The following is a 57671-nucleotide window of genomic DNA, read 5'->3' as shown; positions in this document are numbered from 1 at the left end:
TCTATCCTTTACGAACAAACAGATGTACGTGAAGCGGACTGTATTGAAATTACTTATTTGCGTAAGCGTTATCCCCGGGTTTATATCACCCTCATAACCGAAGCTCTAAAGTCTGAAAACAGGAAAGCTTATTTGCAAGCCGGAGTTAATAATACGCTTCCACCACATGCAGAAGAAGATAGTATTCAACGCATGAACGCATATCTCAAGGCACGCAAGGAAAGCAAGCTAAAAGAATTTAGCGAGACGCACCGCAAGATATTGAATACATACCACCTCCCCATGTGGAAGCGCACATTCGATATACTCTTTGCGAGTACTGCTGTTATTATTCTTTCTCCTATTTTAATTGGTACAGCCATTGCTATTCGTTTGGAAAGCAAAGGAAAAGTTATCTATAAATCACAGCGTGTTGGCTCTAACTATCAGATTTTCGATTTTCTGAAATTCCGTTCCATGTATACCAATGCAGACAAACGGCTGAAAGAGCTGAATGCCCTCAATCAATATCAGATTGAAGAAGTTGAAAGTTCCGATGAAGGTCCTGAAATCCGTTTCGATGACCTTGCCGGAACACCAGATGAAGAAGAAAGCTTGTTGATTTCAGATGACTTTGTTATTTCTGAGGAAGATTTCATCAAAAAGAAAGAGAAAACAAAGGAGAATACATTCGTTAAACTTGAAAATGATCCACGTGTTACTCGTGTGGGACGTATCATCCGTAAATATAGTATTGATGAATTGCCACAGCTATTCAATATACTAAAAGGTGATATGAGTATTGTAGGTAATCGCCCTCTCCCACTTTACGAAGCTGAGTTACTGACCAGTGATGCCTATATTGACCGATTCATGGCTCCGGCAGGTTTAACTGGATTGTGGCAAGTGGAAAAACGTGGTGGTGCAGGTAAAATGTCTGCTGAGGAAAGAAAACAATTAGATATAAAATATGCAAGAGATTTCTCATTTTGGTTGGATATGAAAATCATTTTTAAGACGTTGACTGCATTTATACAAAAAGAAAATGTTTGATTACAGAGAGAAGTCAGTAAAAATGAACTTAAAATAAAAAGATGATAAAGAAACATATTGTATTCATTGTTTGTAGTGTAATTTTCGTAAGTTTATTTGCTCTTCCAGCTACAGTTATCGCCCAAGAACAGACGATGACTCGTGAGGAACGTATTAAAACCTTGGAACTTCTAAAGATGGAAGATAGTAAATGGGAAAATGCAGCTACAGGACAAACAATGAAAGAACTCCAACTTGAAATTGAAAAAATGGAATTGCCTCCGTTATCTGTTTTTTTGGATGCTGTATCAGAAAATGCAACAGTGAAGAAAGCGCAGTCACAAATTGCCCAAGTTAAAAATGAATATCGTCTTGAGAAACGGGAATGGTGGAATTATTTCCGCCTAAATGCGAACTATGCATTTGGACGTTTTAACACCATTAACGAAAATAGTGAAACATTTGTAGACTGGTACCAGTCAACATCTGTCGGAACGAGACATACATTCAACTTAGGTGCCAGCTTTAGTATAGGGTTAGGCGATTTATTCAATCGACCGATAAAATTGAAAGACTACCGATATAAAATAGAGCAATTGCAATATGCGCAAGATGAAGTTATGGAAGATCGTAAGTTAAAAATTTTAGAAGCTTACAATGCTGTAACGGAACAACTTGCTACAATCAAAGCTAAGGCAGAAACAGCAGCATTATATAATGCACAAATAAAAATTTCAGAATACAATTTTGTTCAAGGAAAAATTACAATAACAGAGTTGGCAGTAGAACGTGCACGACGTTCAGGAGCGGTCACCATCTATGAGCAGGCTCGTGTAGCTTTACATAATTCAATCATTTTACTTGAGATGCTTACAAATGTAAAAATCATCAGAGACAAATAATAAAAGAGCTTATGGATATCCTACTATTTATATCACAATTCCTTTACCGTATTCGCTATTGGCTATTATGGGGAACCCTTTTTGTCACAGGTCTAGTTATTTATTTTACCCAATTCCTTCCTTATAGCTATACTGTTAAAAGCAGCTTATACGCTGGTATTACAAGCTCGACTTCATTGGATGGAGCTGCTGTAAATTTTTCTGTAGTTGCTGCCACTTTCGATAACCTTGTCAATATTGCCAAATCCCGAGGTACATTAGAAAAAGTTTCTTTACGTCTTTTAGCTAGTTCTTATACTCATGGTGAAGAGTGGAAAGACAATCAATACATTCAAGCGAAACACTACCGTCAGTTATTGCAAATAACTCCCAAAGAGGTTATGGAATTGATTGACCGTAAAGACGAAAGCAAAACTTTAGCTAACTTAACAGCCTATAAAAAAAATGATCATAATAATTTTATTTATTCTGTTTTCAATCGTACCATAGCTTTTTACAGCATGGCTGCTTTAGACCGGGTAGAACTTAAGCGCATAGGTAATAGCGATATTTTAGATATCTCCTATACATCTGCAGATCCTGGGTTGACTCAACTAACAGTAGCTTTTCTCATTGAAGAACTTATTAATGCCTACGAAATCCTCCGGTTCAAATCAACAAACGATGTGATTGCCTATTTTGAAGAACAAGTACGATTAGCCAAAGTCAGACTCAGTGAAGAGGAAGATAACCTGATGCACTACAATGTTCAAGAGCGTATTATTAACTACGGTGAAGAAACAAAGGCCTTAGCCGCTACTCGCTATCAAGTAGATGACCGTCTGGAAGCAGCCAAACGAACCTATGAAGGAGCGGTGGCTTTGCGGAAGATGTTAGATGAGAAGATGGATGTACGTGCTCAAATTATCCGTAACAATACCAACTTGTTGCAAGAATTAGATAAAGTCAGCAACTTGAACCAAAGTATTATGGAAAAAGAAATCTTCATTTCGGACAAAAGTAAGTCCAAAAGTGAAGAACTACAAAAAGAGAAGACAGAATTAAGACAAGCTGAAGATCGAATTAGCAGTATTTCAGATAACTTAAATGAATTTGCTTTCACAAAAGAGGGTGTAGGCATTGAAAATATGATTAATGAATGGCTTATAGCATTGGTTAACGAAGCCAGAGCACAAGCCGAGATGAAAGTATTGGAATCACGTCAGCAAGATATATTTGACCAATATAGTCACATGTCTCCTGTTGGTACACAAGTCAATCGCAAAGAACGCGCGATCGACATTGCCGAAGATAATTATCGGACTCAACTAAGTGGACTTGCCAGTGCCAACCTACGTCTGAAGAATATCGAAATGAGTACCAGTAATCTTCAAACTGTAGCACCTCCATCCTATCCTCTTACCGACAATGGGCGTAATCGATTGATGTACATTCTTGCTGCTTTCTTTGGTAGCATGATATTCATCATTCTCTACTTCCTATTAATTGAAGTGTTAGATCATACCCTACGCGATCCTTATCGCAGCAAACGTCTCAGTGGTCTGCCCGTTATTGCTGCTTTCAATGGTATTAGCAACTTAAAATATCGTGGTTTCTTGAAAGCATGTAACCGCCTGGCTGCAGCTTATTGTTGCAACCGCTTGAATAAATATATGAAGGTAGGTGAACCTACAGTTATCAACCTGCTAAGCATCAATTCTCGTGAAGGAAAATCATTCCTTGCTAAATATTTTATCCGTCATTGGGAGTCAGAAGGCCTTCGCGTGCGTCTCGTTACTCACGATTATGATTTTGAGAGTAATGGAAAGCAATATGTACAAGCACAACAATTAAGTGATTTTTGGACGCTCAACGAAGCCGAGAAAACCCCGGATATTATATTAGTAGAGTATCCATCTATCAAAGATTCCAGTATTCCATTGCCTGTACTCCAAAAGGCTGATGTAAACTTATTAATAGCTAATGCCTGTCGTTTATGGCGCGATAGTGATAATACAACATTAGTTCCTTTCAAAGAAGCATTGAGAGACACACCTTTTATGCTTTACCTGAACAATGCTGATCGTGATGTAGTAGAATCATTTACTGGTGAATTACCACCTAAAATGCCGATTCACTCTTTCATCAGCCGGTTGGCGCAATTAGGTCTAACGTCTCAGAAAAATGAGGTTAAATAATATCTTTTGAATATTATGGCATCGAATACTCCATATTTAGTACGTGAACAACCTCCCAAAGCATTAATCTATCTTTTGCTTGTGGCTGGATTGGTAGCTATTACGTATGCCATTATTGCTCAGAAATTATTAATAGCAGTAGCCATTGTCTGCTTACCTATAGTGATTTTAGCTGTAGCCTATGGTTTCCAGAATCCATATTTTGTTTATTTACTATATGCTACCTATGCCTTTTTTTTCACAACTATCTCTCGTTATACTCTTAAAGTTAAGTTAAGCGTTGGGTTGGATATAATATTAGTATATTTATCAGTTTCTCTTTTGGTAGTCTTCTATCTAAAGAAAACTAATTTCAGATTAAAAGATGCTGTTAATATTTTCACTCTAAGTTATATTGCGTGGATTATATTCATTCTGTTACAATTAGCCAACCCGCACATTAATGAAGAAGGTATTACACATGGTATCCGTATCATGATATTAGAAACATTTGTACTGTACATCATTGCATCTATCGTTTCTAATAGTCCAAAAGTATTAAGAAACGGTTTGATACTTATTGGTCTTTTTACTATCATTGCTTTCTTGAAATTAATGTATCAACGATATGTAGGTTTTGACTCATCTGAAAGGTATTGGCTATATGTACAAGAAGCTGCAAAAACTCATATTCTATCAACTGGAATACGCTACTTTTCATATTTTACTGATGCTGGTAACTTTGGTACAGTCATGGGGGCAATAGCAACCGTGTACACTATTATAGGATTCAACACACGCAATCGGAAATTCGCAATCTTTTATCTCAGTATAGCAGCAATGGGAATTATTGGGATGCTTTTTTCCGGTACTCGAGGCGCTCTTGTTGTCCCCTTTGCAGGTCTTGCCTTATACTGCCTGATATGCAAAAGCATTAGAACATTTGCCATCACAATAATTACAGGTTTATGTATTTTTGCATTTCTTGCATTTACTGATATAGGTAATGGCAACTCATTCATTCGACGTGCCCGTACTGCTTTTCGCCCAACAGCAGATGCATCATTCAATGTACGCATCCAAAACAGAAAGGAGATGGCACTATATTTAAAAGATTACCCATTTGGAATAGGTATAGCTAATTCAATACCTAAATTATGGCTAAAACAAGATTTAACATATGAAGAAGGTACCTTACCGCCTGATTCCTATTTTGTTTCCATTTGGATACAAACTGGAATAGTTGGCCTTGTACTGAATATCACCATCTATCTTGTTACATTGTTAGGTTGTTGTTACATTGTAATGTTCAAAGTCAAAGACAGATATTTAAGGCATGAGTTAGCAGCCTTCACATGCACTGTATTTGGTATATTACTAAGTGGTTATACTGGATATGCTCCTGGAATGCCACCTACAAATTTCATAATTGTAGCTATGATAGCCTTTGTAATGAATGGTGCCTATATAGATAAGCAAATCACTCAACAGAAATTAACCATAAACAAGCAATAAATTCATATTATGAACGAAATTTTTTCCATATTCAATCCCGACTGGTGGATGGACGAAAACAATAACGCTTTGCAAATAACAGATGCTATTTTGTTTTTATTCTTGTGTTTACCGGTTTTATATCTTTTCATTTGTGCTCTTTTCTCGTTAGGAAAATACAAAAATCCGTATCCTCCTGCCAAAGAGATACACCGCTTCCTTGTTTTGTTTACGGTATTACGCAACGGTAAAGAAGTTATTCAATCCATTAATCATTTTCTGGATACTCAACTCTATCCACGAGATAAGTATGACATAGCTGTCGCTGCTACCCAACTAGCAGAAGAAGATCTTGTTACCCTACTTCAGATGCCGGTAAATATCGTTGTTCCTGACAAAGAACAATGTACCAAAGTCTACGCCATTCAGCAAGTAATGGAACGTTATTCTCCGGCAGAATACGATATGGTCATCATCTTCAATTCAGACAACCGAATTGTTCCTAATGCTTTAAGCCTATTTAATAACGCATACTATTCGGGATGTGACGCCATTCAGGCACATCGCATGACGGAAAATTTAACTACTAGTATCGCCGTATTGAATGCAACCAGTGAAGAAATAAATAATAATATTTTTCGAAAAGCGCATACCCGTATGGGATTTTCTTCCGCATTAATAGGTTCGGCAATGGCATTCGATTTTGCCATGTTTCATGAAATAGCCCCCAAGCTTAAAGGTTCTGATTTAAGTAAAGCTATGGAAACGGCATTATTGCAACAGAACATCTTTACCGAATATATGGAAGAGGTGGTGTGTTATAGTAAAAAAGAAGAAAGTGCCGACGGATATGAAGCACAACGAATTGGCTGGCTTCGTTCGCAATACAGTAGTACAATATTAGCTCTAAAAAGATTACCTATCACTTTATTGAGAGGTGAATGGGACTATGCCCTTAAACTATTCCAATGGCTGATGCCTTCACGATTCTTACTTATTGCCCTTATTACTCTATGTGCTGTTGGAGTTACTTTCCTCGACTGGACACTCAGTTTTAAATGGTATACTCTTTTAGCAGTTATTGTTATTACATTTTTAATGGCATTGCCTGACGGAGAAGTAAACAAACGTTTCAAGCATTCAATATGGGCATTGCCTATTCTTGTTTTTGCATCTATATTTAGCCATTTCTCTCGTTTTTTCCAGTTCAAAAAGAAAAAGAAAACAAAAAAGTCAGAAGAAAAAAAAAAGGAATGACGATAGCGATTGAAGCTCAACGCATTTTCCGCCCTAACAAGCATGGAATGGACTTTGTTGCTTTAGAAACTATTCGTGAATTACAAAAAAGAAACGACGATAACAAATACTTTGTTATCGTCGCTCCAGGTGAAGATCGTTGTTTGGTAGAGTCAGCTAATCTTTCTATCATAGAATTAAAGTGCCCTACCTATCTATTTTGGGAGCAAGTGGCTCTTCCACGTATTGTAAAAAAATTAAAGGTGGACTTATTACATTGCACTTCGAATACAGCTCCCATACGATGTTCGGTTCCCCTTATATTGACACTTCACGACATTATATATCTGGAACCCAGACAACATCGTAGTCCATCCCTCTATCAAGAAATGGGTTGGCACTATCGCCGCTTGGTCGTTCCCCGTATCCTAAAGAAATGTAAAAAGATTATTACTGTATCACAATTTGAATGTAACCGTATCCGCCACGCCCTCAATATTCCGTCAGAGCGTATCACGGCGATTTATAATGGTTATAATACTTATTTCCGCCAACAATCGGATCTAAATATGGATATCGTCCAAAAATATATTCCTCAAAATGGTTTTCTATTCTTTTTAGGAAATACTGATCCCAAGAAAAATGCAGCGCGAACCTTGAAGGCATATCATCTTTATTTAGAACAGTCTTCCATAAAACGCCCGTTACTCATAGCTGATCTAAAAGAAGAATATATAGACAGTTTATTACAGCAAGAAGGAATTTCAGCCATCAAACCACATTTGTATTTCCCGGGATACATTGCCAACCGGGATTTAGCAACACTTTATAATGCGGCTTTCGCTTTTCTCTATCCTTCGCTTCGTGAAAGCTTCGGTATCCCAATATTGGAAGCAATGGCATGTGGTATCCCGATAATCACCGGAAATACATCCGCCATGCCTGAAATTGCAGGGACTGGAGCACTAACTGTGGATCCTTACAAACCGGAAGAAATTTCCGATGTCTTGTTAAAATTGGAAACAGATTCCACGCTTTATCAAAAGCAGAAAGAATATGGTTTGCTACGTGCACAACAATTCTCATGGGAAAAGACTGCAAGTGAATTGGTTCAATTATACCACACCTTATAACCTTCCAATTTATGCAAGCATTATTTCTTATATTTTATGGTTTCCAAGAGTACAACGGTATCAGTAAGAAAATTAGGTATCAAGTAGATGCGTTTAAGCAATGTGGCTTAGATGTACATACCTGCTACTATGAAGTTTGTGAAAACGGGGAAAGGCAGTGGATGGTTGATAATAATATCTTGGTAAATCTGGGAAAAGGTATTATTGCAAAAATAAAAAAAAGAATATCATTCGCTCCTATCATCCGCTATATCCGAGAAAAACAGATTTCATTAGTATATATCCGTTATTACCATAATGCCAATCCATTCACGATACACCTTGTAAAGGCTATTAAAAAATTAGGAGCCAAAGTTGTATTGGAAATACCAACCTATCCTTATGATCAAGAGTTTATTGACCAAAAGTTAAACTTGTGTATAGACAAGATATTCCGTCATGACTTATGTAAACAATTAAATGCCATAGTGACCTTTTCCAATGATACCGTGATTTTCGGACAGCGTACCATCCGCATTTCCAATGGGATTGATTTCAGCTCCATCCCCTTACGTCAGCAGATACATACAATGGAGAATGAGCTACATTTAATAGGCGTTGCCGAAATCCACTTTTGGCATGGCTTCGACCGTATAATAAACGGATTAAAAGAGTATTATACACAAAATCCTACTTATAAAGTATATTTTCACATTGTAGGCAATCTTTCAGGTGAGAGAGAACGACAAGAAATAGAAATGCCAATTCACACATACGGGCTATCTCCCTACGTGATTCTTCATGGTGCAAAACATGGAAAAGAATTAGATGTACTTTTTGAAAAAGCTGATTTTGCAGTCGGTAGTCTGGCCCGTCACCGCAGTGGTATACAAAATATTAAGACATTGAAAAACCGGGAATATGCAGCACGAGGTTTCGGATTCATTTATTCAGAAACAGACGATGATTTTGAAAAAATGCCTTATATACTGAAAGCACCAGCCGATGAAACTCCAATCGAAATTTCAAAGGTAATAGCATTTTGCAAAAAGCAAACGACTCCTCCACAAGAAATCAGAGATTCGATTCGAAATCTCTCATGGAAGGAACAAATGAAAAAAGTGTATGATAGCATATAAGTTCATTCCTAAAAACAGGACTAATCATGGCAAATATTAAACAGCAGATGCTCTCTGGAGTATTCTATACGGCAATAGCTAAATATTCAGGCTTGGTCATATCATTGGTTGTAATGGCTATCCTGGCACGCCTATTGTGTCCCGACGATTTTGGTACTGTTGCTATTGCTACTGTCTTTATCAACTTCTTCAGTATCTTCACCAATATAGGAATTTCTTCCGCTATTGTTCAAAATAAGGAATTGACATCGTTAGACATAAACAGAATCTATATGTTTACAGTATGGATAGGAATCATACTGAGCGCATTATTCTTTTCATCGACAGGCTTTATCGCCAACTACTATCAAGATAACCGTCTTCTTCCTATCTGTCAGCTTCTATCGGTGAATTTGTTCTTTGCATCAGCCGGAACCGTACCTAATACTTTATTTTTCAAAGATAAAGACTTCAAGTTTATCGCATGGCGGACTTTTATTATTCAAATATTAGTAGGTGCTCTTGCTATTGTAGCTGCTTTAATGGGAGCCGGGCTCTATACACTACTTATCCAACCCATTTTGTCTAGTGCATTGATTTATTTCATTTCCCTAAGAAAATATCCCCAAAAACTCCTATGGACATGGGGCATAGACAGTCTCAAAAAAATATGGGCATATTCCATGTATCAATTTCTCTTTAGCGTAATGAGTTACTTCATTCGTAATTTAGACAAGATGCTGATTGGAAAATACATAGGTATGGCACCACTTGGCTATTATGAAAAATCCTATCGTCTGATGTCCCTGCCCATACAAAATATTACCTATGTCATCACTCCTGTACTACACCCTATTCTAAGTGATTACCAAAAAGAAGAAAAAAGACTGGCTACTATTAACGAACGAATGGTGCGACTTCTGGCTTTTATCGGTTTCCCCTTAGGCATCCTCCTCTTCTTCTGTGGACGCGAACTGATGCTGTTCGTATTCGGCCCCCAATGGGAACCTTCCATACCTGCTTTTCAAATACTTTCACTGAGCGTTGGACTGCAAATTGTAATGTCATCGTCCGGTTCATTCTTCCAAAGCAGTAACGATACACGCGGACTTTTCATCTGCGGCATCTTTACAGCCTTTGTCACCTGTACCGGATTCCTAATATGTATTCTATTTTTCCGTACTTTGGAAGCTTTTGCCTATAGCATGTTGATATCTTACATATTGAGTTTCATACAGTGCTATTGGCAACTCTATCATTATCAGTTCCATCGCAGTATATTACATTTGTACAGCCAACTCATCTCCCCCTTATTTATTACACTGTTCATAGGAGGGCTACTGTATATCATCTCCTTCTATTCGATCAATTGGAATATATTAATAAGTCTTTGCATAAAAAGCTTTCTGACATTACTCTTATGGGGAAGTTATATACAATGGCGTAAAGAATATGACATCATAAATAAAGTCAAAAAGTGTTTTCGCAAACGTTAATCACCTCTTACTTTTTTCTAATCGATGCCTTACTTTCATTGCCAGTCGTATCCATATCGATTTTAACTGATAACGAAGCGGAGTTCGGTTAGGTAAAGGAATCCAGGAATTCGGACATAAATCGGATGTATCATAATGAGAATAGTGCGGTCCGAACCACGGGCTCGGATAAAACACTTTTTTATCTGGATTCATATTCAACCAAGCTCCCCACCAGCTAAAAGAACTGTTGCTAATTATATTATTTGCAGCCAAGCTTTGCAAATAGAAATCCTCCAACATAGAATTCCCTTTATCTGCAAACACATAATTCTGTCCTTTGAAGTGCTTCTTGCACCATTTCAAATCATCACTGATTATTACAAAAAGTGAATTTTCTCCAATTTGTTCAATAGCTTTCCTAAAATAGGCCAATGAACAGATACTAAAACGATGAGGTAACTTGAGATAATCTCCCCGACGTACATGAATGCAAGTAAAAGATCGCTTCAAAACATCTCTATACTTTTGCTTCAAATTATTTCCTATTTCTTCAGGCATAGCATACAATTGTCGCAACAAATCTGTATCAACATATTTATAAGACTGAAAATATCCGTCAATCAACAAATCTTTGCCTTTATAAGGAATTGGCTTGTATGGGAAATCACGCCAACTATATAAAGGAATATCAGCTGGCGCCTCACGCACAAATTCTATTTCACGAAAAATATTCTCTTTAAAAGAAGAAACATACTTCCACATTGATTCATCACTGATAGTAGTTATTGCTTCTGTATCAGGAGCCACTACCACCTTAAAATCCGTACCATACCTCTTTGCAAGGGAAGCACCAACAGCTATTTGAAACAAATAGTTACCAAAACGACCACTTAATCGAATATAAATCATAATTCAAAAAAACTATTCACTAATAAAATAAAGATTGATTGTTATCTTTCAGGTAAAGATAAGACTTTTAGAGCAGAATGACGACCGGAATACAAGATATTTATCCGGTGAAATAGAAAAAAATCTAATTAGATTTATTACATTTGTCCGGCATCAAAACCATATAATGATGAATAATTGTTCTGATATCAACCCGTCTATCAAGGTTTCTGTTATTATACCTGTTTATAATACAGCCACCTATTTACATAGTGCTTTAGACAGTATCTGCAACCAGACGCTGAAAGATTTGGAAATAATCCTCATCAATGATGGTTCCACAGACAATAGTCAATATATTATTGAAAAATATGCCAGAAAAGATAATAGAATAAAATATCTTATCCAACCCAACCAGAGACAAGGGGTAGCGCGCAACAATGGTTTACAACTGGCTACCGGTCAATATATCTATTTCATGGATAGTGATGATATTCTGGATATAGATGCCCTAAGACAATGTTACGAAATGTGCGAAAGAAAAGAACTTGACTTTGTTACTTTCGACGCAAAAACCATACATGAGACTTCCACTTCATCAGGAACTTTCAATTATTGCAGGAAAGGAAAAATAGATGAACAAAAAATTTGGGATGGAATAGAACTAATGCACTATGAATTAGAACATGAGATATTCTACGTTGTTCCCTGGCTATGCTTTACGAAGCATTCTTTCCTCAAGCAATATTTCGGAGGATTCCCTTCCGGAATAATTCATGAAGATACTATTTTTGTGGTACAAATCATGCTGAATGCTCATCGAGTCGGCTACATACCGCAACCATTTTTTAAACGCAGAGTACGAAATAGTTCGACTATGGCGGCAAGTTTTAGTATGCACAATATCGAGGGATATACTTTAGTTTGTACACAAATACGTAGTTGGACGCAGCAACATGTTGAATGGAGTGCTATTATTGACTTGTATTTAAGAAAGACATTAAATTCAGTCATTTGGTTGGGTCATAAAATGAAAACACTTGAGAAAATAGAAACTTACTGTCGCTTCCAACGTTTACATCTATCCCAATACGTCAAGTTAAAAAATTGGCTTGTTTTCTGGCTTAAAAACTAAAACTCATGAAAAAGAGACTAACACTTCTTTGGAGAAAACTTAACTCGTTAGAGTTCGGGAAAGATGTAGTATTGGTACCCTACTATTTAGGACAGGCCTTGGGCTATCAAACAGAAATCTGTTGTGGCTACTCCGAGAAGGTAGCCGAGCTCATCCCTACTCTATCAAAGAAAGGACTGACATTTACCAAGAAGCCATTAGGACATAATCCATACCTAAGAATCCCTATTTACATAAAATACTTGTTTCAGAATGCTTCACACATTGATTTATTGATGTGTTTTCATTGGAAACTGGAAACATTAATCAATATTCTACTCTATAAACTATTAAACAAACATGGACAAGTTTACGTTAAACTGGATACAAGTTCCGGTCAGGAATGGGATTTGACAAGACATACTTTTTTAGGAAAAACTTTACGAAAGATATTGTACACAAATTGCCTAAAAAACGTAGATGTATTGTCATGTGAGACCTCCCAAGCTTATAATTTCCTATGTAACAATAGCGTATTCAGTAAACCAATGAGGCAAAAACTAGTCCTGATGCCTAATGCTTTTGATGAAGAAGAATTTGCCACATCCGGGATTTCAGAGCGGGAATTTCAACAAAAAGAAAATTTGATAATTACTGTAGGGCGTTTGGGTAGTCATCAAAAGAACACCGAAATGATTCTGGATGCATTGGAATGCATAGAACTGAAGGCATGGAAATTTATTTTAATAGGTCCTATAGAAGAAAAATTTCATCAAGCCATAGAACATTTCTACCAAAAACATCCCGAAAAGAAGGAACAAATCATCTTTATAGGAAAAGTAAACAGCAAAAAAGATTTATGGGAATGGTACAATCGGGCTAAAGTTTTTGTATGCACTTCACGCTGGGAGAGCTACGGAATTGTCCTGAATGAAGCCAAACGTTTCAAGAACTACATTATCAGCACAAATGTAGGAGGTGCAGCTGATTTAATCGAACAAGAAAAATATGGTTCCTTCATAAAACAAGAAGATAGTACAGATTTGAATCGCCTTCTTTCTCTAATTGTAAATGGTGCTATCAATATAGATATATATCAGGATTATGATGTAAAACAGTTATCCTATCAAAGAGAAATCAATGTATTACTAAAATATCTTCAATAAGTAAAAACAACTACATTTCATCGTCCTCCCGTCGACCATTTTAAGAAACCGGGCGCACATTTTCGTAAACACCAAAAGACGAAATAAGCAACAGCAACATCAATTGCTACTGCTGCAAAATATATAGCTATCGCCTGAAATTCACTGGTGTGATCTATCCAGCGAAGAGTAAACTTACGAACAAAACGAATCATAGGATCGTGAATGATGTAAAGAAAAAAACTGCCAGAAGTCAGAAATACAATATCATGTATTTTCTTTTTCTCTATCAGTACTGTTACTAAAGCAATAATAAAAAATACTCCTACAAAAATCAGTGTACGATGCACATAAAAACCAGTGGTAGTTCCACTCAATAAAAAGTCTGCCAGCAATAATAATGGGGTGAGAATAAAAAGAAATGGCGCTATCTTTCGCACCTCTTCTGTTATACTTTTGCCATATATACTAAAACAAGCACCTATGAAGAAAAAAAGAAGACCACTCTCCCAATTCGGAACTTCCCATTTTACGAACCATATTAATCCAAAACAGAATATAGCTACAAATTTGGCATAACGCGCCAAAAGATATATGATAGGCGCACATATAACGAGAAGAAGGAGGTCACGGACAAACCACATCTGAGTAAGAATAGGATTTCCCCCTTTATGTGACCAAAAAGCAAACAGGAAATCATGTAAATCAAAATCATGTACTAACTTTCCACCCTCATTAAACAAAGTTTGTATAGTCGGAATGGATTCAGCCACATAATAAGCGGCAATAATAAAAGCATTCCAAAATATATATGGTACGAATAATGAGTAAAAACGTTTCTGCATTTTACTCTTATAACACATCCACGTCTGCTGATATTTGCCAAAGAAAAGATAGCCTGATATTAGAAAAAACACGGGTACTCCCATCTCACCAATTTGCAATGAGAAAAAACGTGCAACACCTCTATACACAGGAAGGTCTTTCCAATAATCATATATTTGCACCGATGTATAAGCGTGAAAAAACACGATAAAGATACTCATCACAAACCGGGTGATGTTAAGTGCTTCAGACTCCTGCTTATTTATTATCATTTTTTTATCTAAATCAATAAATATTCTTCATACAAAGATATACCATTATTGAAAAGATAAAAAATAAAGAGAGAAAAAATCACTTCTTTATCAAATTCGACTCTTCATCCTTATATTCCTTAGCTGTTGTAAACACATGCTTTATCTTCGTAAATGCTTGCAACACCCGCTTCCAAAAGCTCCTTGACAAGGAGCCCCCACCTACTGTCCCATATCCTGTTACAGCACGCACTTTAGAATTTCTAAGAAAAGCAAGACGCCCATATTCACGAAGGCCGAATGCCAAAGCTCCATCTTCACCGCGGATGATATGAGTGCGAATACCAACCTTTCTAGCCTCTTCTGTCCGATAAGCAAATACCAAACCGCGTACGCTAAGTTCCGGACGCTTGAAAGACAGCAACCACAAATAGCAATCACGAGAAAGTGTATATAGGTAAAGTCCGATACGCGAATGCTGCTTATCAGGATAATAGCCCCATGTTGCACTAACCCCCATCACATCAGGGTTCTTCTCCATAACCTCAATCATGGCGTCTACATAAGTGGGAGGATAAAGTGTATCTGCATCAATATTTATATGATACTTTCCACGCGCATTCATCAGCCCGCAAAGGCGGGCATGGCCGCAACTATGATGCAACTCTGTATAAAATGGTAAGCCAACAGCACTGTAAATGTCGGCAGTGCGGTCCTGGGAATCATTATTTACCCCGATGATTTCAATGGGATAACGGGTTTTCATCTCACTCAACGCCCACAAACAAGCCAGCAAATGCTTCTCTTCATTATATGCAATAATAGAGACTGTAACCAAAGGCGTAGTGCTTTGAAGCCGTTTCAAATTGGAACATACTTCCGAAATGATTCCGGCAAAAGCCACCTCATCGAAACTTTTCTCATAAACCTGCAAATAGCGACTGTACCAACTCATAATCAAATTATATTAATTATCTCTATCCTGCATAGGATGAGAAAGTAATGACTCAAACAATTCAATCCACTGTGCGCCAACAACATCCATCTTATATTCGGCAGCTTTCCGCCGTGCTTCCTGCCCCATCCCACGGCGTAATTCTTCATCTTCAATCAAATGGTTGATGCCATCGGCAAGCCCTACAATATCCCCTTCAGGAATCAAAAGCCCATCTTTCCCATCAGCAATAATATCACGCGGCCCGCAATGGCAAGTGAAAGCCACAACCGGAAGCCCGCAGGACATCGCTTCTACAATGACCAATCCGAAACCCTCGAAGCGTGAACTCAACACAGACAAAGAACTTTCGCAAAACTTGGAGACAACGTCCGAAACAGAATGCTCAAGGAAACAACTATTCGTCAATCTCAATTTCTCTACTTGCTGCTGCAACTGGTCACGCAGGTGTCCGTCACCATAAATTTTCAAAATCCAGTCAGGATGTTTTTCTGCCACTATACGCCAAGCATCTATTAAACGGTCAAAGCCTTTTTGCGCAACATAGCGTCCCACAGCAATGACTTGCTTATGAGTACAATCAGAAACGATGTCAGGAAAAAAGGATACAGGATTAGGAATAACGCAGACATTCTGCAATTCGGGCCAGAAAGCAGCATCTTCGTGCGTCAGGACTACAAACTTCGACAACTGACGTAACTCACGTATTAATGATCTCATCCAGCGACGTTCAATATAGGTATTAAGCCAGGAAGGCAACCAGGAAATATTGAAGTTACGATAATGGATACGGTCAAAATGAATTTCTCCCATCTTCACACTGCCATCGGTCATTTGGTTAATAACATTTATATCACGTCGCAACAGTGACACCGTAATATCAGGCTTCACTGCACAAAGGCATTCGTTCAGTTTTGTTTTCAGTATGCGCATACGTTTCTGATAAAGCCATACCCGACGAGGAAACACGTAACGATAAGGTTCTTCAAAATCGATATCCAGCTGGTGTAACTCAATGGAAGGATCCAGAGGAAAATAAGGAGATTTGTCCCCTCCATCTGTCAGAATGATATGAATCTCATATCCGTGTTGAACCAAATAATTGACTTTCAACGTAAGAACACGCTCCATACCACTGGGATAATAAAGGGCGGGAATGCAATAAGCTATCCTGGTTTTCTTCATATAATGGACCTCTTGTTTGTTGCTTTTACAAAGAAACCATTTTTTTTGCATATATATCTATTTGTGAGAGAAAAAATCAAGAGAGAAAATGTATATTTGTAGACATAAGATAAAAAAGAAAGATAAAAGGACCATGAATACACTCGTCTCCATCATCACCGTCAATTACAACGGCCTTGCCGATACCTGCGAAATGATAGATTCATTCCGCAAGTATGAAACCTATCCCTATGAAATCATAGTGGTAGACAATGGTTCGCGCACTCCCGAAGGTGAAGAAATAAAAAAACGATACCCGGAAATAAAGGTTGTACAAAATACCAACACCGGATTTGCCGGAGGCAACAACGCAGGCCTGAAAGTAGCCCAAGGAGAATACCTCTTCTTTCTCAATAACGACACACTGATACAGGAACCTGTGCTGGAAGTACTGGTGGGGCGACTTGAAGCCGATAAGATGAACGGCGGTGTCTCCCCCATGCTGAAATACAGCCATGCACCCGATACGTTGCAATATGCAGGCTTCACCCCCCTCAGTCCCATCACACTGCGCAATGCAGCCATAGGATTCAATGAAAAAGACCAGCCCTGCTACCGGATGGCACGCGAAACAGCTTCACTGCATGGTGCTGCCATGATGGTATCGCGTCAAGTCCTGCAGCAAGTAGGTCCCATGACGGAAGTCTACTTCCTGTTTTACGAAGAATTCGACTGGTCGGCCCACATACACCGCGCCGGATACCAATTATGGTACGAACCAGCTGCCGTGATATATCACAAAGAAAGTATGACAGCCCGGAAAGGGACCCCATTAAGAGAGTTTTACTTGTCGCGCGCGCGTATCCTCTATGCACGCCGAAATATATCGGGAGGAAAGAAAATCCTGTCATGCCTCTATCTCTCCCTCATCGCCGCTCCCAAGAAAGCTGTAATGTATCTGTTTCATGGCAAATGCCGGTTAGCAATATCTGTTCTCCACGGTACACTCCGAGGACTTATTACTTCAAAATTGTAGTCTGCTCAAAAAAAACATCTGAAAGTCAAGATATTCTAACCGGCAAACACTACCTTTGCGTTTTTTATATAGTTTTATCATGAACAAAAATGTACTTTAACTCTCTGCATAGACGGCAGAGAAGAACTTCACATTGAATGCGAAGCAAAACACAAGAAGAATCCGTTACTGGACCAGTTGGAAATTATCTCAGAAGTTATTCCTTATCTGTTGGCAGACAAAGACAAGAAGCACCTCTCCGACAGTGAAAAACGAATGTTAGGACACATTCGCAGAAGCACAAGAGAAATTGGTGGACACCAAACGAGTAATAACCAGTAAAGTTGTGTAACACAAAAGATTATGCTACACAACCACATAAACCTACCGGTAAGAAGAGCTCCTCCATTTATTTTATTTGAAAAAAAATGCGCAAAAACAGTTCTGTAGGGATTACACTCCATAATGAATTTAAAAAAGCCCCGACAATTGCAACAGAGCCTGTTAGTACTTCATTAACCCTACATTTGTACGCTTTTATACATCAATAATAATATGTAATTTCGCACCATATTTAAGAACGATACAACTGCCGAACAGCTTTCCCCCACACTATGAAGCCCTTCTATCCTTCCTGAATGAAAACTAAAAAATTAACCAACTCATTAAACATGAAAAAATTTACATGGTTTAAACACCCAAACGACCTGTCGAACGACAAAAGGTTATCCGCACTCATTGACCATGAAGGAGGAAGAGGATACGGGACGTATTTGTATATCATCGAAACCCTTCACATCCAACCGGACGGAAAACTCTCTTTCCAGCAACTGAACACCATGAATAGAAAAGGATTCGGAAAAGCGTACATGAGGAAAATCATCCAAAATTACAAGCTCTTCATCATAAAAGGAGAAGAGTTCGAGTCAACCATCAGCTATAACTCACCTGCAAAAGACAGTATGGAAACTGCACCGAATCTGCCGGACAACTCACAAGAAACTGATAAAGAACTACCAGAGAACAAGGAAACTCTTGATAAAAACAAAGAGATAGAAAACGATGATAACTCGCAGAATTCCAACGACAAAGAAGGAAAACCCGGCCTCGCGCGCGTAAGAGGAGATAAGAGTAGAGAAGAGCAGAGAAGAGAAGATGAGATGAGAAACAACGACTTCGTCGTTGAAAAGAACGGCGACGACGACGGAGAATTACAAGCTGCGCAAAATGCCATGCCGCCTTTCCGTCCCTGGCGGGAACTGATAGACAGCCTTGCACAAGACAGCGAATGGAAGGACAGAGTCTGCATGACAAGCGGCTTCAGTTCCCTGTTGAGTAGACGATTCAAAGAGGCACTGGAAATATTCAAGGACCATGTGCTGCTTCACGGAAAGGAGAAAAGCATAGACAGTCCGGAGGAAGCCCGCAATTATTTCAACAACTATACCAAAGAGCAACGCACCTCGCAAGCCCTGCATGCAGCATTGCTTGCCCTCGATGTCGGGCAGCCGTCCGCTACCCCACCCGCCCCCCACCGCTACGAACAGCTCGTCAACGGCCGGCGCACCTATCTGGGCTGCCCCATCCCCGATGATGCCCCACCCCGACCGGACGCGACCGCTTTCTGGAACGAGGCAACGCATTCGTGGAGCTCACAAAACACCGCACCCAAGCCCCAAAAACGCCACACCTGAGCGGAGTAAACGCCACACCCGAACGCCTCCAATGCCACACTTCAGCAAGACCGATGCCACACTTCGTGGTCGTCCAAGTGTGGCACCGGCACCCGCGAAATGTGGCATCGTGGGCGTTGAAGTGCGGCATCAGCAAACGATTTTTAAAAGTATAAACTTAAAACAATCCAACGAACAATGAGAAATTTTCACCAGTACGGAATCGACACTAAAGGCCGCAACAGCGGCAAAATCAAAACCATCTGCCCCCAGTGCAACGACACCCGCGGACACAAAGGAGACAAATCGTTTTCCGTCAACCTGAGCGAAGGAACATGCTACTGCCATCACTGTGGCTACAAACTCTACGTGCCCGACGATGCCGAAGAACGCCAACGCCAACAACGCCGGGAACAACGCCGGAAAGCCAGCCAACTGCCCTCACACTTCCGCCGCCCCACCTTCGACCCTGCAAAAGCAAAGTTGAGTGAGAAACTGGAAAAATACTGGACGCAAAAACGCTGTCTCGCCCAAAACCTGCTCGCCGAACTGCACATCACTGAAGAATGCATCAAACTACCGGGTAGCAATGAGATAGAGAATTGCCTCTGCTTCAATTACTTCGAGAATGGTGTACTCATCAACACCAAGTACCGCAGCGCACTGAAACACTTCAGAATGGTGACCGGCGCCGAACTCATCCCATACAATATCGACGCCATTGCCGACACTCCGGAGTGCATCATCACCGAAGGCGAATTCGATGCCTGCGCCTTCATGACTGCCGGGCGGAAAGACGTCATCTCCGTGCCCGCCGGTGCGCAGAGCAACCTCACATGGATGGACAGGTTCGTGGAGTCGCACTTCGAACCCAAGAAAGTGATTTACATCGCTGCCGACGAGGACGGAGCCGGACAAGCGCTGCGCCATGAACTCGTCCGCCGCCTGGGAGCGGAGCGTTGCCGCCTGGTACACTTCGGCCCCGGATGCAAGGACGCCAATGAACATTTGATTCTTTACGGCGCTCAAAGTCTTCTCATCACTCTGGCGCAAGCCGAAGAGATCCCGCTGGAAGGCGTATTCACCGCCGAGGACTACCGGGAAGACCTGCGTGCGCTCTTCGAAAACGGGCTGTGCCGTGGTGCCGATACGGGTTGGGAAAACTTTGATGCGAACTGCACTTTTGAGACCGGGCGGAACGTTGTGGTGTCGGGAATGGCTGGACACGGGAAATCCGAATTCGTCGACGAACTTGTCCTGCGCCTCTGCCTGCGCCATGAGTGGAAGATAGCCTACTTCAGCCCCGAAAACTTGCCGGTCAATTACCATCATGCCAAGCTGATTGAAAAGTTGACCGGACTGCAATTCGGCCCCGGCCCGGGCATGACGGAAGAGCTGTACAACCACGCTGTGAACTGGCTGACAGCCAACGTGACGCACATCTTGCCGGGCACCGAGACCTGTACCATCGACCATATCCTGGAGAAAGCCCGCCAACTGGTATACCGTCGCGGAGTCCGCATCCTCGTCATCGACCCGCTGAACCGCCTGGACCAGCAATTGGAACCGGGGCAGACGGAACTGATGTACATCACCTCGCTGCTGGGCAAGCTGGGACGCTTCGCCGCGCAACATAAATGCCTGGTCATCCTCGTGGCACACCCGCGCAAGATGAACCGCAACACCGCCACCGGAGAACTGCGCCGGGTGGAGATGAACGACATCAACGGTTCGGCCAACTTCGGCAATATGTCCGACTACTGTCTCTGCGTGAACCGCGACGATGCCAAACAACTTGTCACCGTCTACATAGACAAAGTCCGTTTCAAGCACTTGGGTAGCGGCTATACCCATGCCAAGTTTGTCTACAACCGCATCAACGGGCGTTACTGGCCTTGCGAGGAAGACATCGTGCACGGACCGGACGGTGACAAACCGGGACCGGTAAACACTAAATTCGATAATGAAAATTGGTTAAAAAACAATTCCGATCAAGGTTGTTTATTCGATTAATAATCAGTATATTTGTATATATTTTAAAGCAGTAAACAACCTAAACTTTAACGCATGAAAAAAGAAGATGATTCAAACCTTGACGCCCACTTCCCGATACGTACTTACGGGAAAGGCGAACTGGCAATGTGCTACATTCGCGGGGTGTGCCAGCATACCGCCGTCAAGCAATTCAACGAGTGGATACGCACGGCTCCGGGACTGGAAGAACGTTTGCTGGCCACGGGTATGAAGCGCGGTAGCAGACACTATACGCCTGCACAGGTACAACTCATCGTCAATGTTTTCGGGGAACCTTAAGGTTCCCCGTTTTTTTGCACTTCAAAATCGACTCTATCGTCCCTTATTCTCCCATAACGTCCTGTAACGTCCTGTAGCCTCCCTTAACGTCCCTCCTCCCTTGCCTCATGCTGTACCTTTGTTGCATCAACGTTGAAAAATTGATTATTAACTATTAAACATTACTCAACATGTCAAACGCTTTAGTAGTGCGCACACAGCGCCACAAGAAAATCGGAGACGCAGCATCTCCGATGGTTTTCACCCTGAAACGTAAATCGAAAGATGCAAAGATCTTCGACCTCGAACGCATCGCGCAGGACATCGAAGCCTTGGGCGGAATGTCGGCCGAGGACGTGGTACACGTCGGTAAAGCCATTGTGCGCCAGATGCGCCAGGTGATGACCGACGGCAACAGTGTCCGCCTGGACGGTTTCGGAATTTTCCACACCACCTTTAAATGTCGCGCCACCGAAGTGGCCAAGGACTGTACGGTGAAAAATATCGAACGTGTCAACATCCGTTTCAAGGTGGCCAACACCTTGCGTCTGGTGAACGACAGCAATGCCAGTACCAGAGGGGGGGCCAATAACATCACCTTCGAATTAGTGTCCGAAGACGGCAGCTCGTCCGGTAGCAATTCCGGTGGCGGAAATACTGGTGGCGATGGCGGAGACGGCGGTATTGAGGATGATCCGCTGGGATAGGGTCTAAAGCCGGAGGCTTTGGAAATTAAAAATTAAAGAATTAAAAATTAAAGGCTGCGCAGCCTGCTTATCATTTATCACTAATCACTAAAAAACTCTCTTATGAAAAAAACGACTTGGGACAAGATTTTGAAGGTAATCATCGCGATGGCTTCGGCTATAATAGGCGCTTTTAGTGCGAACGCGATGAATTTGTAAACACGTATGAGGAAGATCGATTTAATCGTCATCCATTGCAGTGCCACCCGCGAGGACCGCCCCTTTACCGAGCACGACTTGGACACCGCCCACCGCCTCCGTGGTTTTGATGGTATCGGCTATCATTTCTACGTTCGCCGTAACGGTGATATCAAGTCCACACGCACGGTCGAGAGGGTCGGTGCCCACGCGCGTGAGTACAATGCTCACTCAATCGGTATCTGTTATGAGGGTGGACTGGACAGTCACGGACTGGCAAAGGATACCCGGACGGAATGGCAACGACACTCGTTGCGGGTACTGGTACGGGCGCTGAAGATGGATTATCCGGAGGCACGGGTAGTGGGACATCGAGATCTGAGTCCGGATGTGAATGGAAATGGGGAGGTGGAACCGATGGAGTGGACGAAGGAATGTCCGTGCTTTGAAGTGGAGAAAGAGGGGTGGTGACACCTCTCTTTCTCTATTTCTTAGCCTTAAAAATCTTCCAATAAAAATTAAGCCTGGTGAAGATTGATTTACCATTTTCTTGTTACATTTTTTTATTCTTCTATCCCGTGTTCCGTATGAATAAACCTCTTATTCGCCTCCTTCAACCGGAACAAATTGGCAACCATCAATAAGAATGAATAAGGAACAAAGCATATCGCCTTCACCAGACGCCATTTCCAGAAACGACGAGGTATTGCAACGACCAATGCAAGCAGCAATAAGCCAAATATCACCCACCATTTATACGCCAAAGCCGGAGCCCAGATGGAAAGACACACTGAAAAGATAAAGGTGAACCCTAACAATAATACCCGCGAAAACGAGGCTTGCTGAAAAAGTTTGTCACAGAAATCCCATTTCCGGTCGCGAATAGCCGGAAGCAGGTGATTCACGAACTCACCGAAACTATAATATTGGGCGGACAACCAGCGTCGCCTTTGCTGATAGAAATTCTTGGTTTTCTGTATCTTCTCATCCAATACATAGGTATCCGGCAAATAATGAAAAAAGATGCGATGATAAAGCAGCTTCATTTCCAAAACCCGATCAAACCCTCCAACCGAAGTGTTGCTCATCATAGCCTTATAAAACAATGAATACTCGAAAGCCATGCCGGAACCTATCAATGCAGCCGACATGCCTAAATTGACATGTCCCAAACGGAATATAGAGTTATTGATTTCCTCACTGATGGCATCCAGATAGGCCATATTGGTATTCAGATTCTTTGCAACACGATGCGTTTGAACCACCTTCACTTGCGGATCCGCAAATGCATTGTTCACTTCTGAAAGATAAGAAGAATTAATGATATTATCCGCATCAATAATCAGAGCAACGTCATACGAATCCTGCTCCAAATATTCAAGGGCAGCCTTCAGGGACTTCGTATTCGTACTTTTCTCGAAATCCACCTGAAGCAGCTTGACGGGCAACGCACGCAGCCTATCGTTTGTAGAAGGCTGCATGTGATCTGAAATCACCACGACATCATATTTATCGGCAGGATAATCCTGTGCCAGGCAAGCCAGTACCGTATCCGTAATGACAGCATCTTCCCTATATGCGGCTATCAATAAGGCAAAACGTTTATGTTCTTTTGCATGAACCAGTTTATCCGGTTTGCGCCGAAGCGACGCCAAACTATAAAGCAATAAATACAATACGTTGATCGCAAACAATACGTATAAGATCCAATCGAGTATAAGCAGTACCTGTTCCAAGATTAAAGTTTTTAATATAGTTTATCCTTATTTACGTTGCCCGTCACAGAGGCATCGAACCAATCATAATTCGTCTTATTCTGGGTCCACTTCTCATAATTCAGATAGACGCCCGTAATATCTTCCGTCTCTGCCGGATAGCGCCAGGAAGGTGAGGAAGAGGAAGTCCGGGGAATATCGAGTGCCCAGGGATAAGTGTTGTCCATACGGTAATATACACCTTTCGAAGCGTCGGAACGGTCAAGTTCCATGCCCAGCAGCGAGATGTCCATCTTCGAAGTGGGCGCATAATCTACCAGGTGTATCTCATGACCGCGCTCGCCATCGACGAAAATGAAGGGATTGAACCCGATGAAGTTCACTTCGGCATCAGCAAGAGGGGCGTTCAGGCCGACCGTGACTTCTGTTGCCGGTACGCTCCTGTAACTTTGGGACTTATTGGTATTGACTATTCCTGAACCGCCAAACACGCTGTTCGTATTATTCCATACGATCAGGACGGCATTCTCACCGGAACCGGGGTTTTCCAACGTTGCTCCCGATACACCATCTACCAGCCGGGCCGGGAAGGGCAATTCAATGCCGAAACCACTCTCTTTGGTTCCGCCGCGTGCCACAGGTTTCAGCGACAACTGTACCTTGTCGATGCCTGAAACACTCTTAATGCGTTTATAGGTATAATCTATCACCAGATCATTGAAGTCATAGTCTCCCCTCACAGGCCAACGGTCTTCGAAAGTCAAAGTACCGTGCTGGGCATCGAACGGAGAGACCGGTTCGACGGGATCTATGTTATTTTCGGGAGTGATGCCCTTCGGCGGATTGGCCACAATCTTAAAAAGCACATCATTATAATCGCGGTCATTTTTTACCGAAGTGTCATCCCAATAGCGTGCGTCCATACCTGCTATGAGGCAACCATAATCGGGGCAGGAACGTATAATGGCATTCGACTTGTTGATACCCTTACCATTCAGGCAGGGGGTGGAGTAAAACAATTCGTACTTCGGATAATTATGGTTGGTTATAGGTGCATTCACCGGTTGCGCAAACCAGTAGGAACCGGCATCATCAATGGCGCTACCCAATTTTTTATATGCCGCACGGGCGAATACAAAACCGACGCGAGTGTCTTTCGGGAAGACCGTACTGTATTTTCCTTCATGCTTATCCCAATAGAGCAACTGCACTTTTATACCGGATGCGCATTGAACCGAATTGACATTCGGGAAAATCATTGTCAGACGCATCCCCGCATCATCCGGATTCCCATCCTCTCCTTTATAAAAATCAGCGCTGGAAGTCAGTTCTCCGGCTTCATAATTATAGTAAAGCAGCGAACCATATCCATTCTCGGCACCAAAATTACCATCGCCGATATAGGTTACCCAGATTTCGGCACCGGCATTATCCGTAACGACCAGATCACTGGAAAGATTCAGCGCTTCCTCATTCTGAAATGACTTTTCAGGATACCAGGAGTTCACCAGGTCGAGGAAAGCGACAGGCAGTTCTTCTTTTGTGACCAAAGGAGATTTGCCGGGAATCAGAATGCCGTTGCTATCGGCATCATCCGCCGCAAAGGCGGAAAAAACAGCATAGCGCTTGTCGTAAATACGTTTATGGGTGATTTGCGATAAATCGACCGCCCGCGTTTCTGCACGGGTCCCTGCAAATACGGGAAAAGCCACTGCATGGAAAGCAAGCGACATACTTTCCGCCACATCTACCGCCTGCACTTGTCCGAAGCCAAAGGTTACAGGACACACATATAGTTTCCTTACATTTTCGGGCAAGGTGATCTGTGCTTGCAGAATGCCTTGATTATTCGTGTAACCGGTATATGCCGGTTCTGCAACGTGAGAGATACCTTCATCTGTACGGGGATCTTCGAGGTAAACATTAAACAGTACACCTTTTTCGGGGTTGCCTTCAGCATTGAAAGCGGACAGAGAAAGACTTTTAGAAGATTTTAATGCGAATGAGAAAGACAAGTCAAGAGCAGGTTTGTCAGGGTGCTTGTTCGGGTCATACACATCATTATCCATGCAAGAAGCAGCGGTCAAAGCTCCTATCATTGCCATTGAGAATAATGCTTTTTTCATAATAGTTGTTTTTTGATACATTCTGCCACAAATATACAAAGAATGGCCGGAATAATCATCATTTCTTAAAAAAAGAAAATGTCCCATTTTTCATTTCGGAACATAAAAAAACGAGCAAGCTCTCACGAACCTCTCGCCTCTGTAAGAAAAGCCATAGAGGCTTTTCTTTTAAACTGCATCATTGTTACCTAAAAATCAATCTTCTTTTTACCCAAAATAAAACTTCTAATTACCTATAAAAACAAACTTTCTCTTTTACCTTTATATACCTAATTACCTATTTTCTTAATCCAAATTTTAGCCTATGAAAAACTATTAACTAATCTTTTTACCCTAACTAATCCTTTATTGAAAACTAAAAACTAAAATTATTTAAAAGTCAAAATCATGAGCAGTTTCCCAACTGCGATACAAAGGTATGAAAAAATTCCGTGCACGCAAACAGTCGCACAAAAAAACACGTGTTTTATAACATATTTTTAAACTTATCTAACTTTGTTTACGGTTATAATCACTTTCGAATACTCTCATAATCATCTGTTAACGTTTTCATGAATGCTACGAGGTCGGCTTCTTCCTCAGGACTCAAACCAAGGTTTCCCAACTCGTCACGATTGACTGTGACAGGACACTCGGCAGGAGGAAATTCATCGCTCACATCACGTACATTATAGAAGTGAACAATCTCTTCAAGAGTTTTGAAATAACCATTATGCCCATAAGGAGCGGTCAAGGCAATATTGCGTAAAGTAGGGACGCGGAATTTGCCATTTTCTTCTTCTTTGCCCACAATGGGACCTAACCCCAGGTCAAGGCTATCCGGAGTAAGAAGAAAATAGTCGATCGGCACACGAAGATGCGGGTTTTCTGGATTATGCGGAATGCCAAGATTGTCATAGGTATGATCGGTAAAAAGAACACGCCCGGCACGCTCATCTTTATCCAGAATATGGCACTCAGCGCACATTCCTCTATTTTTAAAGAGATCCATGCCGCGTAGTTCCGCTTCAGTGAAAGCATATTTCCCTTTTTCCCAGGCGTCGTATTTGGAAGAGAAAGGATTCACTTCATCAGATTGCTGGTAAACAGAAAGTGCATCTGTAATATACGTATAGAGGGAGTCTACATCGGACGTTTCACCATAGATACGCACTAATTCAGGGTAATACGACGCATGGCGTATCTTTTCTACAACGGAACTCTTATCAGGGTTTCCCATCTCTACCGGATTAAGGAATGGTTCGCCTGCCTGGTGCTGCAATGATGGGGAACGTCCATCCCAAAAGAGTCCACCTACATAAGTCTCCTCTTCCTCATCAAAATAGAGCGAAGGAACGTACATAGAGTAGCAAATAGTCATAGAATTACGCTGGGAGTAGAGGCCGCGAACAGCACCTTCGGATACAATGCGGGAATCACGGTCAGCGAAACCTTTATCAGCCGTATGGCAAGTTGCACATGATTGTCCTGCAGGCTCAGAAAGCTGGGTATCTTGAAAAATAAATTTACCTAACGCCTCTTTCCGGCTCTGAAGTGATGAGGAATGATTACAGGAGATAAATCCTCCTATTATTCCGCCACAAAACAAAATAGACAATAGTGCTTGCTGTTTCATACAATAGCGTTTTTTTCTGTTATTCATCATTGACTAGACAAAAGTATAAAAAAAAGAGTTTTATCTATGGCAAAACATAGATAAAACTCTTTTTACTCAAAGAAGTTGTTATTTACTTCTTATTCTTATACCAATTCTTATTCGTGGTTCCCTTTGATTTTACCCAACCAATAAAATCAGGATAGGTATCATATATCTTCACACCTTCTGTAGGAATACTAAAGTCGAGAATAGGAAGATTAATGGCAAACGGCATAATATCTACTTCTTCTCCATAGCGAGTGATATAATAGATTCCCTCATCGATATTTGACATATCATCACTCGTATTAAAGAATGACTTATCAGCTTTATCCGTAGGTGCGTAATTTACCAGATGCACTTCCCTGCTTCTACCATTAACGAATATGAAAGGATTGTAAGGAGGTGTCACCTGACTCAAATCAACATCTGCCAATTCAATGGTTACGGTGAACTTCTGATTTAAAACGCTTTTCATATTATCAAACAGGATTACAGTAGGATGCGATTGAGCCGTCTCTATTTTCCAACCGTCAGGACCCGAAACTTCGATACTTCTTACTCTGTCCGGTGTAAGATTATGGAGCTGATATCCAAAGCCACAAGTATATATACCACCATTATGAATAGGAGTAAACTCGTCTACAATTTTGTAAATTTTACTACTTACAACATTCCGGTAAAGAGTAGATTGATAAGTCATCATCACATCATTCATATCATAATCTTTTTGTGCCGGCCATTGGTCTTCGTAAGCTAAAGTTCCCTTATAGGTAGTAGTGACATTGCTGGGAGGATCTACCGGAGGCAATTCCGGACCACCCGGATCAATAGCATTTGCTTCTGCAATCTTCAGATAGAAGGTAGCATCACAATAATCAAAATCTACATTATCCTCAAAGCCGATAGCTACAATCTGATCCGTATCTCCATCACGTAAAGCTACTACACGCTGTGAATTATCATTATTCATAGTACTATATGAATAACGAATTCCAATACCTTTCAAAATATCACCAGACTTGAATGCATTTGCCTGCAAAGACCATCCTACAGTAACACCAGCAGGGAACTTATCCTCAAATTTCTGCTCATCTTCGTTCCAATATTTAAGTTTCACCTCATGTCCACACAGCAACGATCCTGTACGCTCTCCATCAGAAACTTTAGAAATTGGAGAAGCATTGGGGAATGCAAGCACTTTTTGAACTGTTTCCGGAGTAGGAACAGTCCCTGATTTATAAGTGAAATACCCTACTGTATTGTTAAAACTGGCACTACTTGCAACAAAAACAAGGCTCAGCTCTGTATCTTTGATTATTTTAATTTCAGAAGTAGTATTATTATTGAGCCATTCAGGATGTAAATCTTTAATTTTTTTTCCACTGATATTACTATATGTACTCCGAATACTATATAAGATTTCTGCCGGTGGCGCACTCAAGGCAGCCTCCATATTATTGGGCATACCGTATCCATCCCAGTCTACACTAGGCATAAGCATCCAATCATCCAAATAATTATGGCCACCAGTTGTTGTACCCCTTGTCTTAGTTTGCAGCGATGCAATGTATGCACTCTGATTATAGTTTATCTCACCATTAGAAATAGTCAACTTAACCGGTGAAATAGCACCTAAATAATCAGTGTAGAGCCATACTTCCGTAATGTCTGAAGGAATTTCAACCGTACCTGAATATCGTCCTTTCTTGTCAGTAGGAGCCGAGTAAACAGGGGACAGTGATTCATCTTTTATCCATGAATCATTTTCTTCCTTCATAGGGTCTTGACTATAAAGGTCAAAAGTGATATAATAATCACCTGCAAACCCGTAGTCCACATTTACTTTTACCTGCTGCATCATGCTGAAGTCAAAAACTTCCGAAGGCTTGAGAGGGGTATTCTTACCGGTCTCCTCTCCTCCTCCCTGATACACATCTCTATCCGTGCAGCTACCCAGTAGAAGCATTGACATAAGGGACAGGAACACAATCTGTTTCATCTTTCGTTGTTTCATACCTATATATATTAATAATATAATTCAATAAACGCTTATTTGGCTACAAATATAAAATTAAATAATAAGATGTACAAGTTTTTAAGGAATAAAACTTAATAATATATACAAGTTTTATAAAAACAAAAAGAACAGGATATACAAGTTTTCCGGGCTTACTATAAATACTCCACAAGAAATAGTGTATATTATAAAAAAACAAACCATTGGAGTAGCAACAATCTGCCAACTCCAATGGTTGTCCCCTTTAAACACCTTTAAACAAAATGAAATATCTTATTTTCTTGCTTCTGCTATATAAGCCAGCGCTTCTTTACATTTTTCAGTAACATAAGCCCAATCTTCTGCAGCAACTTTATCGTTCGGGAAGAGTTTTGAGCCCATACCTACGCAGAATACACCTGCTTTAATCCAGGAAGTCAAGTTTTCCTGAGTAGGTTCTACTCCACCGGTCACCATCAACTTAGACCAAGGCATCGGAGCCAGCAAACCTTTTACAAGTTTTGCACCGAGAACATCACCCGGGAATATCTTGCAGAGATCGCAGCCTGCTTCTTGTGCAAAGCCAACTTCCGACACACTTCCGCATCCCGGAGTGTAAGCCACCAGACGACGGTTGCAAATCTTAGCGATTTCAGGATTGAACAACGGACCTACAACAAAGTTAGCACCCAATTGCAAATAAAGGGCAGCCGTTGCAGGATCTACAATAGAACCCACACCCATTGCCATCTCAGGACATTCTTTTGCTGCAAACTTCACAACTTCTGCAAATACTTCATGAGCAAAGTCGCCACGATTGGTAAATTCAAATGCACGAACACCACCTTCGTAACAAGCTTTCACTACTTTTTTTGCAACTTCTGCATCTTTATGGTAAAATACAGGAACCATGCCGGTTGAACCAATTTTGTTCAGCACAGCTATTTTATCAAACTTTGCCATCTTCTTATAACTATTTTTTAGCGTTGAACACGTCCACTTGCATCACCACCGGCCAGTGATTCAACTTCTTCTACAGATACCAGGTTAAAGTCACCATTGATAGTATGCTTCAATGCAGAAGCAGCTACTGCAAATTCAAGAGCTGCACCCTGATTGGGTTTCGTCAGCAAACCGTGAATGATACCACCAGAGAAAGAGTCGCCACCACCTACACGGTCGATAATCGGGTTGATATCATAACGCTTGGATTCGTAGAATTCTTCGCCGTTGTAAATCATTGCCTTCCAGCCATTGTGACTTGCAGAGAATGATTCACGCAAAGTAGAGATTACATATTTAAAGCCGAATTCTTTAGCCATTGCCTTGAAAATACCTTTGTATCCTTCAGCATCCGTCTTTCCGCCCTCTACGTCAGCATCGGGTTTAAAGCCTAAGCAGAGTTCTGCATCTTCTTCATTACCAATACAAACATCTACGTACTGCATCAAAGGCTTCATGATAGACTGAGCTTTCTCTTTTGTCCAGAGTTTCTTACGGAAGTTGAGGTCAACAGAAACCGTAACACCGTGACGTTTTGCAGCTTCACAAGCCAATTTGGTAAGTTCGGCAGCTTTATCAGAGATAGCAGGAGTAATACCTGACCAGTGGAACCAATCGGCACCTTCCATAATGGCATCGAAGTCGAAATCAGCTGCATCAGCTTCAGCGATAGCAGAATGTGCACGGTCGTAGATTACTTTGCTGGGACGCATGGAAGCACCTGTTTCAAGATAGTAGATACCCACGCGATCGCCGCCACGGGCAATGAAATCTGTTTTTACACCATATTTGCGCAATGCATTTACAGCAGATTGTCCGATTTCGTGTTTCGGCAATTTAGTCACAAAGTAAGCATCATGTCCGTAATTGGCACAGCTGACAGCAACGTTTGCTTCACCACCGCCATATACTACGTCAAATGAATCAGACTGAACAAAACGAGTGTTTCCCGGAGTGGACAGTCTCAACATGATCTCACCTAATGTAACGACTTTCTTTCCCATAATCTTATTTATTTTTTAATATGTGATTAATTTAGAACTTTCAATTTGTCATTTTAGGGCCAAAAATAGCCTTAATCACCTGATACCATGGAGAGTAAACTAAAATACGGTTCGTTCTTCATAGCCTTCGTGTGCGGGCACAAAGATACAACAATTTTCGTAATTACAAAAATTGTCATATATTTGTGCTGAAAATATTAAGATTATTATTGTGTGCGAGCACAAGAGGAAGTACAATTTACCATTTACAATGTACAATTTGGCTATGCAGATAAAAGCTGAGACAGGCAGTGACTTGTAAAAAGCGCAGATGATAAATGGTAAATGCGTAAATGATAACTTGTGAAATGCGTAAATGATAAACCACAGAATTGTAAATTGTACATTGTAAATTGTAAATAACCTGATGGCAGAAAGAATTAGAATCAAGGATATCGCCAAAATGGCGGATGTATCAGTGGGGACAGTAGATCGTGTGATACACGGCCGTAGTGGTGTGTCGGAAGCCAGCCGGAAACGGGTGGAAGAAATCCTGAAGCAACTGGATTACCAGCCTAATATGTACGCCAGCGCACTGGCATCCAACAAGAAATACGCATTCTCCTGCCTGCTGCCGCAACATGAGGAAGGCGAATACTGGACTGCGGTAGAAGCCGGCATTCACGATGCACTGATAGCGTATTCGGATTTCAATATCTCCGTAGACCTCTCCTATTACGATCCGTTCGATTATCATTCATTCGTAAATGTCGCCCAAGGCATCCTGGAACAGGCACCGGACGGCGTCATGTTTGCCCCCACCGTGCCGCAGCATACGAAATCTTTCACAGAGGAATTGAACCGACGTTCTACACCTTATATATATATAGACTCAAATCTGAAAGATCAGCCCGCCCTTTCCTTCTTTGGACAGAATTCTCACCAAAGCGGATACTTCGCCGCAAAAATGATGATGCTACTTGCAGGAAATGAGCAGGAAGTAGTAATCTTCCGCAAAATAAACGAGGGTATTGTGGGATCTAACCAGCAGGAACGCCGCGAAATCGGTTTCCGGGAGTATATGTTGAAGCATCACCCCCACTGCCGCATTTGGGAACTGGACTTACATGCCAAGCGGGACAGTGATGATGCACAGATGCTGGACGACTTTTTCAGAAAACATCCGAACGTGAAGAATGGTATCACTTTCAATTCAAAAGTGTATATCGTTGGAGAGTACTTGTTGAAACAAGAAAAAACAGCTTTTAATCTGATGGGGTATGACTTACTGGAACGTAACGTGAAATGTCTGATGGAGGGCAGCGTATCTTTCCTCATAGCCCAACAGCCGGAGTTACAGGGATTCGACGGAATCAAGGCGCTATGTGATTACCTGATTTTCAAAAAGGAAGTTCCAAGAGAGAACTTTATGCCGATTGACTTGTTGACGAAGGAAAATATTGAATTTTATCATAATAAATAATAAGAGTAATTATGGAAACTAAGTACCTTAAAATCAACCCTGCTGATAATGTAGCCGTAGCTATTGTAACGCTGCCGGCAGGAGAAAAACTCACTGTGGACGGAGTGGAAATCACTCTGAACGAGGAAGTACCCGCCGGACACAAATTTGCATTAAAAGATTTTGCAGAGGGCGAAAACGTCATTAAATATGGGTACCCTATCGGCCATGCACGTATGGCAAAGAAACAAGGGGACTGGATGAACGAAAATAATATTCAGACGAACCTGGCAGGATTGCTGGACTATACCTACAATCCGACAAGCGTTACGCTGGATATTCCGCACAAAGATCTGACATTCAAAGGGTATCGCCGCAAAAATGGCGAAGTGGGCATTCGTAACGAAGTTTGGATTATACCGACTGTAGGTTGTGTGAACGGTATCATCAACCAACTGGCCGAAGGTTTGCGCCGGGAAACAGGCGGTAAGGGTGTGGATGCAATCATGGCTTATCCGCATAATTATGGCTGCTCACAGTTGGGTGACGACCATGAAAATACAAAGAAGATTCTGCGTGACATGGTATTGCATCCCAATGCCGGTGCAGTTCTGGTGGTGGGCTTGGGTTGTGAAAACAATCAGCCGGATGTATTCCGCGAATTCCTGGGAGAGTACGATGAAGATCGCGTAAAATTCATGGTTACTCAAAAGGTGGGCGACGAGTACGAAGAAGGTATGAAGTTGCTGCGCGAGCTATACGAAAAAGCAAGCAAAGACGAGCGCGTGGATGTTCCTTTGAGTGAATTGCGCGTGGGTTTGAAGTGCGGTGGTTCGGACGGTTTCTCAGGTATCACAGCCAATCCGTTACTGGGAATGTTCTCCGACTTCCTGGTGGCACAAGGCGGTACAAGCGTATTGACGGAAGTTCCGGAAATGTTCGGTGCAGAAACCATATTAATGAACCGTTGCCGCAACGAGGAACTATTTAAAGAAACAGTGAAATTGATTAATGACTTCAAGGAATATTTCCTCTCACATGGCGAACCGGTAGGCGAAAACCCATCTCCGGGAAACAAAGCGGGTGGTATCTCTACCCTGGAAGACAAGGCACTGGGATGTACACAGAAATGCGGCAAGAGCTATGTGGAAGGTGTATTACCGTATGGTGAACGTCTGAAAGTGAAAGGTCTGAACCTGCTGTCGGCACCGGGAAATGATCTTGTTGCTGCCACAGCACTGGCTTCCTGCGGTTGCCACATGGTATTGTTCACTACAGGACGCGGAACCCCGTTCGGAACCTACGTACCGACCATGAAGATTTCAACGAACTCCACATTGGCAAAGAACAAACCGGGCTGGATTGATTTCAACGCAGGAGTCATCGTAGAAAATGAACCGATGGAAAAGACTTGCGAACGGTTCATTGATTATATAATCCAGGTAGCAAGCGGCGAATTCGTAAACAACGAAAAGAAAGGTTACAAGGAAATTGCGATCTTCAAGACAGGAGTAACTTTATAAATTGACAATTAAAAGATAGCTAATTGACAATGAAGAGATAAAGGGCGGGCAAAAACTATTTTGCTCCGCTCTTTGTTTTTTATAATTTTGCAGCGAATTAATAAAGGAATAAGAGAGTGGTAAGGTGATAGGGGGATAATGCCCTGTGATATATAGCGCAGCTACTTTATCGCCCTATTACATTACAACCTTATCACTCTATCACCTTACCACCTTATCACTCTATTCCTTTATCACACTTTATTCATAAATATATAGTAAGATGACAGATACAACAAATAAACGAAAGGGTGGATGGTGGGCACTAAGCCCGCTAGCAGTATTTTTATGTCTTTACCTGGTGACGTCACTGATTGTAAATGATTTCTATAAGGTACCCATTACAGTCGCATTTCTTCTGTCATCCTGTTATGCCATTGCACTGACGCGCGGACTGAGCCTGGAAAAACGGGTGTATCAATTCTCCGTGGGAGCCAGCAACAAGAATATCATATTGATGATATGGATATTCATTCTTGCCGGAGCCTTTGCCCAAAGCGCCAAACAAATGGGAGCAATCGACGCCACAGTAAACCTCACCCTGAGTATTCTGCCGGATAACCTGCTACTGGCAGGTATTTTTATAGCCGCATGTTTCATTTCACTTTCCATAGGCACCAGTGTGGGAACAATTGTAGCCCTCACCCCTGTAGCCATCGGATTAGCGGAAAAGACCGGCATCGACCTGCCATATATGGTTGCCATTGTAGTGGGCGGTTCATTCTTCGGAGATAATCTTTCGTTTATTTCGGACACCACCATAGCTTCCACCAAGACACAGGATTGTGTGATGCGGGACAAATTTCGCGTAAATTTCATGATTGTGGTCCCGGCAGCACTGATTGTGCTCTGCATCTATATATTCCAGGGATTGTACATCACAGCTCCTGCACAAACACAAGAGATAGAATGGATAAAGGTTATCCCCTACCTCATCGTGCTGGGCACAGCTGTGGCAGGGGTAAATGTAATGTTAGTCCTGCTTTTAGGTATCCTGAGTACAGGTATCATCGGTATCTTCACAAGCGGAACAGACTTGAGTTCAGCTTTCTTTGACTGGTTCGGCTCCATGGGAACCGGCATCACAGGAATGGGTGAACTGATTATCATCACCCTGCTTGCCGGTGGTATGCTGGAAACGATCCGTTACAATGGTGGAATCGACTTCATCATCTCCCGCCTGACGCGCCATGTAAAAGGCAAACGAGGGGCGGAACTGAGCATCGCCGCACTTGTCAGCATCGCCAACCTCTGTACGGCAAACAACACCATCGCCATTATTACCACCGGACCGATAGCCAAAGACATTGCCCAACGTTTCCACCTGGATCGCCGGAAGACAGCCAGCATCCTGGACACATTCTCCTGCCTGGTGCAAGGCATCATTCCTTACGGTGCGCAACTACTCATTGCCGCCGGATTGGCAGGCATCTCTCCCATCAGTATCATCGGCAGCTTGTACTATCCGTTTACAATGGGAATTTGTGCATTATTGGCAATATTAGTGAGATATCCGAAACGATATTCGTAAATATTCGCCCATATTCGGCAAAAAATGAAATTATCGCAAAAAAATATGGTAAAAGATGATGCATTATTGAAATAGAATGCGTTACTTTGTAGCCGAACAATAAAGAAGTTTATTTGATTTGATTATTTCACGTATGTATTTCCTCTGTATTGAGTATTTCCATCTCTGACCTAACAACTTCCAAAAACTTTGTTTATTGAATTATTAATTTATTATTTTATTTAGATTTATGAATTTGTATGTAGGTAACCTGAATTACAGGGTTAAAGAATCAGATTTAAGAGAAGTTATGGAAGAGTACGGAACAGTAGACTCAGTAAGAATCATCACTGACCGTGAAACAAGAAGATCTAAAGGATTCGCATTCATCGAAATGCCGGATTCTTCAGAAGCATCTAACGCTATCAATGCATTGAACGGTGCAGAATATGCAGGTCGTCCGATGGTAGTTAAAGAAGCATTACCGAAGAATTAATTATTCTCACGATAATACGTTATTAAAAAAGAAGGATGGGTTTCTGATGAAATCCATCCTTTTTTTGTTAGGAACTCTTTGTCAATCAAAATAAAAACCATACCTTTGCAGCCGCTATTACGAGATAGTAGCATAATTCAAATCATTTATTTAAAACATTATTTAAAATGGCAACAAAAATCAGATTGCAAAGACATGGACGTAAGAGCTACGCTTTCTACTCTATCGTTATTGCAGATGTAAGAGCACCACGTGATGGTAAATTTATTGAGAAGATTGGTACGTACAATCCGAACACCAATCCTGCCACAGTAGATTTGAAGTTCGACCGCGCACTTGACTGGGTTATGAAAGGTGCACAACCGACTGACACTGTTCGTAACATCTTGTCACGCGAAGGCGTTTACATGAAAAAACACCTCATGGGTGGTGTTACCAAGGGTGCATTTGGTGAAGCTGAAGCAGAAGCTAAATTCGAAGCTTGGAAGAACAACAAACAAAGCGGTCTGGCTGCTTTGAAAGCTAAAGACGAAGAAGCTAAGAAAGCTGAAGCAAAAGCACGTCTGGAAGCTGAAAAGAAAGTAAACGCTGAAAAAGCAAAAGCATTGGCTGAAAAAAAGGCTGCTGAAGAAGCAGAAAAAGCTGCCGCCGAAGCTCCTGCTGAAGAAGCTCCCGCTGCTGAAGCTGCTGCTGAATAATAGTAAGCACAGTACGATTACAAAAAATGGGATTAAAACTATAAAATCCTCTCCGGTTATGCCGGAGGGGATTTTTTATTGACTATCTTTGTAGCCATATATTTTTACTTAATAATAAAAGCAATGAAAAAATTTATCTATCTGCTCGCTGTGGCTGCTATCGTTGCTGCCTGTAGCGGAAACAAAGGTTACGTGGTAACCGGAACCGTAGAGGGTGGAGCTGACGGCGACACTGTATTTTTGCAAAAAGTAGACGGAAGAAATCTTGTAAAAGTAGACTCCGCAGTAATCACCAAAGGTACATTCACCTTTAAAGGCGTACAAGATACTGCTGCAAACCGTTACGTAACCTACAGACCGGCAGGAAAAGAAGGTATCCTGATGGACTTCTTCCTTGAAAACGGTAATATCAAGATCAATTTGACCCGCGATAATGACTCTGCTACCGGTACGCCGAGCAACGATGCTTATCAGGAAATCAGAGCTCAACTAAATGATCTGAACAAGCAAATGATGACTATATATGAATCCATGTCAGATACTACACTGACTGACGAGCAGCGTGAAGCCAAAATGAAGGAAATGAACGATCTGCAAGAAAAGTCAATGGAAATCACTAAGGCAGGTATTGCTAAGAATATCACTAACCTGGTGGGCGTTCATTTGCTGAAGAATAACTACTACTACCTTGAAGTAGACGAACTGGATCCGTTGATGCCGCAAATTCCCGCTGAATTTGCTAACGATGAAGTAATCATCAAGATCAAAGGAAACGTAGAAAAGATGAAAGCTACTGCTGTAGGCCAGAAGTTCACAGATTTCGAAATGGCAACTCCTGATGGAAAACCGGTGAAACTGTCTGACTATGTAGGTAAAGGCAAAGTGGTACTCATCGACTTCTGGGCAAGCTGGTGTGGTCCTTGCCGTCGCGAAATGCCGAACCTGGTAGAAGCTTATGCTCAATACAAGAACAAAGGTTTCGAAATCGTAGGTGTATCTTTGGATCAAAGTGGCGAAGCATGGAAAGATGCTATCGAGAAGCTGAACATCACTTGGCCGCAAATGTCTGACCTGAAATACTGGAATTGCGAAGGCGCTCAGTTGTATGCAGTAAGTAGCATTCCTCACACTGTATTGATCGACGGTGAAGGAACTATCATCGCACGCGGATTGCACGGTGAAGAGTTGCAAACAAAATTGGCAGAAGTTTTGAAATAATTTTCGTACGGGAAAGAATAATCCCTATTCAAGATTATTTTTATAGTATAACCTCGCCTGTTACACGTATGTGTAGCAGGCGAGATTTTTTGTATCTACTTACTACATAGAGTTTTCCATTTCGAACAACTTTTAAGAGACCTACAAAATAAAAAGTTTCCCATTTCCCTTCCAACAGCTATTGAATATCAGTCGATTAACATATTTTACAGATACAAAAGTTTTCCAAAAATAAAAACTTTCAGATAAGTTTATACCTTTGTACTCCCAATTCAAATGGATAACAAAATAATAAAAATGAGACCATGATACAGACTGTAATCAAAAGAGACGGACGAGTAGTCGGCTTTAATGAAGAGAAAATAGTAACTGCGATCCGTAAAGCAATGTTACACACGGACAAAGGTGAAGACCTGCAATTGATACGCCAGATCACAGATCACATATCCTTCAAGGGAAGTGCACAAATGACGGTGGAAGCCATTCAGGATGCAGTAGAAATGGAGCTGATGAAAAGTAGCCGGAAAGATGTGGCGCAAAAGTATATTGCTTACCGCAACCAGCGTAGCATTGCCCGCAAAGCCAAGACGCGTGATATGTTTCTGGAGATTATAGAGATCAAGTCCAACGATGTGACACGGGAAAATGCCAATATGAACGCCGATACTCCGGCGGGCATGATGATGAAGTTTGCCAGTGAAACCACCAAACCGTTTGTAGACGACTATTTGTTGAGCGACGAGGTACTGGAAGCTGTACACAACAATTATCTGCATATTCATGATAAGGACTACTACCCTACCAAAAGTCTGACATGCGTTCAACACCCGCTGGACCGCATTTTGTCCTGTGGCTTTTCTGCCGGACATGGCGAATCACGTCCTGCCAAACGCATCGAAACAGCAAGTATCCTGGGATGTATCTCACTGGAAACTGCCCAGAATGAAATGCATGGTGGCCAGGCTATTCCTGCATTCGATTTTTATCTGGCACCTTATGTACGCAACAGCTACATCGAAGAAATCAAGAATCTGGAAGAACTGAACGGAAAGGATTATTCACATCTTTATCAGAAGGAACTTACAGACTACCTGCAACAGCCGTTGGATGGCCTGTCCGACGAAAAACGCATTGTACAACATGCCATCAACAAAACTGTAGCACGTGTACACCAGTCCATGGAAGCATTCATTCATAATATGAATACCATTCACTCACGCGGCGGCAATCAAGTCGTATTCAGCTCTATCAACTACGGCACAGATACATCAGCCGAGGGACGTTGCATCATCCGCGAGTTACTGAAAAGCACCTATCAGGGCGTAGGCAATGGCGAGACTGCCATCTTCCCTATCCAGATATGGAAAAAGAAACGTGGCGTAAGTTATCTGCCGGAAGACCGCAACTACGATCTTTACCAACTTGCTTGCAAAGTAACCGCACGCCGTTTCTTCCCGAACTTCCTGAACCTAGACGCTACATTCAACCAGAGTGAAGAATGGAAAGCAGACGATCCTCAGCGTTATCAGCACGAAGTGGCAACCATGGGATGCCGCACACGTGTATTCGAAAACCGTTTCGGACCGAAAACATCCATCGGACGCGGAAATATTTCTTTCTCCACCATCAACATCGTACGCCTGGCCATCGAATGCATGGAGATAGAAGACAAAGAATTGCGTATAGCCAAATTCTTCGCCAAACTGGATGCAATGCTCGAAGTTACAGCCCGCCAACTCCACGAACGCATGGAATTCCAGAAAACAGCATTTGCCAAGCAATTTCCGTTGTTAATGTCTGCTTTATGGGTGGGTAGCGAAAAGCTGAAACCTAACGATACAATTGCTTCTGTCATTAATCAGGGAACACTGGGTATCGGTTTCATCGGTCTGGCAGAATGCCTGGTAGCCCTTACAGGAAAACATCATGGAGAATCGGAAGAATCACAAAAACTGGGAGTGAAGATAGTAACCTATATGCGCGATCGTGCCAACCAGTTCTCCGAACAGTATCACCATAACTACAGTGTGCTTGCCACGCCTGCCGAAGGCTTATCAGGTAAGTTCACAGGTGCCGACCGTAAGAAATTCGGGGTATTGCCAGGCATTACAGACCGAGATTATTATACAAACTCCAATCATGTACCCGTATATTATAAGTGCAGTGCCCGTCATAAAGCTGAAGTGGAAGCTCCGTATCACGATCTGACACGTGGCGGACACATCTTCTATGTAGAAATAGACGGTGATGCAACACATAACCCCGAAGTTATCATGCGTGTAGTGGATATGATGGATCAGTATAACATCGGATACGGTTCAGTAAACCATAACCGTAACCGTTGCCTGGAATGCGGCTACGAAAATTCAACTCCGAATCTGGAAGCTTGCCCTAAATGCGGAAGCACCCACATCGATAAATTACAGCGTATCACCGGTTATCTGGTAGGTACTACCGACCGATGGAACAACGCTAAATTGGCGGAGCTGAACGACCGTGTCATTCATAACTAAGTAATTTTTAATTGAATCATGCTTTCCATTCTTGATATTATAGAAGATACCACAGTGGATGGTCCGGGCTTCCGGACCTCCATTTATGCTGCCGGATGTCCGAACAGATGCCCGGGCTGTCACAATCCTGAATCCTGGGATATCGACCGGGGGCATTGGATGTCAACAGACGAAATATTGGAAAAAGTACTTGCCGACGACTTTGCAGATGTAACATTCAGTGGCGGAGACCCGATGTACCAGCCGGAAGGATTTGCAGAACTGGCATGCGCCATTAAGGAAAAAAGCGGTAAAAATATATGGTGTTATACCGGATATACATTTGAAACTCTGCTGCGCAACCCTCTACAGGCCAAACTATTGCAATACATCGATGTACTGGTGGATGGAAAATTCAAACAAGAACTGCGGGATGAAAGCCTGTGCTTCCGCGGAAGTAAAAACCAACGCCTGATCGACGTACAGGCTTCACTGCGGACAGAAGAGGTAGTGGCCTACAACTATAACCCTGTCCCTCGTATCGCTTAATATTCAGCAAACATAAGGAGATGCTTCTGATGCATCTCCCCTCCCTGCCCACCTTCTCAAAAATTCCCGTAATTATACCTTGTATCACTTTTTTGTTTTCTCCAAAAGCCGTACCTTTGCGGCGCTTTTCAAGAATAGGTATAATAGTAGGATAACATTTTTATAATATGAATTCGCCAAACGAATTAAAAGAAATTACCCGGTTTTTACTGGAGTATGCCAATCGTCTTATGGGTTCCGGTGTACACACCTCGCGCGTGATACGAAACACTCGCCGCATCGGAAAGTCACTGGATGTAGACGTGAAAATGAGCCTTTTTCAAAAGACCATGGTAGTAAGCGTATGCGACATCGACAGCACTGAAGTTTATAATGAAGTAGCCATCATCCCCGCTTTTCCCATCAGTTTTGAGCTGAATGCCGAACTGAGTGCACTCAGCTGGGAAGCTTATGACAATCATCTGCCTCTCGACACCCTGTGGGAAAAATACGAGAAAATCATTGCACGCCCCAAAATGGACCCACTTTGCACACTGTTCTTGGTAGGATTTGCCAATGCATCATTCTGCGCCTTGTTCGGTGGCGACTGGACTGCACGTCTCATTGTATTCTCTGCCACTCTCATAGGTTTCTACGTCAAACAAATTATGCAGAAAAAGAAAATCAACCATTACCTTGTTTTCATAGTCTCTGCATTCATCGCTTCCATGGTTGCTTCTTCAGCTTTGACACTGGAAACCACCGCCGAAATTGCCATCGCTACAAGCGTTCTTTACCTGGTACCCGGAGTACCTCTGCTGAATGGTGTTATCGACATTGTAGAAGGGCACGTACTCACCGGATGCACCCGCCTTATTCAGGCTTTATTACTGGTACTATGTATTTCTGTAGGACTTTCCTGTACTCTTATGTTAATTAGAAATAGTTTATTATGATGCTTGTTGATATACTTACAGACGGCATATTCGCCGCTGTCGCCGCTATCGGTTTCGGAGCGATTTCAGATCCTCCTTTGCGTGCTTTCCCTTCCATTGCTTTGCTTGCCGCCATCGGTCATGCCCTGCGCTTCTGCCTGATGACGTATCTGGGAGTGGATATTGCTACTGCGTCCCTATGTGCTTCTTTCAGTATCGGTATGGGAAGTTTGGTTCTGGGAAAACGCATCTATTGCCCTATGACTGTGCTATATATCCCTGCACTGCTACCAATGATTCCGGGTATGTATGCCTACAAAATAGTATTCTCGCTCATCATGTTCATGCAGAACCTGAAAGTGCCCGAATTACAGGAAAAATATCTGATTGACTTATTTACGAATTCAATCATTACCTGTAGTGTTATCTTCATGTTGGCAGTGGGCGCTACTATACCGTTGTTCCTGTTCATCAAACGGGCCTTCTCCATGACAAGACACGAGAAAAAATAAAAGTTGAAAATTAAAAATTTAAAGATTGCGTATGGAAGTTTTTTGGAAAACAATCGCACAATATAATGAAGGAACCTGGATAGCCCAGATCGTTATAACCGTTGTAGGCATCTTGCTGACCATACTTCTCTATCAGAAACCGACACTACTAGTCAAGCGGCTGATGAAGGGATATATGGTGTTTTTAAATAGCTGGATTTCTATCGTCTACTACATGATTTATTGTGGTGACCGGAATTACAATTATATACTTGCCATATTCTGGGGCATAATCGCACTTATCTGGCTATGGGACCTCATTACGAACTATACTCCGTTTGAACGTTACCATAAATATGACAAGCTGACTTACATATTGTATGCCATGCCGTTCCTTTACCCTCTCCTCTCATGGGCACGGGGCATGGAATTCCCGATGATGACTACCTGTGTCATGCCCTGTTCCGTAGCCGTATTCACTATCGGATTGTTGTTGGCGTTTTCCCGTAAGGTCAATCTATTGGTGATCCTTTTCCTTTGTCACTGGGCGCTCATTGCTTTCTCCAAGGTTTACGTCTACAAAATTCCGGAAGATTTATTATTGGCCAGTGCAACCGTACCTGCCATCTATCTCTTCTTCAAGAACTACTTCGACCAGAATCTGCATAAGGAAACAAAACCAAGTGCCAAATATACCAACTGGATATTAATAGCACTTTGCTTAGCAATCGGAATATTTCTGAGTATTACGATATTTCACGAGCTGGCAGGATAATAAAAAGAGGAATGATGAAGGGAGCGTTCATCATTCCTCTTTTTATCTTCAATCATTTCTTTCCTTGGTTCGCCACCGCTTCCATCAACTTCTTTATCTCCTCCGGATCTCCCAGAAAATAATCCTTCGTCAAATTCAGGTCGTCATCGAATTCGAATACATAAGGCACAGCAGTCGGCAGATTCAGCTTTACAATATCTTCATCGGAGATACCTTTCAGGTGTTTGATAATCCCTCGCAAACTGTTGCCGTGCGCTACTACAAGTAGTTCATCTGCAGTCTTCAGATTCGGGAAAATCACACATTTCCAATAAGGCATAATGCGTTCTATTGTATCTTTCAGCGACTCTGTACGAGGCAATTCGGCATCGGGCACTTCATTGTATCGAACCTCAAAACGCGGGTTACGGGGATCATCTTCAGCCAATGCATGTGGAGCTACATCATAGCTGCGACGCCAGACTAACACCTGTTCTTCACCATATTTTTCAGCAGTCTCCGCCTTATTCAACCCCTGGAGCTGCCCGTAGTGCTTCTCGTTCAGACGCCAAGATTTTTCTACCGGTATCCAGTCCTGATCCATACGGTCCAGCACCACATCCAACGTCTTTACTGCACGTTTCAGGTAGGAAGTATAGGCCTTATCAAACAGGAAGTCATTATCTACCAATAACTCTCCTGCCTTCTTAGCTTCGGCAATACCTTTTTCTGTTAAATCCACATCGGTCCAACCTGTGAAACGATTCTCTTTATTCCATGCGCTCTCACCGTGGCGGAGCAATACAATTTTCTTCATACGAATTTTTATTTTATTAGTCGTATAAGTAAAACACGTATCTATCGGAACTTGTTCAACAGGAGAATTTCCCCGCTCTGTGCATATCCTTCGGAGACTACACAAAACAAAAGCTGCTTGCAAGAGGTTTAACAACCTCCCGCAAGCAGCTTCAGTATGTTGGTATATTAAACTCTTACACGAACCAGCGAACGTAACAGAAATCCTGACGGTGAGGCAGGTCAGAGTTTTTCGGGAACATACGGTAGGATACCTTGAAGCTACCTGCGTTCTCTAATTTATGTTTTACCTGGAAGGTATAGAGGTTACCCTCTTTCTTCACTACGCTGAACGGCTCAACAGAGTAAACGTGTTGTTTACCGTCACCGGCAGTGTAAGTAGTTACCAGTTCCAGACCGATTGCATCGTTCAAGCCCTTCTCATCAATAACGTAAGTAATGGTATATTCCTTACCGCTTTCGATGGTAGCCTGCAGCAATTCTTCACACTTGTCATAAGATACGACCTCAATGCTGTCCCACTTAGAAACCACTTCTTCTTTCCAAGCAGCAATTTCCTTAGCTTTGGCATTGTCATTAGCAGACAGTGCGCTGAAACGTTTAGCCAACTTATTGTAGAACTTGCTATAATAGTCGTCCAACTGACGCTTCATTGTATAGTGAGGTGCAATCTGTGCAATAGAATTCTTGATAGTCTTCACCCAACCTTCAGAGTATCCCTTCTTGTTGCGTGCATAGTACAACGGCAAAATCTCAGTTTCAAGGATGCTGTAGATAGTAGCTGCATCGAGCTGATCCTGATGATCCTGGTTCTGGTAAGTACGCTTTTCTGTCAACGCCCAACCTGCACCTTCGCGGTAGCCTTCCAACCACCAACCGTCGAGTACGGAGAAGTTTACAACACCGTTCATCAACGCTTTCTCACCGGAAGTACCGGATGCTTCGAGCGGACGAGTCGGAGTATTCAACCAGATATCCACACCGGATACCAGACGGCGAGCCAGCTGCATATCATAGTTTTCCAGGAAGATAATCTTACCCAGGAATTCCGGACGACGGGAGATTTCGATAATTCTCTTGATCAAACCTTGACCGGCTCCGTCATGCGGGTGAGCCTTACCGGTGAACAGGAACTGTACCGGATAGTCAGGGTTGTTCACAATCTTAGCCAGACGGTCAAGGTCAGTGAACAGCAGGTGAGCACGTTTGTAAGTAGCAAAACGACGACCGAAACCAATCAGCAATGCATTCGGGTTGATCTTATCCATCAACGAAACGATACGTGAAGGATCACCCTGATTCTTTAACCAGGTTTCGCGATATTGCTTGCGAACATAGTCGATTAACTTGTTCTTCAAAGCCATACGTGTTTCCCAGATTTTTTCATCGGGCACATTGTAGATAGCTTCCCAAATCTTCGGGTTAGACTGATCGTACAAGAAGTTCTCGTCAAAATTAGCAGCATAGAGATGTTTCCATTCAGTAGCGCTCCATGTCGGGAAGTGTACACCGTTGGTAACATACCCCACATGCATTTCTTCGGGAAAATAACCCTTCCAGATAGAAGAGAACATCTCCTGAGAAACTTTTCCGTGCAACCAGCTTACACCGTTCACTTCCTGTGAAGTGTTGCAAGCGAAAACTGACATACAGAAGCGTTCGCCTTTATCACCCGGATTATTACGGCCGAGATCCATCAGGTCATCCCAGCTGATACCCATCTTGGCAGGATAACCGCCCATATATTTGCCGAAGAGACCTTCGTCAAAGTAATCGTGTCCGGCAGGAACCGGAGTATGTACAGTATACAGAGAAGATGCACGCACCAGTTCGATGGCTTGATCGTAAGACAAACCTTCGGCTACATAGTCACAGATACGCTGAACATTGATCAATGCTGCGTGTCCTTCGTTGCAATGATAAACATCTTTCTTAATACCCAGCTTCTTCAGTGTCAAGATGCCACCGATACCGAGCAGAATTTCTTGTTTCAGACGGTTTTCCCAGTCACCGCCATAAAGCTGGTGAGTGATAGGACGGTCGAATTCACTATTCATCTCATTATCTGTATCCAACAGATAGAGAGAGATACGTCCCACATTCACGCGCCATACAAACGCATGAACGAAGTAATCCAAATAAGGAACATCCACAATCAGCTGATTACCATTCTCGTCCATTACACGCTCGATAGGCAACTGGCCGAAGTTCTGAGCTTCGTAGTTGGCAATCTGCTGACCATCCATAGAGAGAGTCTGTGTAAAGTAACCGTAACGATACAGAAAACCGACTGCGCAAAGGTCTACATTGCTATCAGAAGCCTCTTTCAGGTAGTCGCCGGCAAGAACGCCCAAACCACCTGAATATATCTTAAGTACCTGGTTCAAACCATACTCCATGCTGAAATAAGCAATGGAAGGACGTTTTTTATCAGGTTTCACATCCATATATGCTCTAAACTTAGAATACACATCATTCATTCTTTTCAGAATAACTTTGTCGTTTGCAAGTGCTTCGAGCTTAGCATAACTCATTCTTTCTAACAAAAGTACAGGGTTATGACCAACTTCTTTCCACAGAGCGGGGTCAAGATCTCTAAACAGTTCAGTAGCTTCGTAGTTCCAAGACCACCAAATGTTGTGTGCCAGTTCAGACAATTTCTCCAACTCAGCAGGAATATGAGATCTCACATTCACATCTTTCCAGTTCGGAGTGTTTACATTACTAACTTTAATCTTCATTGTATGATAACTTGATTGATTAATATTCTATTTCTATTTAACCCAGCTGACGCTCCATCGCACGACGAAGGGCGAAATCGTAGGCCTCATAATAATATTCGATAAAATGCTTCCACAAAGCCTGCTCAGCCACTTGGGCAGCACGCTTGCGAATGTTTTTCACTTCTGCATCCGTCTTTCCTGAGAATGCGGAAATGGTGTCCTTGATGCCATCAGCCACTTCGGAATAGTTATAATCCGAACGGTGAAGTACCTCTACTCCATCATCGATGCCATGCTGATTTTTCAGGCTGTTTACCCAAAGTCCGAATCCAGCCAGATCGGTCGTGATGGTCGGAACATGGAAAGCAACACTTTCCAACGGAGTATATCCCCAAGGTTCATAATATGAAGGGTAGACACTGAGGTCTTCTCCCAATATCAAATCGTAATATTGTTTGTTCATAATGCCATCCTTTCCATCCAGATAGCAGGGAACGAAAATGACCTTGACCTTATCTTCAGGATGATTGTGCATCTCCATGTACTTCAACATATCCAGCACCTGATCGTGCGTCATGTTATGTAGCCAATGGGTAATCAAAGGAACTTCCAATGGAGTAGTGAATTTCTCTTTACTCTTAAGGCGCTCTTGCAGATCCTCACGAGCATCCCCTACCCATCCGGGTACATTAACGAAAGCCAGTACATTTTTCTTTAAGTTCTTGTCACGGTTCAGGCGATTCAGAGATTCCAGAAAGACATCGATACCCTTATTCTTAAATTCATATCGACCGCTGGTACCGATAATCAACGTATCATCTCCCAAGTCCGTGCCCATCAAACAATTGGCAACGCGTAGCATGGTAGCCCTGGCACGTTTGCGCTTTCCAGTAAATGTAGCACCTTTCGGCACAAAATCATCCTCGAAACCGTTCATAAGCACTACATCGGCAGGCTTATCGAGCAATTCCCTGCATTCATTATTCGTGATTTCGCTCACAGTCGTAAAACAGTCTACATAATGCGCGGTTTGTTTTTCAATGGAATGTTTGGACTGCATATTAAGCTCTCCCGCCATCTGATCGCCATTATAGGCAAAGAGATAGTCATACAGAGGTTTATTGTTTCCCGCAATGGAGCGTCCGATAGACGTGGCATGTGTGGTAAAGATCGTTGCGATTTCAGGAACGGCAATCTGCAGGTAGAGGGCCCCCATACCGGTCATCCACTCATGAGCCTGATAAACCACCTTATCCGTTTCCGTCAGGTTATAGCGATAGAAACTCTCTACCACCTTTCCGGCAGCATACGAAAACATAGATGCTTCATCATAATCACCGTATGCATGTAGCGAATCCACCTGATAGTGGTTCCACATCTCTGTATAAATTTCATTCTTCTGTGCGAAAAACGGTTGGAAATCAACCAATATAACGATCGGATTGCCCGGAATGTTCCAGCGCCCTATGCGGACGGAAAGGTTATCTTTTGTAAATGCATGCTTTTTCCATGCTGCACAAAGGTTATCGGACTCGATAAACAAAGGGTTCTCTTTCCCCTGCCAAAAATCAGGCCCTATGAAAAACAATCTATCATGAAATCTTGCCTGCAAGGTATTTGCTCGCGTGGACAAAACCGTATAGATACCTCCAACCTTGTTACATACTTCCCAGCTTGACTCGAAGATGTAGTCGGGGGTTAACAGCTCTTTAGTCATATTACTTTTAATCTCTATTACTTAATACCGGCTGCAAAATTACACATTATTCTTTGAAAAATAGCCTATTAATCGAAAAAACTAATGAAATATGTATAAACAATCGTTTGCGAAAAATAGTTAGATGGACTGACTATCGTTTCAAATGCCACACTTTAACAAGGCAAATGCCACACTTCGCGACATACCAAGTGTGGCATTTCACTTGCCGAGGTGTGGCATTTACCTTATTCAAGTGTGGCATCAGGAAACAATTAACCCGGAGTTGACATCAAAAAGGCAACCCCGGGTCAGCAAATTATTCAGAAATAGATTCTTATGCAACCAATGCGCTACCGATCAAGAATGTTGCAGCCAAAGCAACAATAGCGTAAAGTTCCGGGAATACAGCGAGGATCAGCGTGTTGCTGAATACATCGTGACCTTGTCCGATAGCTGCAATACCATTCGCACAAACCTGTCCCTGGCGGATAGCTGAGAACAAAGCAACCAATCCCAACGCGATACCTGCACCAAGGATAGCGGCAGCCTGGATACCTGTCATTTCAGGAGTGAGGATACCGAAAATAGTCTGGAACATAAAGTAACCGGCAAAACCATACAAACCCTGTGTACCGGGAAGGGCGGTCAATACGAGGAAGTTACCGAATGCACCGTCGTTCTTCTTTAAAGCGCCGATAGCTGCGTTACCGGCAATCGTCACTCCATAGGCACTACCGATGCCAGACAAACCAATCATTACTGCGATGCCGATGTAGGCAATCAATAAATTCATTTCCATAATCTTACGTTTTTATTGTTTTAATTTTTAATTCTATAATTGTTATTTTTTGAATGGCTTATATTCTTTTCCGCCACCTTCGTAACCGGAATTCTTGAAAAACTCCACAAAGGTCAGACGCATAGGATGAACCATCGCACCCAGTACATTCATAAACATATTGATCGCATGTCCGATAACGAATATCAGCACCATCACAATCGGTCCGGCAATCACATTGTCGGGGCTCATACCCACAGCCAGACTGTTGAATACTCCTGCAAGGATACCTCCCGACAGACCGAGGGCAAACAAACGAACGTATGAAAGCACGTCGCCAAGTAAGCCTGTAGCCATATTGTAAGAATCCCACAATCCCAGCCCGATGTTCAAGAACACGTTCTTACCGGGACTATTGAAGAGGAATATCATGGCAGCAGCCACACCGAGGATACACAGATGTACCGTTCCGCCCAGCGGCATGATTTCGGGCAATAAGGCTCCTACTCCGCAGGATACCAGCAGTATGATCCAACCAATCGTAGCCACGGCATACTTGAAGCCAAACTGTATCGCCTGATTCACAGCTTTCAGTATCATACCGAAGAGAATCTGTATCACACCCAATATCAATGAGAGCTGGAACATGGCATTGTTGTCCATGAACAAATGCTCCTTCATATACTGTAGGAAAGGTATATTGATGTCATAGAGACTTACCCCGAAGAACGTACCTGTCAGCATTCCACAGAAGAATGTAGAGGCAGCCAATATCTGCACCAATGAAAGAATCGGCTTCATCGTAGCACTGATGTTCTTGGCAAACATACGGTACAACGTAGCAGCAAGGAACAGGAACAACCCGTAACCGGAGTCACCCAGACACAGTCCGAAGAACACCATAAAGAACGGTGCAAAAAACGGTGTCAAGTCCAACTCACTGTATTTCGGAAGCATATAGAGCCTGCATATCGGTTCAAACCATGCAAAGAAACCTTTGTTGTTCAACTGAATAGGTACATTATCTTCCGGTGTCGGATTCGTTATTTCATAATAAATATGCTGTTCATCCAGCCATGCAGCGATTTCCTTTTCTTTGGAAGCCGGTGCCCAACCTTGCAGTAACATCAATTTCTCTCCTGCCGTAGCCTCCGTATTCAGCATTACTTTGGAGAACTCTATTTCAGTGTTCACCTCTTTCAGTGCAGCCTGCAATGAAGGTTGTTCTTTTCCGGCAAGTACCGTCAACTTCTGGTCATTGTCTGCCAAAGCCTGTTCAGTCTCCTGACAAAGTATCTGCATACGGGTCAACGAGTAAGAAGGCAACTTTATCTGTTCTGCATCCAGGTCCACTTCCACCGCATTTTTAGTTACAGTAATGAAATAGATACGCGAAGATACACGATTGATAATCATCGCATTATAAACCTCTTCCCAAGTCTCGTCATAGCTACCCTCCGAACAACAGTAGAAGTTCAGCGTGAAACCGGCATCGTGTAGTTTACTAAGGCTTTCGGGCTCAAAATCACCCCAGGGTTCCAGGGCAGCTCTCTCCTTCTGATAGTTCTGCAACTGTTGTTGCAGCTTCGCCTTTTCACTTTGCAGCACATCTACTTCGTCCAGAACTTCCAGTCCACGGGCAGCAGAAGCAGGTGTAGGTTCCTTCGCTTCGCTCAAGCCATGCAGCATTTTCAGTGTCGCTTGCAGACGTGAGGAAAGCCGGATGCTATCCTGTAATTCTGCGTTATCAGCTACGCCTTGCTGTTTTTCGGCTACGTGCACTACTCCAAGTTCGCGCACTCCGTTCAGAAATGCTTCGTACTCCTTATGATATACAAGGAACGTGAGCTTCTTCATTTTTGTAATCATGCTTCTGCCTCCTTCCTACTCTCTTGATGGGATTTCATGATTTTCTGCGATGACTTAGAGAGGTTCTCCTCGTCTTCCATGAAGCGCTTGATCTTTCGCAGAGCATCTTGATAGCCTGGAATCTGCACTTTCTCAAAGAGGTTTACCTTTTGGGTAGTCTTCTTACGCGCATGTTCCAGCAAGCCCAGTTTGGCGACGATAAACTCCCGCTCGATAGCCGTCTGTGCCAACACCTTGAGCAAATGTATGCCGTCGGCATACCATTTGGGAGCATTGAACAGGCTGTAGGGGCGTATTTCGAAATCAACGTTTTCGAGCAGCGGCACCCGTACACCAGCAATCTTTTTCACGCCGAGATGTACATCGCTCACCTTTATCAATGAGGAATCAAACTCATTCCAAAGGGCGAACATCGCTTCATAGGCCTGGATTTCCCGTTCCAACTTCTCATCCAGCGCGGCAGCTTCTGATTTGCAGCGCTTCACTTCCATGCGTAGTGCGCTCTCCTTATTCTTAATAATAGGGAGTGTACGTACCCGCACTTTCAGTTGCTTTTCCAACTGCTGGAGGGAAGTTTTATTATATTGAAACTTTATAGCCACTTTATTAGTGATTAGTTGTTAGTGATTAGTTATTTGCTTTTGGCCAGAACTCGTCAACCAATTCTTTCTTGATATTCACTTCTTCCGGACGGAAATACTTGCCGAACAGGCTCCAGGCCACATCGAGCATTTCTGTCGTATCGAGGTTCACATCAATAGCCAGCAGTTGGTTGGAGTAATCCTTGGCAAATGCAAGGGTACGTTCGTCATAGTTCGTCAGGTCGAAACCGTTCTCCAACTTCGTCTTGGCATTGGCAGCATCGGCGTACAGACGTACGGCAGCATTCATCACCTGCGGATGATCCTTACGGGTCTTCTTACCTGTAACGAGCTGTTTCAAACGGGATAGTGAACGGAATGGGTCAACGATAACCTTACCGATATCCGTATCACGACGCAGGAATAACTGACCTTCCGTAATGTAACCCGTATTATCAGGCACAGCATGCGTAATGTCGCCACCGGACAATGTAGTTACCGCGATAATGGTAATGGAACCGCCACTCGGGAACTGCACAGCCTTCTCATAGATCTTAGCCAAATCCGAATAAAGAGAACCCGGCATAGAGTCCTTGGAAGGAATCTGGTCCATACGGTTGGATACGATAGCTAACGCATCAGCGTAAGAGGTCATATCAGTCAAGAGCACCAGTACCTTTTCATTATTGTTCACAGCGAAATATTCGGCTGCCGTCAACGCCATGTCCGGAATCAGCAAACGTTCTACCGGAGGGTTCTCCGTTGTATTCATGAAGCTGACGATACGGTCGAGCGCACCGGCATTAGAGAACACATTCTTAAAATACAGGTAGTCATCATTCGTCATACCCATACCACCCAGAATAATCTTATCTGTCTCGGCACGAAGTGCTACATTCGCCATTACCTGGTTAAACGGCTGGTCGGGGTCCGCAAAGAACGGAATTTTCTGTCCGGATACCAGCGTATTGTTCAAGTCGATACCCGCAATACCTGTTGCAATCAGTTCCGACGGTTGTTTACGACGTACCGGGTTCACAGACGGGCCACCGATCTCCACTTCCTGGCCTTCGATGGACGGACCTCCGTCAATCGGATCACCGAAAGCGTTGAAGAAACGCCCTGCAAGCTGTTCGCTCACTTTCAGCGTAGGCGACTTGCCCAGGAATACTATCTCCGCATTGGTGGGGATACCTTCCGTACCCTCGAATACCTGCAGAGTCACATCGTCACCGGCAATCTTCACCACCTGGGCGAGCTTGCCGTTTACGGTAGCCAACTCGTCATACCCTACCCCTGTTGCTTTCAGCGAGCAGGTAGCTTTCGTAATCTGAGTGACCTTGGTATATATTTTTTGAAATGCTTTTGTTGCCATCTTATTCTTTTTTATGCTTTACGTTCTTCAATCAGTTCCTGCAACTGTTTACGGAATCCTTCATATTCTTCAGACTTGAACTTCGAATAGTTCATCTGCTTACAAACATTAATCATCTTCTTGAAGTAATCCATTACCTCATTAAAGTTATCGAATTCAAATTCCGTATGACAGATGTCAATGATCATATTCAGGATATCCTCCTGACGTTCCATCGGTGTTACAGCATCAATTTCGTCGAAAGCATCCTGTTGCAGGATTACGAAGTCAATCAACTCTGACTTCCAGAATGTTACATGATATTCTACAGGAACACCGTCATCACCCAGGATGTTGATCTGTTCGGCAATCTCTTTACCACGTTGCAGGCGGTTTTTGATTTCGTTCACCTTACCAATCCATTCACCATTGATATGAGTTTTGATATATTCCTCAAATTCAGGATATTCGATGTATTTAGAATAAGAATCAATCGGATTCACGGCAGGATAACGTTTCTTGTCGGCGCGGTCCTGTTCAAGAGCATAGAAACAACGGGCTACTTTCTTCGTATTTTCCGTTACAGGCTCTTTCAGGTTACCACCGGCAGGAGATACTGTACCGATAAAGGTAATAGATCCCGTTTCACCGTTACCCAGCACTACATATCCGGCACGTCCGTAGAAGTTGGAGATGATAGAAGACAAGTCCATCGGGAATGCATCAGGTCCAGGCAACTCTTCCATACGGTTGGACATTTCGCGCAATGCCTGTGCCCAGCGGGAAGTGGAGTCAGCCATCAGCAATACCTTCAGGCCCATGCTTCGGTAATATTCCGCAATCGTCATAGCCGTATACACAGATGCTTCACGAGCAGCTACGGGCATGTTCGAAGTATTGGCGATAATGATTGTACGCTCCATCAACTTACGTCCGGTATGCGGGTCAACCAGTTCCGGAAACTCCGTAAAGATTTCCACAACCTCATTGGCACGCTCACCACAGGCAGCGATGATTACAATATCCGCTTCCGCCTGTTTGGAGATGGCATGCTGAAGTACCGTCTTTCCAGTACCGAAAGGACCGGGGATAAATCCCGTACCACCTTCTACAATAGGATTCACAGTATCGATTACACGTACACCCGTTTCCAGCAGTTTAAAGGGACGCGGTTTTTCTTTATAATTTGTCATGGCGCGTTTCACCGGCCATTTCTGTATCATGTTCACATGAATGTCATTTCCTTCTTCGTCAGTTAGTACAGCTACAATATCTTCGATGCTGTATTCACCTTCGTCTACGATGGACTTCACGGTACATACGCCTTTCTGGGTGAAAGGTACCATGATTTTCAGCGGTTGGAAGTTTTCGTCCACTTGTCCCAGCCAGGCAGCCGCTTCCACTTTATCCCCTACTTTCACCAGAGGCACAAAATGCCATCTGCTTCCTTTATCCAGCGGATACGTATATTGTCCACGTTTCAGGAAGACTCCATCCATCTTATCAAGGTCATTTTGCAGACCGTCATAGTTTTTCGAAAGCATACCCGGGCCTAATGTCACCTCAAGCATGTGTCCGGTAAATTCGGCTTCAGCCCCTACTTTCAGTCCGCGGGTGCTTTCAAACACCTGCACGTACACATGGGTACCTACCACCTTAATCACCTCCGCCATCAGCCGGTCGCCTCCGGTCGAGATGTAGCAAATCTCGTTCTGTGCCACCGGGCCGTCAACGACGAGGGTTACCATGTTGGCGATAACGCCACTAACAGTTCCTTTTGTTGCCATATAATTATGTTATTTATTTTATCTGAATTCTGCAGGTATCTGCACCTCGTCCTTCAACGTTGCTATGATGCTGCGGAACAATTGGTTGCCTTTTTCTTTATCCAAAGAAATCCACCGTTCTATCATTTCCAGTTGCAACAGAAAAACGAACAAACGTTCCACAGTGAAATAATTGAAAAAAGTAGCTTCTTCCATCCAATTCCAACGCAACTGGTCTATTTTCTTCTCTCGTTCCACCAGCTCTTCGGTTTCGCTGATCTTAACTAACTGATCCAGGAAATCCACTTCCCCCGTCAGTCCGAAATCACGAGCACCGGATGTACGCAAAGCCTCGCACACTTCCGTATCACCTACTATCAGCGGAGCGATATCCATCTTGAATTTCCGGGCAGTCAGTGCCACCAGTATATTGTTCATCGTCAGATTGAACGCAAACCAGGAAGACACGAACTTATTTTTGCACTTCATTGCATACTCATAATAAAGCGCAGCCAGACGGTCTTCATACAGAAAATCGTCCTCAGCAGTAGCATTGAAATATTCGAAAATAAAAGTGGAGAGATAGGAAGGGAACACGGCATCAGCTATCTCATCACCCTCTTTCAGAGACGAGATAAACTCTACCAATTCTTCTGCAGAATAATTTCCGCGCAGATCAATGGCAGCGTCCTTGTCCTTTAGTAATTTCAGAACGTTCGCATTGTCAAACTTCAGATAGAACAAATCAATCAGTTTCTTATCTTCGTCAGACAAATCCGGATACAGTTCCGCTTTGAAATCAGCTACCGTATAACTCAGCTTACTGTCCTCCAATGTGAGTTCGGGCAAACCAGCTACCAAGTAGTAATAGTATTTACTCATATCCTGTGGTTTTAGAACAGCATTTCCACTAACTGCGGACGCAGGAATTCTTTGAAGTAATTCATAAATTCTTCTTCACCGAAGTTTACCTTATACGAACCATCGGCAGGCGAGACTGTAAACAACGTCTTGTTACCGTTCACTTGCTCTATCTTCACTCCCTTATCCAGCAACGCTTTTGCTTGTGAAGCAAAGTATTTTTTCAGGCCATCTGCATCAGCAGTCGAAATCACGATAGGCTCGTTCACACTCCACTTGGAAGCCAATGCAACTATAAATGCATTCAGATAATCTTTATCGGCAGCAAATGCTTTCACATCTACATTGACAATTTTATCCGTCACAAGTGTGGCAATTTCAGACTTCAAGGCATTCACTGCCTGACCGGCGAACAATTTTAATTCCGACTTGGTATTTTCTGCCAGTTCATCGGCAGACTTACGAGAAGCAGCCACAATTGCTTCAGCTTCTTTACGAGCATCTTCTACAATTTTCTTGGCTTCATCTTGAGCGTTAGCGATAAGTTTCTGGGCCTCGGTGTTACCTTTTTCAACCCCCTCGCGGTAAATCTTATCAGTCAACTCTTGAATTTTGTTTTCCATATAACAGGAGTAATTTTAATAATTATATAATTGCGATTTTTTCCCTTTTTATTAGATTTGAGCCCAAAAGTACTAAAATCCCTCAGATAAAAAAGAGAAAGAACGGAATAAAAACACCCTATTTTTCAAAAAAAGTCCTTTTATGCCATTTTTATTCCGTAAAGATAAGGATGAAGTTGCAAACTTAAAAGAAATTGCTTGCTGAAAAAGGAAAATAGAGGGTTCAAAGAGGAAAAAAAGCTACTGAAAGCAACCATTATAAATACAAAAAGCCCCCATAT

48 protein-coding genes (1 of these 48 running past the window's edge) are annotated in these 57671 nt (G+C 42.5%); 28 read left to right on the top strand and 20 right to left on the bottom strand.

Annotation, left to right across the window (positions count from 1 at the left end):
- The 8 genes in view from BWI44_RS14225 to BWI44_RS14190 are tightly spaced (at most 41 nt apart) and all read left to right on the top strand, a layout consistent with a single transcriptional unit that may run on beyond the window.
- Window positions 1-1032 carry the 3' portion of a sugar transferase gene (locus BWI44_RS14225; protein WP_007662319.1) on the top strand. It extends 141 nt beyond the left edge of the window, so only the last 1032 of its 1173 coding nucleotides appear in the window; its start codon lies off the left edge, out of view; the stop codon is at window positions 1030-1032.
- A 41-nt stretch (window positions 1033-1073) separates the two neighbouring features.
- Complete coding sequence (locus tag BWI44_RS14220; RefSeq protein ID WP_007662317.1) at window positions 1074-1913, top strand: TolC family protein; 840 nt, start codon at window positions 1074-1076, stop codon at window positions 1911-1913.
- An 11-nt stretch (window positions 1914-1924) separates the two neighbouring features.
- Complete coding sequence (locus tag BWI44_RS14215; protein ID WP_286814698.1) at window positions 1925-4090, top strand: GumC family protein; 2166 nt, start codon at window positions 1925-1927, stop codon at window positions 4088-4090.
- A 15-nt stretch (window positions 4091-4105) separates the two neighbouring features.
- Window positions 4106-5584: an O-antigen ligase family protein gene (locus BWI44_RS14210; protein ID WP_118423547.1), complete on the top strand. Its 1479-nt coding sequence runs from the start codon at window positions 4106-4108 to the stop codon at window positions 5582-5584.
- Between the two features lie 9 nt (window positions 5585-5593).
- Window positions 5594-6820, top strand: coding sequence for a glycosyltransferase family 2 protein (locus tag BWI44_RS14205; protein ID WP_007662313.1), 1227 nt, complete (start codon window positions 5594-5596; stop codon window positions 6818-6820).
- The gene (locus BWI44_RS14200; RefSeq protein WP_007662312.1) at window positions 6817-7932 is read left to right on the top strand and encodes a glycosyltransferase family 4 protein; all 1116 of its coding nucleotides are present in this window, start codon (window positions 6817-6819) and stop codon (window positions 7930-7932) included. The genes BWI44_RS14205 and BWI44_RS14200 overlap by 4 nt, the downstream gene beginning before the upstream one ends.
- 11 nt (window positions 7933-7943) lie before the next feature.
- Window positions 7944-9050, top strand: coding sequence for a glycosyltransferase family protein (locus BWI44_RS14195; RefSeq protein ID WP_007662311.1), 1107 nt, complete (start codon window positions 7944-7946; stop codon window positions 9048-9050).
- Window positions 9051-9076: 26 nt separating this feature from the next.
- Window positions 9077-10525, top strand: coding sequence for a lipopolysaccharide biosynthesis protein (locus BWI44_RS14190; protein WP_286814691.1), 1449 nt, complete (start codon window positions 9077-9079; stop codon window positions 10523-10525).
- Here BWI44_RS14190 and BWI44_RS14185 read toward each other — a convergent pair whose 3' ends face one another.
- Entirely contained in the window at window positions 10526-11416 is an 891-nt protein-coding gene (locus tag BWI44_RS14185; protein ID WP_286814689.1) for an alpha-1,2-fucosyltransferase, read from the bottom strand.
- A 166-nt stretch (window positions 11417-11582) separates the two neighbouring features.
- Here BWI44_RS14185 and BWI44_RS14180 point away from each other — a divergent pair, with 166 nt between their 5' ends.
- Both BWI44_RS14180 and BWI44_RS14175 read left to right on the top strand, forming a co-directional pair.
- Entirely contained in the window at window positions 11583-12530 is a 948-nt protein-coding gene (locus BWI44_RS14180; protein WP_117693012.1) for a glycosyltransferase, read from the top strand.
- A gap of 5 nt (window positions 12531-12535) precedes the next feature.
- Window positions 12536-13675, top strand: a complete 1140-nt coding sequence (locus tag BWI44_RS14175; protein ID WP_007662307.1) for a glycosyltransferase family 4 protein — start codon at window positions 12536-12538, stop codon at window positions 13673-13675.
- A gap of 17 nt (window positions 13676-13692) precedes the next feature.
- On the opposite strand, the gene BWI44_RS14170 is transcribed toward BWI44_RS14175, so the two are convergent.
- The 3 genes from BWI44_RS14170 to BWI44_RS14160 all read right to left on the bottom strand — a co-directional run bounded on the left by BWI44_RS14170 (window position 13693) and on the right by BWI44_RS14160 (window position 16870).
- On the bottom strand, window positions 13693-14751 hold the full coding sequence (locus BWI44_RS14170) for an acyltransferase family protein (protein WP_007662306.1): 1059 nt from the start codon (window positions 14749-14751) through the stop codon (window positions 13693-13695).
- Window positions 14752-14830: 79 nt separating this feature from the next.
- Window positions 14831-15685 (bottom strand): glycosyltransferase family 2 protein, encoded by an 855-nt coding sequence (locus BWI44_RS14165; protein WP_117692992.1) that lies wholly within the window; start codon window positions 15683-15685, stop codon window positions 14831-14833.
- Between the two features lie 12 nt (window positions 15686-15697).
- Window positions 15698-16870 (bottom strand): glycosyltransferase family 4 protein, encoded by a 1173-nt coding sequence (locus BWI44_RS14160; protein WP_286814681.1) that lies wholly within the window; start codon window positions 16868-16870, stop codon window positions 15698-15700.
- A 133-nt stretch (window positions 16871-17003) separates the two neighbouring features.
- On the opposite strand from BWI44_RS14160, the gene BWI44_RS14155 reads away from it, so the two are divergent.
- The 7 genes from BWI44_RS14155 (at window position 17004) to BWI44_RS14125 (ending at window position 23184) form a co-directional block, all read left to right on the top strand.
- A complete protein-coding gene (locus BWI44_RS14155) occupies window positions 17004-17885 on the top strand; it encodes a glycosyltransferase family 2 protein (protein WP_286814679.1) in 882 nt (293 codons plus the stop codon).
- 650 nt (window positions 17886-18535) lie between these two features.
- Window positions 18536-19558: a DUF7833 domain-containing protein gene (locus BWI44_RS14150; protein WP_286814676.1), complete on the top strand. Its 1023-nt coding sequence runs from the start codon at window positions 18536-18538 to the stop codon at window positions 19556-19558.
- 177 nt (window positions 19559-19735) lie between these two features.
- Window positions 19736-21550: a bifunctional DNA primase/helicase gene (locus BWI44_RS14145; protein ID WP_286814675.1), complete on the top strand. Its 1815-nt coding sequence runs from the start codon at window positions 19736-19738 to the stop codon at window positions 21548-21550.
- 54 nt (window positions 21551-21604) lie between these two features.
- Window positions 21605-21850, top strand: a complete 246-nt coding sequence (locus BWI44_RS14140) for a DUF4248 domain-containing protein (protein ID WP_007662292.1) — start codon at window positions 21605-21607, stop codon at window positions 21848-21850.
- A gap of 170 nt (window positions 21851-22020) precedes the next feature.
- Window positions 22021-22536 carry an HU family DNA-binding protein gene (locus BWI44_RS14135; protein WP_118423551.1) on the top strand — a complete coding sequence of 172 codons (516 nt, stop codon included), beginning with the start codon at window positions 22021-22023 and terminating at the stop codon, window positions 22534-22536.
- Window positions 22537-22638: 102 nt separating this feature from the next.
- Window positions 22639-22734, top strand: a complete 96-nt coding sequence (locus BWI44_RS14130) for a smalltalk protein (protein ID WP_286814671.1) — start codon at window positions 22639-22641, stop codon at window positions 22732-22734.
- 6 nt (window positions 22735-22740) lie between these two features.
- Entirely contained in the window at window positions 22741-23184 is a 444-nt protein-coding gene (locus BWI44_RS14125) for an N-acetylmuramoyl-L-alanine amidase (protein WP_286814667.1), read from the top strand.
- Between the two features lie 92 nt (window positions 23185-23276).
- On the opposite strand, the gene BWI44_RS14120 is transcribed toward BWI44_RS14125, so the two are convergent.
- The 6 genes from BWI44_RS14120 to BWI44_RS14095 form a co-directional block, all read right to left on the bottom strand.
- Window positions 23277-24449 carry a glycosyltransferase family 2 protein gene (locus tag BWI44_RS14120; protein ID WP_286814657.1) on the bottom strand — a complete coding sequence of 391 codons (1173 nt, stop codon included), beginning with the start codon at window positions 24447-24449 and terminating at the stop codon, window positions 23277-23279.
- A gap of 11 nt (window positions 24450-24460) precedes the next feature.
- Window positions 24461-26554, bottom strand: a complete 2094-nt coding sequence (locus BWI44_RS14115; RefSeq protein WP_286814652.1) for an LruC domain-containing protein — start codon at window positions 26552-26554, stop codon at window positions 24461-24463.
- Window positions 26555-27065: 511 nt separating this feature from the next.
- A complete protein-coding gene (locus BWI44_RS14110) occupies window positions 27066-28169 on the bottom strand; it encodes a cytochrome-c peroxidase (RefSeq protein ID WP_286814650.1) in 1104 nt (367 codons plus the stop codon).
- Window positions 28170-28281: 112 nt separating this feature from the next.
- Entirely contained in the window at window positions 28282-30207 is a 1926-nt protein-coding gene (locus BWI44_RS14105) for an LruC domain-containing protein (protein ID WP_286814646.1), read from the bottom strand.
- A 276-nt stretch (window positions 30208-30483) separates the two neighbouring features.
- Window positions 30484-31152, bottom strand: a complete 669-nt coding sequence (locus BWI44_RS14100; protein ID WP_009127171.1) for a bifunctional 4-hydroxy-2-oxoglutarate aldolase/2-dehydro-3-deoxy-phosphogluconate aldolase — start codon at window positions 31150-31152, stop codon at window positions 30484-30486.
- A gap of 17 nt (window positions 31153-31169) precedes the next feature.
- Window positions 31170-32195: a sugar kinase gene (locus BWI44_RS14095; protein WP_007662276.1), complete on the bottom strand. Its 1026-nt coding sequence runs from the start codon at window positions 32193-32195 to the stop codon at window positions 31170-31172.
- Window positions 32196-32601: 406 nt separating this feature from the next.
- On the opposite strand from BWI44_RS14095, the gene BWI44_RS14090 reads away from it, so the two are divergent.
- From BWI44_RS14090 to BWI44_RS14040, 11 genes are all read left to right on the top strand, one after another.
- Window positions 32602-33657 (top strand): LacI family DNA-binding transcriptional regulator, encoded by a 1056-nt coding sequence (locus BWI44_RS14090; protein WP_286814639.1) that lies wholly within the window; start codon window positions 32602-32604, stop codon window positions 33655-33657.
- 11 nt (window positions 33658-33668) lie between these two features.
- Entirely contained in the window at window positions 33669-35159 is a 1491-nt protein-coding gene (locus BWI44_RS14085) for a UxaA family hydrolase (protein WP_278706636.1), read from the top strand.
- A gap of 262 nt (window positions 35160-35421) precedes the next feature.
- The gene (locus BWI44_RS14080; RefSeq protein WP_118424230.1) at window positions 35422-36729 is read left to right on the top strand and encodes a Na+/H+ antiporter NhaC family protein; all 1308 of its coding nucleotides are present in this window, start codon (window positions 35422-35424) and stop codon (window positions 36727-36729) included.
- Between the two features lie 229 nt (window positions 36730-36958).
- On the top strand, window positions 36959-37204 hold the full coding sequence (gene rbp / locus BWI44_RS14075) for an RNA-binding regulator (protein WP_007662267.1): 246 nt from the start codon (window positions 36959-36961) through the stop codon (window positions 37202-37204).
- A 167-nt stretch (window positions 37205-37371) separates the two neighbouring features.
- Window positions 37372-37902 carry a 30S ribosomal protein S16 gene (locus tag BWI44_RS14070; RefSeq protein WP_007662265.1) on the top strand — a complete coding sequence of 177 codons (531 nt, stop codon included), beginning with the start codon at window positions 37372-37374 and terminating at the stop codon, window positions 37900-37902.
- A gap of 123 nt (window positions 37903-38025) precedes the next feature.
- The gene (locus BWI44_RS14065; protein ID WP_007662263.1) at window positions 38026-39120 is read left to right on the top strand and encodes a TlpA disulfide reductase family protein; all 1095 of its coding nucleotides are present in this window, start codon (window positions 38026-38028) and stop codon (window positions 39118-39120) included.
- Window positions 39121-39425: 305 nt separating this feature from the next.
- Window positions 39426-41633, top strand: coding sequence for an anaerobic ribonucleoside triphosphate reductase (locus BWI44_RS14060; RefSeq protein WP_138292141.1), 2208 nt, complete (start codon window positions 39426-39428; stop codon window positions 41631-41633).
- An 18-nt stretch (window positions 41634-41651) separates the two neighbouring features.
- Window positions 41652-42161 carry an anaerobic ribonucleoside-triphosphate reductase activating protein gene (gene nrdG, locus BWI44_RS14055; RefSeq protein WP_021967312.1) on the top strand — a complete coding sequence of 170 codons (510 nt, stop codon included), beginning with the start codon at window positions 41652-41654 and terminating at the stop codon, window positions 42159-42161.
- A gap of 167 nt (window positions 42162-42328) precedes the next feature.
- On the top strand, window positions 42329-43096 hold the full coding sequence (locus BWI44_RS14050; RefSeq protein WP_007662252.1) for a threonine/serine exporter family protein: 768 nt from the start codon (window positions 42329-42331) through the stop codon (window positions 43094-43096).
- The gene (locus BWI44_RS14045) at window positions 43093-43587 is read left to right on the top strand and encodes a threonine/serine exporter family protein (protein ID WP_007662250.1); all 495 of its coding nucleotides are present in this window, start codon (window positions 43093-43095) and stop codon (window positions 43585-43587) included. The genes BWI44_RS14050 and BWI44_RS14045 overlap by 4 nt, the downstream gene beginning before the upstream one ends.
- A gap of 31 nt (window positions 43588-43618) precedes the next feature.
- Complete coding sequence (locus BWI44_RS14040) at window positions 43619-44341, top strand: DUF6064 family protein (RefSeq protein ID WP_007662247.1); 723 nt, start codon at window positions 43619-43621, stop codon at window positions 44339-44341.
- A 52-nt stretch (window positions 44342-44393) separates the two neighbouring features.
- Here the strand turns inward: BWI44_RS14040 and gpmA are convergent, their stop codons facing one another.
- The 10 genes from gpmA to BWI44_RS13990 form a co-directional block, all read right to left on the bottom strand.
- Entirely contained in the window at window positions 44394-45137 is a 744-nt protein-coding gene (gene gpmA / locus BWI44_RS14035; protein WP_007662246.1) for a 2,3-diphosphoglycerate-dependent phosphoglycerate mutase, read from the bottom strand.
- Between the two features lie 175 nt (window positions 45138-45312).
- Window positions 45313-47877, bottom strand: coding sequence for a glycosyltransferase family 1 protein (locus BWI44_RS14030; protein ID WP_138292144.1), 2565 nt, complete (start codon window positions 47875-47877; stop codon window positions 45313-45315).
- Between the two features lie 37 nt (window positions 47878-47914).
- Entirely contained in the window at window positions 47915-49576 is a 1662-nt protein-coding gene (locus BWI44_RS14025) for a glycogen/starch synthase (protein WP_117706221.1), read from the bottom strand.
- A gap of 316 nt (window positions 49577-49892) precedes the next feature.
- Window positions 49893-50357 carry a V-type ATP synthase subunit K gene (locus BWI44_RS14020; RefSeq protein WP_007662239.1) on the bottom strand — a complete coding sequence of 155 codons (465 nt, stop codon included), beginning with the start codon at window positions 50355-50357 and terminating at the stop codon, window positions 49893-49895.
- Between the two features lie 42 nt (window positions 50358-50399).
- A complete protein-coding gene (locus BWI44_RS14015) occupies window positions 50400-52205 on the bottom strand; it encodes a V-type ATP synthase subunit I (protein ID WP_195209693.1) in 1806 nt (601 codons plus the stop codon).
- Window positions 52202-52807 carry a V-type ATP synthase subunit D gene (locus tag BWI44_RS14010; RefSeq protein ID WP_007213463.1) on the bottom strand — a complete coding sequence of 202 codons (606 nt, stop codon included), beginning with the start codon at window positions 52805-52807 and terminating at the stop codon, window positions 52202-52204. Before BWI44_RS14010 ends, BWI44_RS14015 begins: the two co-directional genes overlap by 4 nt.
- Before the next feature lie 25 nt (window positions 52808-52832).
- Window positions 52833-54161, bottom strand: coding sequence for a V-type ATP synthase subunit B (locus tag BWI44_RS14005; RefSeq protein WP_029428228.1), 1329 nt, complete (start codon window positions 54159-54161; stop codon window positions 52833-52835).
- 11 nt (window positions 54162-54172) lie between these two features.
- Window positions 54173-55927: a V-type ATP synthase subunit A gene (locus BWI44_RS14000; protein ID WP_007662234.1), complete on the bottom strand. Its 1755-nt coding sequence runs from the start codon at window positions 55925-55927 to the stop codon at window positions 54173-54175.
- A gap of 18 nt (window positions 55928-55945) precedes the next feature.
- Window positions 55946-56788 (bottom strand): DUF2764 family protein, encoded by an 843-nt coding sequence (locus BWI44_RS13995; RefSeq protein ID WP_007662233.1) that lies wholly within the window; start codon window positions 56786-56788, stop codon window positions 55946-55948.
- Between the two features lie 11 nt (window positions 56789-56799).
- A complete protein-coding gene (locus BWI44_RS13990; RefSeq protein WP_007662232.1) occupies window positions 56800-57390 on the bottom strand; it encodes a hypothetical protein in 591 nt (196 codons plus the stop codon).
- Between the last annotated feature and the right edge of the window lie 281 nt (window positions 57391-57671).

Source organism: Bacteroides sp. Phil13 (assembly GCF_001940965.1).
GTDB classification, from domain to species: Bacteria; Bacteroidota; Bacteroidia; order Bacteroidales; family Bacteroidaceae; genus Bacteroides; species Bacteroides intestinalis.
This window is presented reverse-complemented; position numbering and strand designations above follow the sequence as displayed.

Coding starts and splice junctions, on each gene's coding strand:
- nrdG (WP_021967312.1), top strand. CDS start 41,652: ATGCTTTCCATTCTTGATATTATAGAAGATACCACAGTGGATGGTCCG.
- BWI44_RS13995 (WP_007662233.1), bottom strand. CDS start 56,788: ATGAGTAAATACTATTACTACTTGGTAGCTGGTTTGCCCGAACTCACA.
- BWI44_RS14105 (WP_286814646.1), bottom strand. CDS start 30,207: ATGAAACAACGAAAGATGAAACAGATTGTGTTCCTGTCCCTTATGTCA.
- BWI44_RS14220 (WP_007662317.1), top strand. CDS start 1,074: ATGATAAAGAAACATATTGTATTCATTGTTTGTAGTGTAATTTTCGTA.
- BWI44_RS14080 (WP_118424230.1), top strand. CDS start 35,422: ATGACAGATACAACAAATAAACGAAAGGGTGGATGGTGGGCACTAAGC.
- BWI44_RS14040 (WP_007662247.1), top strand. CDS start 43,619: ATGGAAGTTTTTTGGAAAACAATCGCACAATATAATGAAGGAACCTGG.
- BWI44_RS14200 (WP_007662312.1), top strand. CDS start 6,817: ATGACGATAGCGATTGAAGCTCAACGCATTTTCCGCCCTAACAAGCAT.
- BWI44_RS14050 (WP_007662252.1), top strand. CDS start 42,329: ATGAATTCGCCAAACGAATTAAAAGAAATTACCCGGTTTTTACTGGAG.
- BWI44_RS14065 (WP_007662263.1), top strand. CDS start 38,026: ATGAAAAAATTTATCTATCTGCTCGCTGTGGCTGCTATCGTTGCTGCC.
- BWI44_RS14160 (WP_286814681.1), bottom strand. CDS start 16,870: ATGAAGAAAACCAGGATAGCTTATTGCATTCCCGCCCTTTATTATCCC.
- rbp (WP_007662267.1), top strand. CDS start 36,959: ATGAATTTGTATGTAGGTAACCTGAATTACAGGGTTAAAGAATCAGAT.
- BWI44_RS14020 (WP_007662239.1), bottom strand. CDS start 50,357: ATGGAAATGAATTTATTGATTGCCTACATCGGCATCGCAGTAATGATT.
- gpmA (WP_007662246.1), bottom strand. CDS start 45,137: ATGAAGAAAATTGTATTGCTCCGCCACGGTGAGAGCGCATGGAATAAA.
- BWI44_RS14030 (WP_138292144.1), bottom strand. CDS start 47,877: ATGAAGATTAAAGTTAGTAATGTAAACACTCCGAACTGGAAAGATGTG.
- BWI44_RS14095 (WP_007662276.1), bottom strand. CDS start 32,195: ATGGGAAAGAAAGTCGTTACATTAGGTGAGATCATGTTGAGACTGTCC.
- BWI44_RS14070 (WP_007662265.1), top strand. CDS start 37,372: ATGGCAACAAAAATCAGATTGCAAAGACATGGACGTAAGAGCTACGCT.
- BWI44_RS14180 (WP_117693012.1), top strand. CDS start 11,583: ATGATGAATAATTGTTCTGATATCAACCCGTCTATCAAGGTTTCTGTT.
- BWI44_RS14045 (WP_007662250.1), top strand. CDS start 43,093: ATGATGCTTGTTGATATACTTACAGACGGCATATTCGCCGCTGTCGCC.
- BWI44_RS14005 (WP_029428228.1), bottom strand. CDS start 54,161: ATGGCAACAAAAGCATTTCAAAAAATATATACCAAGGTCACTCAGATT.
- BWI44_RS14155 (WP_286814679.1), top strand. CDS start 17,004: ATGAATACACTCGTCTCCATCATCACCGTCAATTACAACGGCCTTGCC.
- BWI44_RS14165 (WP_117692992.1), bottom strand. CDS start 15,685: ATGAGTTGGTACAGTCGCTATTTGCAGGTTTATGAGAAAAGTTTCGAT.
- BWI44_RS14090 (WP_286814639.1), top strand. CDS start 32,602: ATGGCAGAAAGAATTAGAATCAAGGATATCGCCAAAATGGCGGATGTA.
- BWI44_RS14135 (WP_118423551.1), top strand. CDS start 22,021: ATGTCAAACGCTTTAGTAGTGCGCACACAGCGCCACAAGAAAATCGGA.
- BWI44_RS14015 (WP_195209693.1), bottom strand. CDS start 52,205: ATGATTACAAAAATGAAGAAGCTCACGTTCCTTGTATATCATAAGGAG.
- BWI44_RS14115 (WP_286814652.1), bottom strand. CDS start 26,554: ATGAAAAAAGCATTATTCTCAATGGCAATGATAGGAGCTTTGACCGCT.
- BWI44_RS14150 (WP_286814676.1), top strand. CDS start 18,536: ATGAAAAAATTTACATGGTTTAAACACCCAAACGACCTGTCGAACGAC.
- BWI44_RS14025 (WP_117706221.1), bottom strand. CDS start 49,576: ATGACTAAAGAGCTGTTAACCCCCGACTACATCTTCGAGTCAAGCTGG.
- BWI44_RS14110 (WP_286814650.1), bottom strand. CDS start 28,169: ATGAAACAGCAAGCACTATTGTCTATTTTGTTTTGTGGCGGAATAATA.
- BWI44_RS14190 (WP_286814691.1), top strand. CDS start 9,077: ATGGCAAATATTAAACAGCAGATGCTCTCTGGAGTATTCTATACGGCA.
- BWI44_RS14100 (WP_009127171.1), bottom strand. CDS start 31,152: ATGGCAAAGTTTGATAAAATAGCTGTGCTGAACAAAATTGGTTCAACC.
- BWI44_RS14125 (WP_286814667.1), top strand. CDS start 22,741: ATGAGGAAGATCGATTTAATCGTCATCCATTGCAGTGCCACCCGCGAG.
- BWI44_RS14130 (WP_286814671.1), top strand. CDS start 22,639: ATGAAAAAAACGACTTGGGACAAGATTTTGAAGGTAATCATCGCGATG.
- BWI44_RS14210 (WP_118423547.1), top strand. CDS start 4,106: ATGGCATCGAATACTCCATATTTAGTACGTGAACAACCTCCCAAAGCA.
- BWI44_RS13990 (WP_007662232.1), bottom strand. CDS start 57,390: ATGGAAAACAAAATTCAAGAGTTGACTGATAAGATTTACCGCGAGGGG.
- BWI44_RS14175 (WP_007662307.1), top strand. CDS start 12,536: ATGAAAAAGAGACTAACACTTCTTTGGAGAAAACTTAACTCGTTAGAG.
- BWI44_RS14185 (WP_286814689.1), bottom strand. CDS start 11,416: ATGATTTATATTCGATTAAGTGGTCGTTTTGGTAACTATTTGTTTCAA.
- BWI44_RS14060 (WP_138292141.1), top strand. CDS start 39,426: ATGATACAGACTGTAATCAAAAGAGACGGACGAGTAGTCGGCTTTAAT.
- BWI44_RS14145 (WP_286814675.1), top strand. CDS start 19,736: ATGAGAAATTTTCACCAGTACGGAATCGACACTAAAGGCCGCAACAGC.
- BWI44_RS14215 (WP_286814698.1), top strand. CDS start 1,925: ATGGATATCCTACTATTTATATCACAATTCCTTTACCGTATTCGCTAT.
- BWI44_RS14205 (WP_007662313.1), top strand. CDS start 5,594: ATGAACGAAATTTTTTCCATATTCAATCCCGACTGGTGGATGGACGAA.
- BWI44_RS14140 (WP_007662292.1), top strand. CDS start 21,605: ATGAAAAAAGAAGATGATTCAAACCTTGACGCCCACTTCCCGATACGT.
- BWI44_RS14085 (WP_278706636.1), top strand. CDS start 33,669: ATGGAAACTAAGTACCTTAAAATCAACCCTGCTGATAATGTAGCCGTA.
- BWI44_RS14195 (WP_007662311.1), top strand. CDS start 7,944: ATGCAAGCATTATTTCTTATATTTTATGGTTTCCAAGAGTACAACGGT.
- BWI44_RS14000 (WP_007662234.1), bottom strand. CDS start 55,927: ATGGCAACAAAAGGAACTGTTAGTGGCGTTATCGCCAACATGGTAACC.
- BWI44_RS14170 (WP_007662306.1), bottom strand. CDS start 14,751: ATGATAATAAATAAGCAGGAGTCTGAAGCACTTAACATCACCCGGTTT.